The organism is Vibrio sp. R78045 (assembly GCF_042466085.1).
Classification (GTDB): domain Bacteria; phylum Pseudomonadota; class Gammaproteobacteria; order Enterobacterales; family Vibrionaceae; genus Vibrio; species Vibrio cyclitrophicus.
Genome location: NZ_JAXHBS010000017.1, coordinates 115,343 through 173,013, shown reverse-complemented (window position 1 = coordinate 173,013; position 57,671 = coordinate 115,343). Strand labels below are relative to the sequence as shown.

Here is a 57,671-nt window from a genome sequence, read left to right as displayed (position 1 = left end):
CATCCAAGCAAACGGCGCTGACTTAGCGGGTGTTCTGGTTGCTATTGACCGTCAAGAGAAAGGCAAAGGCGAGCTGTCTGCGATTCAAGAAGTAGAGCGTGACTTCGGTTGTGCGATTATCTCAATCGTTAGCCTGACTGATCTGGTGACTTTCCTTGAAGAGAAAGGCACCGACGCAGCGCACCTAGAATCTGTAAAAGCGTACCGCGCTCAATACGGAATCTAATACTACTCGTAATTAGACTATAGAATGCACAAGGGGCTGATGATTCATCAGCCCCTTTTCTTTTGGTTCAGTATATTATTTATAACGAATGCCGCGCTCCACTTCGGGATCTTCCATCGTTTTGAAGCGCTTGTGCAGCCACATCCATTGCTCTGGTGCTCGCAAAATAATCTTCTCAAGATAGCGATTTAGATAAGCGGCCGCCGCTTTCTCATCTTTCTGAGGATAGTTATCTTCGATTGATTCATCGGCCATGATTTCATACTTGCCGTCGGCATTTCTAAAACCAGACCCTGGAACAAGGGCGCATCGGCTGGTGTAAGCCAAAATACTGGTGCCTATTGTGGTACATGCATCTTCTACAGCAAAGAAAGGGACAAACACAGACTTGTTACGGCCGTAATCATGATCTGGCAGGTAGAAAAGGATCTCCCCCTGACGCAGGATTCGAATCATGCGTTTCACATCTTTACGGTGAATCAGGCGATTGCCATTCTGAGTACGACCACGGTATTGAATGAACTCATAAGCCGGATTGTTGTGTGGGCGGTAAACACCTAAACCTGAAATACCTAGAACAGCCATTGCTCGCGCAGTGATCTCTAAGTTCAAGGCATGCACACAGCACAACAAAACACCTTTGCCGTTGGCTTTGTGAGCACGCAGCATTTGGGTGTCTTTATCCACTAGGATTCTTTTGAAACGCCAAGTTGGCCAAAACCACGTAATGCCGGTTTCGATCAGTGCCATACCCGTATTTTTGAAGTTTTCACTGACCATTGCAGCGACTTCATCCGCTGGCTTATCGGGAAATGCTAATTCTAAATTGCGTGTCGCCACAGCCACTCGTTTCTTGCCATAACGAGCCCCGAGAGTTCCCAACGATCGACCTAATATTAATAGTAGTCGGTAAGGAAGGACATTGACGATAAGCGCTAATAACCCGAAGCCAAACCATACACCCCAATATTTAGGGTGAAGTAGAGCTAGAGTAAAAGGCGGCTTAGTAATCACGTGTTGTGCCGTGCCGTTTGCTGAAGAAGTTTTCGTCGTCATAACCATCACTTAAGATTTGATTGCTACTTAATTTGATTGCTACTTAATCTGAGCGCTTAGCAGTGCCCAATAAGCATCAAAGTTTTCTGTCGGTTGATATTTGAAGTCAGAACGTACAAATCGATTCAGGCTGCCTTCAACTTGACCTAGCAACTGAGCCGCTAAGATTTTCTCATCAACTGGGAACGATTTTCCTTCACGAAGCTTTCTTTCGCGAAGAATTTGGCGAAGTTGAGTCTCAATACGTTCGAAAAGCTGATTAATTCGTTCACGAAGACGCTCATTCTCAAACATTAGGGCATGACCCGATAAAATACGAGTTAAGCCTGGGTTGCGCTCAGAGAAGACTAAGATCAGTTGCATCACTAAGCGGATACGCTCAAGAGTGTCTTTCTCTTCATCGAGAATGCGGTTGATTCGAGACATCAACGCTTCTTCTATAAACTCGATCAAGCCTTCAAACATGCGGGCTTTGCTTGGGAAGTGGCGGTATAACGCAGCTTCAGATACGCCGACTTGCTTAGCCAACTTTACCGTTGTGATACGAGAAGCACCTTCGGTCGATTCCAACATTTGTGCGAGAGCTTGTAGGATTTCTTCACGACGGTTTGATTTTCGAGTACCAGCCATCTATTTACTTCCTTTCCTAAAGATGAGGATTGAGTGAAGAAAGATTATAAACACCATTCAATTCTGTTTCCTAGTTTTGTGAGCCCTAGGTCAACAGAATCGAGAGGTGTCAGCAGATTGTCAGAGCAAATCTGTGCGTTTATGCATCAATAAGCTGTTGGATCTGATCGAGGATCTGGAAACCTAGCGTGTCTTTGCTCTCCAGTGGTAGAGATTTATCGCCGCCTTTCCAGTAAAGGTGCAATTCATTGCTACTGCTATTGAAGCCTTGGCCTTCGACAGAAACGTCATTGGCACAAATCATATCAAGGTTCTTTCTTTCGAGCTTTCCGCGAGCGTATTTCTCTACATCTTGAGTTTCAGCAGCAAAGCCTACGGTAAAGGGACGACCTTCGGTCATTGAGGCAACGGAAGCGACAATGTCTGGGTTCTTAACCATTTGAATTGTCATGTCGTCTTTACCATCGACCTTTTTAAGCTTTTGGTCTGCAATGGACTGTGGACGATAGTCAGCCACTGCAGCACAGCTAATGAATATATCGTGTTGAGAAGCGTTTGTTGTAACCGCATCAAACATCTGCTGAGCGCTGTCGACATCGATACGATTAACTTTGTTTGGCGTTGCTAGTGATACCGGGCCGCTGACTAGAGTGACTGTTGCGCCTTGTTTAGCAGCTGCTTCAGCCAGTGCATAGCCCATCTTGCCAGAGCTGTGATTGGTAATGTAACGCACAGGATCGATGGCTTCACGAGTTGGCCCCGCCGTTATCAATACAGAGCGACCAGCAAGCGGCTTAGGTTGGAAGAAGTCTTCACAACGGTGTACGAGTTGCATTGGTTCTAGCATGCGACCCATGCCGACATCACCACACGCTTGCTCGCCTGCAGCAGGGCCCCAGATTTCACAACCACGACGTTTTAGCGTGGCAATGTTCTCTTGAGTCGCCGGGTGGCTGTACATTTGCTGGTTCATTGCTGGGGATACCGCAACTGGCGCATCGGTCGCCAAAACCAGAGTGGTCAGCAAGTCGTTGCCCATGCCCGCCGTCATGCGAGCAATAAGGTCAGCCGTTGCTGGCGCTAATAGTACTAAATCAGCCCATTTCGCGAGTTCGATGTGCCCCATCGAAGCTTCAGCAGCAGGATCAAGCAAACTATCAGACACCGGTCTTCCAGATACAGCTTGCATGGTGAGAGGAGTGATGAACTCCTTAGCCGCATTTGTCATAACGACTTGTACCTGCGCTCCACGTTCAATTAAGCGGCGAGTCAGTTCGGCACATTTATAAGCTGCGATACCACCACTAATACCAAGTAGGATTTTTTTGCCAACTAAGCCTTGTTGGTCAGCGCTGCTCTGTTGATTAACCAGTGTTTGCATGATTCTGTTCCTTAATTTTTCTGGGACTTACGATATCAGAACAAAGGATTAGTGCCTAGAAGCAGAATTGGAACAGATTTGACGCTCATCAAGTTGGTGTTATCAAACTTATCAATTACATGGTTTTGCTAGCGACTCGTTTCCTTTGGTCTTTATTAAACGATCTCTCTCAATAAGTTCATTAAGCTGATGCGTTGTGTTCATGACTAACTAGTTAGCTTTATATGCCTATAAGTAAAATGCCTGCTGAGTCTATGCCAAGAGAAAAGCTACTCAATAGAGGGCCGGACTCTTTGACTGATGCAGAGCTGCTCGCGATATTTCTTCGAACGGGTACGCAAGGAATGAACGTTCTAGAGCTTTCTGACAAGTTGATCAAAGATTTTGGTTCGCTGCGTCATCTTTTTTCAGCAACGGAGGCCGAGTTTTGTGCTCATAAGGGAATGGGGCAGGCAAAGTTCGTCCAATTGCAGGCCGTATTGGAGATGACGCAACGCTACCTAGCAGAGACATTATCTCGAGGGGACGCGTTGACCAGTCCGAATCATACCAAGTTGTATCTTTCGAGTATGTTGCGCGATCGCCAGCGAGAAGCCTTCTATATATTGTTCTTAGATAATCAAAACCGGGTAATAAAGGATGAAGTCATGTTTGAAGGAACCATCGATGCAGCATCGGTTTACCCAAGAGAAGTCGTCAAAAGGGCACTTCATCATAATGCCGCCGCCTTAATCTTGGCTCACAACCATCCTTCTGGTGTTGCGGAGCCAAGCCAAGCAGACAGGCGAATTACACGCCGATTAACCGATGCATTGGCGCTGGTGGACATCCGAATTCTCGACCATTTTGTGGTTGGAGATGGTGAAGTTATCTCTTTTGCAGAGAGAGGATGGATTTGAATCACATTTTAGGTTGTTAGTTGCGTTAAATCTGCTATTATTCCGCCCACATTTTAGAACCTTAAATCAGCTCTGATTACTCAAATAGCTGCGGTGCTCAAAAAAAGATCACGAAATCCTTAAAAAGGATCTGTTCGGGTCTTGAGCAATGCATGTCAAGTTAGTATAATACGCGACCTTTGATAGCCTTGAATGGATTTTCCATTGTGGTTTTTACCTCTATTTTCAGAATTGATAGAGAGGTTCGGCCACCAAGGTTGATATCGAGCTGAAACGATTTGGAGAGACATTCATGTCCCGAGTATGTCAAGTAACTGGTAAGCGTCCAGTAACGGGTAACAACCGTTCACACGCACGCAATGCTACCAAGCGTCGTTTTCTGCCGAACCTACAAACTCACCGTTTCTGGGTAGAGAGCGAAAAACGTTTTGTTAAACTACGTCTAACTGCTAAAGGCATGCGTATTATTGATAAGAAAGGCATCGATGCTGTTCTTGTTGATATCCGTGCACGTGGCGAAAACGTTTAAGAGGAATTAAGCAATGGCTAAAGGCATTCGTGAGAAAATCCGTCTAGTATCTTCTGCTGGAACTGGTCACTTCTACACAACTGACAAGAACAAGCGTAACATGCCAGGCAAATTTGAGATCAAAAAGTTTGATCCAGTAGTTCGCCAGCACGTTATGTACAAAGAAGCTAAAATCAAGTAATTGATAGCCCCTTTGTCTCTTCTTTTATAGAAGAATAAATTAAAAACCCAGCTTATAGCTGGGTTTTTTTATGCCCAAAATTTGATTCGCCCCAGTATTTTGAGAGGCTTAAGCTTTTTCGAGAAGACTCAGTGTTTTTGATAGGCGTAAGTTTCATTGGCTCAATTTGGCACCTACCGTAAAGACGTTACACTTGCCGATGGGCTTATGTGGTAGAAAATAGCGCAACATAGAAAGTATCGCCTTTTTCACGATATACTGAACACTCAATAGGTTAGATGAGCAGAATCAGATGAGATATCGTGGACGCCGGTGGAACAACATACTCATGTTAAGCGTGATCGCTTTTATTGGGGTATTAAACCTGCCCACTTTGATCAAAGCGTATCTTATCGAGCCCGAGCCTGAAGTTAATGTCAGCAGTCCTTATCCCTCTCTTTTAAATCCAGCAGCTGAGCTTCAAGCTTTACACTTTGCTCATTGGTCAGTTTTGAAAGAGGATGGTCATTGGATTTATCAATTTAAAGACACAACACTTCCTCAAACCACCAGTGCACAAGAGCTGTCTCAGCGATGGCAAGAGCTTGTGGGCACTGAAGTCGATTCAAAAACTTATACCGATCTTGCCCCTCAGCTAAAGACACCCCACACCATTGAAGTGTGGTATCAAGACCAAGAAGAGCCACAGCGCATTACTTATTATCAATTGCCTGAATTTTGGTTGTTAAAAAACTGGAATGATCAGTGGCTAGCAGTGTCTATTGAAGAGAACTATTTGTTTCCAAGCTTTGGCTCAGACCAGTCCTTTAAATCAGACAAACTATCTACATCAAACAAGCAGTCTATATCAGACAAACCAATGAAATCGGACGACTAACTATGCCTGAATTACCCGAAGTTGAAGTAAGCCGCATGGGGATCTCGCCTCATTTAGTTGGCGAGACGATTAAAACCCTTACCTTTCGTACCCCCAAGCTGCGTTGGGATATCCCTCAAGAACTTAAGACATTAGAAGGGCAGGTGATTCGCTCTATCTCGCGTCGCGCAAAGTACTTGTTGATTGAAACTGATACCGGTACTGCCATTGTTCACCTTGGTATGTCTGGCTCACTGCGCGTGTTAGACGCAGATTTCCCGCCAGCAAAACACGATCACGTGGATCTTAAGCTAACCAATGGCAAGATATTGCGTTACAACGATCCGCGTCGTTTTGGTGCTTGGCTATGGTCGGCGCCTGATGAGATACATACTGTACTACTTGGCTCTGGTCCTGAGCCGTTAACCGATGACTTCAACGCAGATTACATTGCCGAGAAAGCAGAAAAGCGTAAAGTTGCCGTCAAACAGTTCATCATGGACAACAAAGTAGTGGTAGGAGTGGGTAACATCTACGCTAATGAGGCGCTGTTTTCTTCACGAATTCATCCACTTCGCCCTGCTAACAAGATAACTCAAGCAGAGTGGATGTTACTAACCAAAGAGATAAAACAAGTACTTGCGACTGCCATCAAACAAGGTGGCACTACTTTAAAAGATTTTGCGCAAGCAGATGGCAAGCCGGGGTATTTCGCCCAAGAGTTGCAAGTGTATGGGAAAGCGGGTGAAAAGTGCCCAAGCTGTGAAGCTCTGATTCAAGAATTGAAAATAGGGCAAAGAAATACGTTTTTTTGCGAAGAGTGCCAAGTATAAAAAAACTGAACGCGCGTTCACTTTTTACTGCTAGTAGATATAAGTGCTAGTCGCTACAATTACATTAATGATATGAATTGAGAATAGTAGAATGAAATATTTAGTAACTGGCGTTGCCGGTTTTATCGGCTCTGCAGTGTCAGAGCGACTATGCGCAGCAGGCCATGAGGTTGTCGGTATTGATAACTTGAATGACTACTACGAAGTCTCTTTAAAGCATGACCGCCTTAAACGTATCGAACATGAAAATCTGACCTTTATTGAGCTGGATCTTGCTGATAGAGAGGGCATGGCGAAGCTGTTTGCTGAGCAAAAATTTGACCGTGTGATTCATTTAGCAGCGCAAGCTGGCGTTCGTTACTCAATTGATAACCCAATGGCGTATGCCGATAGCAACCTTGTCGGTCACTTAGCTATTCTTGAAGGCTGTCGCCATAATAAGGTTGAACACCTCGTTTATGCTTCATCGAGTTCCGTTTATGGCTTGAATCAAAAAATGCCATTCCATACAGCAGACAGTGTTGATCACCCGATTTCACTGTACGCCGCGACTAAGAAGTCGAATGAGTTGATGGCGCATACCTATTCTCATTTATACGACGTACCAACGACAGGTCTTCGCTTCTTTACGGTTTACGGCCCTTGGAGTCGCCCTGATATGGCGATGTTCAAGTTTGCGAATCTAATCGTAGCGGGCAAAGAAATCGACATTTATAACAACGGCGACATGATGCGTGACTTCACTTATATCGATGATATTGTTGAAGGTATTATTCGTGTTCAAGATCGTATTCCAGCCAAGCAACCAGATTGGACAGTTGAACAAGGGTCACCAGCAACCAGTTCTGCTCCGTATCGCGTGTTTAACATCGGTCATGGCAGCCCGGTTAAATTAATGGACTACATCGAAGCATTAGAAGGTGCTCTAGGTGTTGAAGCGAAAAAGAACTTCATGCCAATGCAGCCTGGTGATGTGTACGCGACTTACGCTGATACGGAAGATTTGTTTGAAGCGGTTGGCTATAAACCTCAAGTGAAGATCCAAGAAGGCGCGAAAGCTTTCGCGGATTGGTATAAAGCCTATTACTCGCTGTAGTAATTGATAAACTTTGAATAAAAAATAGCGCTCAATGAGCGCTATTTTTATAGGTAATCGCATGATTGCTTTTTAGGTATAAACATAAGCATAAAGAGAGGGGGCAATTTAATGTGAGTGTACTTTTCCTAGACCTAGAATTTTGGTCTGAACTCTTTATCTAGTACTGCAAGGTGATAAAGGTTTGTTGATAGATTAAGTGCCATACTCTTTATTTTGTTCACAATCTTCATAAAGGCGACAGAATAGTCTTTTCTACCTTTATGTTTACGACTACCGATAATTGACGGCCGTTTACTACGCTGTAATCCAGCAGAAGAAACACCAAACATGGGGTGCTTATGAATCCAAGTATTCCTTAAGAATACATCAACTGGATAATTAAAAGTTGAACTTTGTTCGATGAAAGCTTGTGCCGCTTTGGGAGATATAGCATAGCAGGCGGTTCCTTGAGGAACTTTCAAATACTTTACAAGATGCTGTGTATCGTACTTATCAACTGAATAATGTAGTCTATTCTTACTGTCTTGTAAGCGAATAAAACCACACTGCTCAATATGCTGCTCGGCGATAGTCAAAGTATTGCGAAATATATCGATATCAATATCGGCATGATCTTCGAAGACTAAAATGGGTTCATTTAACTCTATGCATTTTTGCCAAATAAGATAATGGCTTGCATAACACCCCACTTCCCCAATTGCATGCGGTCTACCCATATTGTGTAAAAAAGCTCTATCGTGAATTCTTGTTAGTAGAGGATGTTCATCGGTTCGTGCATCCACTCCGATAAAAAACTCAAAATCAACCTGAGCATCCTTAAGGGCGTTAGCTGTTGATTTTTGCCTACAATGGTTTGCTTTTAAGGTAATACAGTATGATTTCATAAAGCTATATTGATGTATTTATTCACAAGAAATTATGTTATCACTCGTTTGGCTTTTTGTAATGATTGTTCGCTTTGTTAGAGGTTATGGTTGTGACGAACCTCAAGAGTGTTCGGGGTTCGCATGATCTGATTCATCGGTTCTGCAGTGTCAGAGCTAATATTTAGGGGTCTAAATGAATTTATCTGTCTCAAAAAATAGCGCTCAATGAGCGCTATTTTTTTTCGGTGTAGGTAAAGAGAATTACTTGGCTGTCTTCAGCTTTATCTCGGCTGCCACCTTTTGTGGCACAAACTGGCTAATGTCTCCACCATGAATGGCCACCTCCCGAACTATTGTCGAAGAGAGGAATGCATACTCCTCTGAAGGTGTTAAAAATACACTTTCAAGGCCTGGAAGTAGCTTTCTGTACATGCTGGTGAGTCCAAACTCGTACTCAAAATCCATGGTTGTTCTTAGGCCTCGCACCAACACATTCGCTTGCTGCTGTTTAGCAAAATCGACCAGTAACCCCGAAAATCCTTCAACAGACACGTTAGGTAAGTGAGACACCGCATCACGTAACAACTCTACACGTTCATCTAATTCAAACATGGTTTTTTTACTTGGGCTCGCTGCTACTCCAACAGTGATATGGTCAAACATGCTAGCGGCACGAACAATGATATCAAGGTGGCCATTGGTCACCGGATCAAAAGTTCCTGGATAAATAACGTGTGTGCTCATTTTAGCTGTCCTTGCTTAATGTAGTGTTCGAACTCAGTGCTTTACTAGAGTTTAAGGCCTTATCGAGTTGCTGCTTTACCATATCGAGTGTGATGTCTTTCATCAGATCATCGCCTTTAGCACGGGTTCCCCATGGAAGGTCTGCGACTGGTTTACCTTGTTGTGCTTCTACGTGCTGTTGATAAACACTCACTACGATATCGAGATCGTTGTAAGGTCCTGTTCTACGAGGATCGCTGTGCGCGTACAAGCCGATTACAGGCGTTGACTGCGTAGTTGCCAAGTGGGCTGGGCCAGTATCAGGTGCCAATACCACCGTTGCATGTTTCAGTACGGCAGTCAGTTGCTTCAAGTTCGTTTTGCCAATCAAGTTGGTTACTGGCGACTGGCATAATTTTTCGATGTCGCTACCAAGGTTAACTTCTCTTGGTGCCGGAGAACCACATAACACCACTTGCATGCCTTGTTCGACAGCATAATCAGCAATAGCTGCATATCGCTCAGTTAACCAATTGCGTGAATCTTTGCTTGCAGCTGGGGAGATAACCAAGGTCGGCTTGTCTGCCATGGTGCTAATTGCGAGTTGTTCATCTTCAGGTGTTAAAGGGATATCCCATTGAGGCTTATCGAAGGGGACACCAATGTAGCGAGCAAATTCGGCAAAGTTATCCAACACATGAAACTTATCTGAAATAGGTAGATGGTGGTTGGTAAAGAGTGACTGCATTTCACGAGTACGGTTTTTGCCAAATCCCACTTTGCACTTCGCCTTTATCCCCCAAGATAGCACGCTGGCTCTGAGTGCGGCTTGCATATGCAGAAGTGCATCAAATTTACGATCAGATAGCTGACGCCATAATTCACGCATTCCTTTGAAGCCTTGTTTCTTATCGAAAACAATCACCTCAATACCGGGTAGATCACCGATCAGCATGGCTTCTATTTTGCCCGTTATCCAAGTGATTTTCGTTTCAGGCCACTGCTTCTGGATGGCTTGAACCACAGAAATAGCATGACAAACATCGCCAATCGCGGAGAGGCGAAGTATGCAAAGAGATTGAGGTGCAGTTGAGAACAGTGACATAAAGTGCCCGAAAAAAGTGAATAACATCAGAATTATGCAGATACTCGCATTAGTTGTAAAATAGCAATGACGAAAAGCGACCCAAAGGCCTCATAGATGGAAACGATTAGCACCAAGAACCAAACAATTTGGTACGACCCTGAACTTTTGGCTCAGGTACCAGAGGGCGATATCGCTCAGATCTTTGAGGCTGAATATTGGCAGCAACAAGACGCCATTTCAGGCAGTGCTCAAGGACGCGGTACCACATGGTTCATCCAGCTTGATGGAATACAGGCCGCATTGCGCCATTATCGCCGTGGCGGATTGTTTGGGAAGCTCGTCGAAGACCAATATCGCTTCTCTGATTGGGAAAGCACGCGCTGTGCGATGGAGCTTAATGTTCTCAAGGCATTGGCAAACGCAGGTGTGAATGTACCGAAGCCCATTGCTGCTAGAGCCATTAAAAGCGGACTACTTTATCGAGCGGACTTAATGTCTGAACGAATTCCCAATGCCAAAGATCTGGTTGATGTCTTGGTCAATAGCCCGATAGATGCGGATATTTATCGTCGAATTGGGCAAGAGGTACGCAAGATGCACGATGCTGGGGTTAATCATACCGATCTCAACATTCATAATATCTTGCTTGATGACTCGCAAAACGTGTGGATCATTGACTTTGATAAGTGTGGTCATCAAGCGGGTGATGACTGGAAAGAAGACAACTTGAATCGCTTAAAGCGCTCGTTCTTAAAAGAAGTGAACAAGCGCCAGATTCAATGGCAAGAGCCGGATTGGGAACTGTTATTGCAAGGCTACCAAGGTTAGTTGCTGTTAGTTAAGAGTGGTGACTAGCTAAGAAGGCCATTAGCTAAGAATGGTCATTAATTAAGAATGTATACCAAGGTTTTATCCAACGCCCCTCGATTCTGTTCAACCACTTGATAAGCCGCTAAGCCTTTAGTTTTACGCAGTTCTGATTGTTTGAACAGTTGTTGGAGTTGGCCAGCGATATCTTGGCTATTTTGACAAATAGTGACGGCTTGAGCTTCAAGCAGTTTGTCTGTGATCTCGCTGAAGTTAAAATAGCTAGGGCCATTGAGTAAAGGTAACTGCAGTGCCGCAGGCTCTAGAAGATTATGGCCACCTACCTTATCGCCCACAAGGCTCCCTCCCATAAAGCACACATCAGATCCGCCGAGTAATACCAACATTTCTCCCATCGTATCCGCAATATAAACTTCAACATTAGAGGTGATTGGTTGCTGACTCGTTCGAGTGATAGTCTTGAAGCCGTGCTCTTGAGCTAGCTCAGACACTTGGTTAAATCTCTCTGGGTGACGAGGCACAATCATCAGCAAGGTATTCGGATTGTCTTTAAGGAGCTGTTTATGAGCGTCTAAGACAATTTCATCTTCGCCTTGATGAGTGCTGGCTGCTATCCACACACAGCGTTCAAAGCCAATTTGTTCACGTAACGCTTTGCCTTTTGATACTTGTTCAGCTGAAACTTCAATATCAAACTTGATCGACCCAGTCACATGCACAGATGCTTTATCTAACCCTAATCGTATAAAACGCTCAGCATCACTTGGGTATTGGCAAAGTACTTGAGAGAGATTTTTGGCTAAGAGATCAAAAACGGCTTGGAATTTAGCATAACGCTGGCACGAGCGTTCAGATAGGCGAGCGTTGAGTACCGAAATGGGGATTCCAGCTTTCGCGACGCAGTGCAGTGTGTTTGGCCATAACTCGGTTTCCATGATTAACATCTGTTTAGGCTGAACAGTCTTCAAAAAACCTCGAATACACCAAGAAAAATCAATCGGCATGTAGCGATGCTCGACTAAATCACCGAGTTTTTCTATCTGCTCTGCACCCGTGCTGGTTGTCGTGGTAACGATAATGGCTTGGTTTGGATTGCGTCGCTTCAGTTGCTTGATGATCGGTACGGCGGCAATCGATTCACCAACCGATACTGCGTGAATCCAGATAGGATTCTTACCTTGAGTTTGCGGTGTGATCCCGAAATGTTCTTTCCAACGCTGACCAAAACTTGGCTTTCCAGGTTTGCTCTTATAAAGCCCATACAGCAGTAGCGGAGAAGCTAATGACAATATGAGAGTATAGATAAGTCGTATAAGCATAAGAACAGTGACACCAGAAGGTAAAATCAATATTCAGAAGAGTATTTTCTTCAATCTCGAAAGTAAAGAGCGTTATAATTAAATGCTTAGTTGCGCTTTTAAACGGACATGGTGAATTTTATCTCATCGCTTATGCAAACCGATCAAACCTATCGTTTCTTGCTCTACGTCGAGCAAAATTATTCATTTGCTATTCTTCGCCCATTCTACGATTACGCGAAGCAACTCGGCCATGAGGTTAAGTGGTTGCTTGTTGGTGAAGACGCTTCTGAACATCTTTTACTGGATCAAGAGCAGAGCGTCTCTTTGACAGAAGCTATTGCCTTTAATCCTTCTGCCGTTCTAGTGCCCGGTGATCGTGTTCCAGCGTTTATTCCAGGGTTAAAGGTACAAGTATTTCATGGTTTGAACGAGAGCAAACGTGGGAACTTATACCCTGAACGTGGTCTATTTGATTTGTATTGCACCGAAGGCCATGAAAGAACAAGCTCGCTTGAGCCGCTAGCTAAGCAGCGCGGCTATTTTCAAGTTAAAGAGACCGGGTGGCTGAAGCTCGATAGCTTGTTTAATTATCAAGCTAGTGAGAACCGTCATGAGAGACCTCAAATTCTGTTCGCTTCCACTTTTTCGCCAAGCTTATCGTGTGCAGAGTTGGTTTATGAAGAGCTTAAGCGCCTCAGTCAATTGAGTCAGTGGCAATGGTTAGTGACTCTTCATCCGAAAATGAATCAAGAGACGAGAGCGAAATATCAAGCACTGGAAGGGGATAACCTTCTCTTTTTCGATAATGACCGAGTGATTGAAATGCAACATCGTGCTGATGTTATGGTGTGTGACAACTCATCGATATTTCAGGAATTCTTGTTGCTCAATAAGCCTGTTGTCACTGTAAATAATCGAGACCCTCAAGCAAGCTTTATTAACATTACTCAAGCCGAGCAATTAGAGTCAGCAATTAAGCAAGCAATGCTACCTGATGAAGAAAGAGATAACGCTATCGCTCATTACGGCCCGTCAATAACACCATATTTAGATGGGCAATCCTCAGCGAGAGTTCTGAGTGCTATTACTGATGTGCTAGAAAGCGGCTGGCAAGATAACAAGCCAAAAAATTGGATTCGTAACTTTAAAATCCGTAAATCATTAAACTATTGGAAATTCTAGGGCTGAATAATGAGAAAACATACCCTGTCTGTCATTGTTATTACCAAGAATGAAGAAGACCGAATTGAAACTTGCCTTAAATCTGTTGTTGATATTGCCGATGAACTGATTGTTTTAGACAGTGGCTCAACAGATGCAACCGTTGAAATATGCCAAAAATATACAGATAACGTGACAATCACAGATTGGCCTGGCTTTGGTAAGCAAAAACAGCGAGCGCTAGATAAAGCGACGTGTGATTGGGTGCTATCAATTGATGCTGACGAAGCTCTCGATAAAGAGATGAGCGACGCTCTTGTTGAACTATTAAAACAAGATCAAATCAAACACACTGCGTACAAATTGCCTTGGGGAGTGACTCTTTATGGCACGACTCTAAAACATGGCCGCAGTGCTCGTGCAGTATTAAGACTGTTTAAGAGAGAAGGCTCTCGATATACGTTAGACGAGGTTCACGAGACCGTCGTTCCTGAGCAAGGCTCTACAGGAGTACTGAAGGGGTTTCTTCTTCATTACACCCATCGCGATTATGGTCATGGTTTAGACAAAGCAGCGCAGTACGCTTGGCTTGGATCGCAAAAGTACCATCGCAAAGGTAAGAAATCACACGGCTTATTTTTAGCTTTATTACGTGCAATATGGACGTTCTTCCTTGTGTATATCATTCGCCGTGGCTTTATGGATGGCAGTGTCGGCTTCATTATGGCGATGACTTACGCTCAAGTGAATTTCAATAAATACGTCGGTTTGTGGATTCTTGAAAACCGCTCAGATGACCGCTCAAACGACCAAGCCAAATAGGAACCGAGAGATGAAGATTTTAGTTTGTGCATCTTACTTACATGCATGGAATAGTTTGCGTCCAGAAGCTGCGATTTTTATAGAGCTTGCGCGTCAAGGTCACCAAGTCACTATCATGACCCAAGGTGAGTCTGAGCATGTATCAAAGCTAGAAGAGTGCGGTATTCGAGTCGTTGATGGTTACCCAAAGCGTAAAGTTTGTTTTGACACCATTAAAAAGATTCGCCACGAGCTGAAAACGCATGATTACGACATCTGCTATGCTTTCAACTCAAAAACGATACCTAATGCGGCGTTTGCCTGTATTGGCTTTAAGGTTAAATTAGTCGTTTATCGAGGCACTACTGGAGGTTTATATCGACATGATCCAAGTGCTTATCTAACACAGCTACATCCTCGTGTAGATGGCATAGTTTGTGTTTCTGAAGCGGTTCGACAAGATGTGGTGAAGCGTGTTTGGAAGAACAAAGATAACGTTGTTACCATATACAAAGGGCATGAATTGGATTGGTATAAAGTACCACCAACCGAGCGTTCTGAATTTGGTTTGAATGAAGATGATGTCGTCGCGATTACTGCAGCGCACGTAAGGCCAAGTAAGGGCATCTCTATCTTACTTGAGGCGACCAAATACATTACTGCACCGAACTTCCATTTGATCTTAGCGGGCAGCGGCTACGAGCCTCATTTTGATGAGATGAAAGCAAGTCCTATGAGTGAGCGCATTCACTACATTGGTCATCGTACTGACATCCCTTCAATCATGTGTATGGCTGATTTTCAAGTTCAGCCATCGATTAGCGGAGAAGGGCTACCACGCACGATTGTCGAAGCGATGGCAAATGGCACAACCTCAGTAGTGACAACTACCGGTGGCGCTCCTGAACTCGTTGTAGATGGCGAGACTGGTTATATTGTCCCGACTGGTGACGCCAAGGCGTTAGGGGAGGCTATGGACAAGCTCGCACAAGATAAGGCAAAGTGCACAACAATGAGTGAAGCGGCTAAGAAGCGCCTAGATGAAAGCTTTAGTTCACGAGTGACAGTGAAGAAGCATTTGGAGTTTTTTGAGAAACTACTAGCCAGGTAGTTAGAAATTAATTTGAATTTAAAATTCTGAGTCTACAGACTAAGAATATAAAAGACATAATAGAGTAGTTGAATATGCTAAATAACAAAACAGTATTAATTACAGGTGGCACAGGTTCATTTGGTAAACAGTTCATTAAAACGATTTTAGAACGTTACCAAGATGTAAAGAAAATCATCATTTTTTCTCGTGATGAACTAAAACAGTTTGAAATCAAGCAACAATACCCAGCTAAGGATTTCCCTCAACTGCGCTTCTTTATTGGCGATGTGCGTGATCGTAATCGTATGATTCAAGCGTGTGAAGATGTTGATGTCATTATCCACGCCGCTGCGATCAAACAAGTAGACACTGCTGAGTACAACCCGACTGAATGTATTCGCACCAATATTGATGGCGCAGAGAATGTGATTAGTGCAGCTCTTGCGTGTGGTGTGAAAGATGTCGTTGCTCTCTCGACCGATAAGGCATGTGCACCAATTAACTTATATGGTGCTACGAAACTTGCATCGGATAAGCTATTTGCCGCTGCGAACAATATTAAAGGCTCAAAAGACATTCGTTTCAGTGTCGTACGTTACGGCAATGTTATGGGCTCTCGTGGTTCAGTTATTCCATTCTTTATGCAGAAAAAAGAAGAAGGTGTACTGCCAATTACACATGAAGAGATGACGCGTTTTAATATTTCTCTTCAAGATGGCGTGAATATGGTCATGTATGCACTTGAAAACCATTTGGGTGGTGAGATCTTTATTCCTAAGATCCCTTCGTACAAAATTCTAGACATCGCTGAAGCTATTGCGCCGGGCATGGCAACGAAGGTTGTTGGCATTCGCCCAGGAGAAAAACTTCATGAAGAAATGATCACTGATACTGATTCTCTCAATACGATTGATTTAGGTCGTTATTACGCGATCCTTCCTTCTGTCTCTTTTACATACACAGAAGATGAGTACATGAATCACCATAAGGCTGAGAAAGTGCCTTTTGGTTTTAAATACAACTCAGGCACCAATACTGAGTGGGAAACGATTGAAGGTCTACGTGACCTAATCAAAGAACATGTTGATCCTAAATTTACAGTGTGAGTAGAACAGTGATTCCATACGGCAAGCAAGATATCAGTCAGCAAGACATTGATAGTGTAGTTGATGTCCTTAAATCTGATTTTCTAACTCAGGGGCCACAAGTTCCTGCGTTTGAAAAAGCGTTAACAGAACATACTGGTGCTCAGTATGCGTTAGCAGTGAATAGTGCAACCTCGGCTCTGCATATCGCTTGTTTGGCTTTAGGTTTGGGGGAAGGTGACTGGTTGTGGACAACGCCTGTTACTTTTGTTGCGTCTGCAAACTGTGGTCTTTATTGCGGAGCTAAAGTGGACTTTGTTGATATTGATTCAGCAACTTATAACATGTGCCCTAAAAAGCTAGAGCAAAAGCTAATTACTGCTAAAGCTACAGGAACTCTACCTAAAATCGTAGTTCCTGTTCACTTATGTGGTCAGCCTTGTGATATGGAATCCATTGCTAAGCTAGCCAAAGAATATGGCTTTAAAGTCATTGAAGATGCTTCTCATGCTATTGGTGGTCAATATCATGAACAACCAATCGGTAATTGTAAGTATTCTGATATTACAGTGTTCAGTTTTCACCCTGTAAAAATTGTCACAACGGCTGAAGGTGGTGCTGCATTAACGAACCAGAAAGAGCTAGCGGATAAAATGGCTCTCTTGCGCAGTCATGGTATTACACGAGATCCTGAAATGATGACGGAAGCTTCTCATGGTGGCTGGTATTACCAACAGGTTGATTTAGGTTTCAACTACCGCATGACAGAACTTCAAGCGGCGTTGGGTGTCACGCAAATGCAACGTCTTGATGAATTTGTTGCGGCGCGCCATGTGTTGTCTAAGCGTTATAATCAAATGTTATCTGAATTACCCTTGGTACTTCCTTATCAACTTGAAAACACATACTCAGGTTTGCATTTATTCGTAATTCGTTTGAAGTTGGATGAGATATCATTAACTCATAAACAAGTGTTTGACGCCCTGCGTGAAAATGGTATCGGTGTTAATTTGCATTACATTCCTGTGCATACTCAGCCATATTACCAAGCTATGGGCTTTACTGAAGGGGAATTCCCTGAGTCAGAACGCTACTATCAAGAAGCCATCTCACTGCCAATGTTCCATGGAATGACGGAAGAACAGCAAAATACCGTTGTTCGTGTAGTAACTGAAATTTTGACAGGTAAATAATGAACGTTGCTATTATTCCTGCACGTGGTGGCAGCAAGCGTATTCCTCGTAAAAATATAAAGCACTTTCATGGCAAACCTATGATCGCTTACTCAATCGAGGCTGCACTTGCTTCGGATTGTTTTGATAAGGTTATTGTCTCTACTGATGATGCTGAGATAGCCGAGGTAGCGATAAAGTATGGTGCTGAAGTGCCATTTTTACGGCCTTCAAATATCTCCGATGACTACGCTACCACTATGGATGTGATACACCATGCAATAACTTGGTGCGCTAATAATGGCTGGGATATTGGTGATGTTTGTTGTTTGTACGCCACTGCTCCGTTTGTTTTACCTGAAGATCTTCAGAAAGGCTACGAGCTACTTAGAGGAAATAGTGTGCAATTTACATTTGGTGCCACATCGTTTCCTTTTCCGATTCAGCGTGCAATTAAGCTTGATGAGCAAGGCTATGTTTCGATGTTTTCGCCTGAGAACGAACAGGTAAGATCACAAGACTTGGAAGAAGCGTATCACGATGCTGGCCAGTTTTATTGGGGTCGTAAAGATGCTTTCCTGAATAAACTATCGGTGTTTTCCAGCCACTCTAAGGCCGTGCTCTTGCCGAGAAAACGCGTTCAAGATATTGATACCCAAGAAGACTGGGAACTGGCTGAATCTCTTTTTTCAGCATTGAGGTTAGGATAAATAATGAAGGTTACCTTCCGAGTGGATGCGTCACTATTTATCGGTAGTGGCCACGTCATGCGCTGTTTGGTGCTTGCTGATATATTAAAAAGCAAAGGTTTTTCTGTATGCTTTGCTTGTCTGCCTCAGCCTGGGGACATGATTACATATATCCGTGATAGAGGCTTTGACGTATTAGAGCTGACTCCCTCTTGTCTACAAATGACTCCCTCCCATAGCGCTGATTATAAAGCTTGGCTTCAACGTAGCGTTGAAGAAGATGCAAATGACTTTCTATCTAAAGTTGATTCTTCCGAGTGGGTGATTGTGGATCACTATGCGCTGGACCATGAATGGGAAAGTATCATTATAGGTAAGCTGTCATGCGCTATTTTATCGATTGATGACCTTAACCGTGAACACTGTAGTGATATTATTCTCGACCAAAACCTATGGCCGAACATTTCAAAAAGATATTCGGATTGTTCTGCTACCAAGCTCCTTGGTCCTGAATATGCTCTTTTAAGAGAGAGCTTTTCAACATTGCGGGATTCGCCCCGAGATTCAATATCCAATCAACTCTTAGTCTTTTTTGGTGGAACAGATCCTACAAATGAGTGCGAGAAGTTTATTCTTGCAGCAAATGAGTTTAAGAGGCTCCCGTTTAATACTATTTTGATCACGGGGAGAATCAACCCTCGTTTTGATGCTTTGATAAAGCTTAATCAAAAGAGCAATGTTTCTATATACAAAAATTTAGAGAGTTTTGATTTATCTTTAAGTAATAGCAAATATGCAATTGGCGCCTCAGGAGTAAGTAACTGGGAGCGTTTTTGTCTCAGAGTTCCAGCCTCGATAGTTTCCGTAGCGGAGAATCAAGTAATACTGTCAAATTACTTGTCAGATTTAGGGTTTGTTGAATACTTAGGTGAAGGTATAACGACGAGTACCGATACTTATGCACTTGAGCTAGCGCGTTTATGTGAAAGGTGGGATGACATCAAACCTTTTAGTGATTTTGAAGTTGATGGCTTCGGTGCGAATAAGGTCGTTCAAACAATGGAGAGCTTTTGTCGTGAAACAAAGAGTGATTAAATTTAGGCCAATTGAAGAAAGTGATTTAGAAGAAATTCTTGCTTGGAGAAACTCTCCAGATGTTAGAAAAAATATGTACACCTCTCATGAAATCACTATGGATGAGCACAAGTCATGGTTTTCTAGCATGTGCAAGGATAGTTCAAAAGAATATTTTCTAGCAGAGTTAAATGGAGAGCCAGCAGGGGTTGTTGGATTTACTGATATAAATCGAATTCCTGGAATCGCTTCTTGGGCATTCTATGCGTCGCCCAACGCGGTAAGAGGTACCGGATCTTTGATGGAATATCGGGCCCTAGAGCACGCATTTACTGAATTAGGTTTGCACAAATTACGCTGTGAGGTTTTAGGCTTCAATCAACCAGTAGTGAAATTACACTCCAAATTTGGCTTTAAAGTTGAAGGTACTCATCGAGATGCTTTCTTCAATGGGACTGAATATCACGATGTAGTACATTTGGGTATCTTTTCACATGAGTGGAAAGATATTAGAAACCTTATGAAAGATAAATTGAGAGTATACGAAGAAAATGAATAAAAACATATACATCGATAATCGAGAAATTGGTCCTAATTGTCCTCCATATATTATTGCTGAGCTTTCTGCTAACCATAATGGTGATATAAACCGAGCTTTTCAGATTATGGAAGAAGCAAAAAAAGCAGGTGCTGATGCGATTAAACTTCAAACCTATACCCATGAAACTATCACTATGGATAGTGACTCGGAAGAGTTTCAAATTCATGGTGGTTTATGGGATGGCCAAACTCTGTATGAGTTGTATAAAGAAGCGCATATGCCTTGGGAATGGCATAAGCCTTTGTTTGAAAAAGCAAAAGAGTTAGGTATTACGATATTTAGTTCACCATTTGATTTTACCGCTGTAGATTTATTAGAGGAGCTAGACGCTCCCGCATACAAAATAGCATCTTTCGAAGTGGTTGATTTACCTCTGATTAAGCGTGTTGCTCAAACGGGTAAGCCGATGATTATTTCAACCGGAATGGCCAACGAGGAAGAGATTGCAGAAGCAATAAAAACAGCGCGAGATAATGGGTGTAAGGAATTGGTTGTATTGCATTGTGTAAGCGGTTATCCAGCCCCTGCAGAACAATATAACTTAAAGACGATTGCCGATATCGCAGAGCGGTTTGACGTTTTATCTGGCCTTTCTGATCACACTATCGACAATGCTACCGCCGTTGCTTCGGTTACTCTAGGCGCATGTTTGATTGAAAAACATGTCACAATGGATCGTAACGGGGGCGGTGCAGATGATAGCTTTTCTCTTGAGCCTCATGAATTAGCTGCATTATGTAAAGACACGAAAACGGCTTGGCAAGCGATGGGGCAAGTGAACTACGAAAGAACAGAAGCTGAAAAAGGTAATGTTAAGTTCCGTCGCTCTTTATATGTAGTAAAAGACATCGCGAAAGGTGAGTTATTGACGCCTGAAAATGTTCGTAGTATCCGACCTGGGTTTGGTTTAGCGCCAAGATACTACGAAGACGTTATAGGAAAAAAAGCGTTATCCAATATAGAAGCAGGAACCCCTTTAGCTTTTGAATTATTTGAATAAAATATTATGTCATTTGAGATAGCTGGGTAGAGATTATCTCTCGAAGGCTATCTTTGTTTATTTCTAATTTACTTATGATATCTACAAAGTTAGAAACTTCACTATCAGGAATTAGTTTATATATATTACAATACTCTTCCATACCAATACCTGCTGAAGAGTTAATAGATATTATGTTAACAGTGTCTGTGCTAGAGAGTAAATAAAGCTCTAAAGGCTGTTTATTCGATAAGAAAGTTACACCCTTTTCTTTAAAAGATAAATAATCTGATTCATTTTCTTTCGGATGTAATTTTAAAACTGGTTCAAATCCTTCACTTCTACTTTTCGATATTATCAAATCATAAATTTCATGAAAGAAACCGTTATCAATAAGCTTTCCCTTCAATATATTGAATGTTGGCTGCGTGGCGATGATGAGTGTCTTTTTATCTAAGCTATAAGATTTGTTAAATCTAAAGCAGCGCTGAATATTTGAAGTATATGTTTTGTTTTTGGATAGTACTAATTTTTTTCCCTTATGTAATACGGATTTAGGTAGTTTTTCTGGATGTATCGCATAGATATCATCACATTGCTTCATCTCACCAAATACATAATACTTAGGGTCTCTGTTTGATAGGTAACGTAGTAGTTGCTTTGGTTTAGAGCTTACTTTATGCTCAACATAATTCCCCATACCATCTTCAATCATAGAGTATGAACTTGACAATAATCTGAATAATCTAGACATTTTATTGTTTTCATTATAAAGGTAAAGTTTTTTTATTGTGCAGGAAAAGTCCAAATTGTTATCGTATTCTTTTATTAACGATGTTAACGAATTCTTTATGTTGTTATTTATGGATAATCCGCGAAGTGAACAGAATAAAATGTACTTACCTAAAAAACCGTTTTTTTTAATATGCTTAACTAATAATTTTCTACTCACCAACACTAGCTCTATGTTTTTAGGTAATACACTAGTATCTATGGATTTTGGATCAACATCTTGATAATCATAGAAGAAAATTATTTTCGATAATGTATTGCTGTCTGAACTCTGTGACTTATACAGGCTAAATAACAGGTGTCGGACTGTTGAGCAGATATATAAGTCCATTACTTTTCCTTTTCGAGTTTTATTTTATTTATTAGTATTATAGATGTAAATAAGTAGAGGAAGTATGTCCCTGGATGCGACAGAGGTATATAGCTTAATCCTGCTATAAATATAAATATGGGCATGATTATTAATAAATATGAATAATCTGATTTTATATTTTTAATGCCATAAATAAATGGAATTAAAAGAGTGCCAATATAAAGAAACAATCCTAGGAACCCATATTTTACAGTTCTATCCACTATGCTGTTATGGAAGTTTTTATTATCAAAATTAGCTAATGAACGCCTTACTGTTCCTTCTTTATACATATCTTTTATCATTTTTAAATGTGCATCTTGTCCTAACCCTATCCAAGACGGATTATCTTTTATGATGTTGTAGCCTACTATCCAAAGTTGAATTCTTATTCCCCAAGATGTGTCTAAATTTCCAGAGTTTAAGAGTTTTACTTCTTGTACCGACCGTTCAATTCGACTTTCTATAATAGGGTAGCTTAATATAATTACGCTTGTGAATAACAACAAGCTTGTACAAGCAAGCTTCCAGTTTCTTTTTTTTATAAAGATAAGAGAAATGATTGTTATATATGTTGCGATTAAAGCTAACCACGTCCCTCTTGTGTCAACCAATATGACGTTCATGCTCAGTAAAATAAAGCTGAATGTAGAAAGAAAGGAAAGTAATTTACTCCTGCTTATATAGCAGAGGTAAAGCGTTATGATAGATAATAATCCAATGAAATTAGAGTAAGGAATAGGGTTTAATGGGAGTTTCATCTTCCCTAACTCCTCAAATTCTATAATGTTCATGGTTTGGTAAGATATGTATATAGAGCTTAGAGTAGTTATATATATTAAAAAACGGTAACGAATTGACTTGGGAAAGGATATTGTTGAATATAGTAGTGTGCTAATGAGGACCCTTATCTCAGAAGAACTATAACCATTATAATAATACTTAAACGAAGCATAAGCCGTAGATATCAATATCAATATCAATATAATTATATTGTTGTATTCTATTTTTATATTGTCAATTTTTACTAGGCTACATAATATCTTGGTTATTAAAGATATTATGATTAGAGCTACCAGGATTTTATCTCCATTATGGATGATAAAAAGGCCGCTAACGGCCCAATAAATTGGAAGCAAGTGTATAAATTGCATTATTTGTCGAAACATATTATTTGTACGGGTTTATATTACTATCAGGACGAGTCTTAAGCAGCCTTAAGATCCACATATATTGGTCTGGGTTTTTGCTCACGTAATTTTCAATACATTGGTTCATCATACGTGCGTCCTCTTCTTCGCTTCCTGTTGGGAAGGGTAGAGCAGGGTAGAAGTCCAGGGCGTATTGGCCTGTACTGCTATCGTATTGAGCAAACAAGGGCACAATTTTAGCTTTACTTAGTTTTGATAGGCGACCAAGGCCTGAGATAGTTGCTTTTTGAGTCGCGAAAAAGTCAACGAAGACACTGTGCTCACGGCCAAGATCTTCATCAGGGAGATAGTAACCCAGGTACCCATCACGTACCGACTTGATGAAAGGTTTGATACCACCACTGCGATCATAAACACGACCGCCGTATTGCACGCGCTGTCGGTGCATTAGCCAGTCACTGAGTTTGTTTTTTTGTGCTTTCGCCATCGCAGATACAGGTAAATTGCGTGAAGCTAATAATACCGCTGGGATATCGATAGCCCATGTGTGTGGCACCAGCAAGATCACATTCTCGCCACTGTCTGTAATATCGGTTAGGTTGCTCAGGCCGTTTATCGAAGTGTTATTCTCTAGCCAAGTTTTACTCTTGAGTGTCAGTGAAGCAAATCCCATCAAAAATGAGATGGAAGTAACGTATGACTGATAGAGAGTCTCTTCGCGCTCTTCGATAGATTGCTCAGGGAAACACATCTCAAGGTTAACTCGAGCCCGGCGGTTAGCCTTATTCTTAATTTTTACAGCTTGCTTAGCCATAAACTTAGCTAATGCTAAACGAATGCTGTTAGGTAAGAAGCAGACTAAAGACGATAACAAAACAGCAATCCAAGTTCCCCAGTATTTAGGTGCTAGAAAACCCCATTCAAATTCAGGGTTGTAAGCTTTTGGATCAAAATCATTGCGTTGTGTGGTCATTCATTCACTACATTATTTAAATCAGAGAGTTAACTTAATATCGGTCACTCTGGGAATGATTATATTCGTTAGACATTCCCAATAATACACGCTAAAAGTAGGGTGTATTATTGGTCCTAATCTGAAATATACCGTTAAGCGTTTACGATCTTCATGTACTCAGCAACGCCATCGGCTACTGCTTTAAACTCGATATCGCAACCTGTATCGCGAAGCTTCGTTAGGTCTGCTTGAGTGAATTCTTGGTAAGCACCTTTTAAATGCTCAGGGAAAGGAATCGTTTCGATTTCGCCTTTACCATGGTGCTTGATAACTGCCTTGGCGACTTCTTCAAACGACTCAGCATTGCCAGTACCTAGATTAAAGAGGCCTGATACCCCATTCTCTAAGAACCACAAGTTTACAGCCGCGACATCACCCACATACACAAAATCACGCTTAAAGGTTTCGCTACCTGCGAACAATTTCGGGTTTTCACCGGCATTCATTTGGTTGTTTAGGTGGAAAGCGACAGAGGCCATGCTGCCTTTGTGTTGCTCGCGTGGACCATAAACATTGAAGTAACGAAACCCTACGATTTGCGAAAGCGTTTCGTTGTGTGCTGCTGCATCCGCGGTTAAGCGACGAACGTAGTTATCAAATTGTTGTTTTGAATAGCCGTAGACATTCAATGCACCTTCGTACTCTCGCTCTTCGATGAAAGTGTCGGTCTCACCGTAAGTTGCAGCTGAAGAGGCATACAAGAAAGGAATTTCACGCTCAACACAGTAATGAAGTAGCTCTTTTGAGTATTCATAGTTGTTGAGCATCATGTATTTGCCATCCCACTCAGTGGTAGCAGAGCATGCTCCTTCATGGAAAACAGCTTCAATATGACCAAAATCATCACCGGCCATGACTTGAGTTAGGAAGTCATCACGATCCATGTAATCCGTGATGTCTAGGTCTACAAGGTTCTTAAATTTCTTACCATCTTTTAAGTTGTCGACGACTAGAATATCGTTGTGGCCCGCTTCATTAAGCGCCTTAACAATATTGCTGCCAATCATGCCAGCACCACCCGTTACGATAATCATAATTTTCTAACTCTTTTGAATACAAAACTGTCACGAGTATAGCAAGGAATGGATAAAGCGGGCTAGTGGAATAATTCCCCAACCAGAGTATGATACGGCAAGCTAAGTTATAAATTATGTTGAGTTAATTACTCAAAACTATAGGTATTATCATGAAGATTGCAGTAGCCGGTACAGGGTATGTGGGTCTATCAAACGCTATGCTTTTGGCACAACATCATGAAGTCATTGCGGTAGATATCATCGATGAAAAAGTGGCAATGCTAAACAATAAGCAGTCACCGATTGTAGACAATGAGATTGAGCACTTTCTATCAAATAAGACGCTGAACTTCATGGCAACAACGGATAAAGCCGCTTACAAAAATGCTGAATTTGTCATCATTGCTACACCTACCGATTATGACCCTAAAAACAATTATTTTGATACCAGCTCTGTAGAATCTGTCATCAAAGACGTCATGGAGATCAATCCTGATGCGGTGATGGTTATTAAATCAACGGTGCCGGTTGGCTATACCGAGCGTATTAAGCAAGAGCTGAACTGCGAAAACGTCATGTTCTCACCGGAGTTTTTGCGTGAAGGCAAGGCCCTGTACGACAATCTACACCCATCACGTATTATCGTTGGTGAATGTTCTGAACGCGCTAAAGTGTTTGCGAATCTTCTTGTGGAAGGTGCGGAAAAAGAAAACATCGACGTACTGTTTACTCACTCAACGGAAGCAGAAGCAGTAAAGTTATTCTCAAATACTTATCTAGCGATGCGAGTTTCTTATTTCAATGAGCTTGATTCTTACGCGGAAGCGCATGGCTTGGATTCTCGTCAGATCATCGAAGGTGTTGGCTTAGACCCTCGTATCGGCAATCATTACAACAACCCTTCATTTGGTTACGGTGGTTATTGCTTACCAAAAGACACCAAGCAACTATTAGCAAACTATCAAGATGTACCAAACAACATTGTGGGTGCGATTGTAGATGCAAACCGTACCCGAAAAGACTTCATTGCGGATTCAATTATTAAGCGCTCGCCTAAAATTGTCGGTATTTATCGTTTGATCATGAAGGCGGGCTCTGACAATTTCCGTGCTTCTTCCATCCAAGGGATCATGAAGCGTTTAAAAGCCAAAGGCATCGAAGTCGTCGTGTATGAGCCGGTATTGGAAGAAGAGCATTTCTTTAACTCTAAAGTTTATTCTGACCTTGAAGAGTTTAAAACCGTATCGGATGTGATTGTATCTAACAGAATGGTAGAAGAAATCGCAGACGTAGCAGATAAGGTGTACACACGAGACCTGTTTGGCAGCGATTGATTACAGTAGCGATTGATTGTACGAGTGATTAAGATTAATGACACGAGCGATTAATGACACGAGCGATTAATGACAGCTGTGACTGATCAAAGGTGTGACGGTTGAAGGTGAATTTTAGCATTTGCTAATTCGACCAGATGTTAACAGCTCGATCTATCCGTTTAGTGGCGATATACTGAACCTCTAAACGGATAGGGACACTTATTACCAATGAAAACACGTGACAAGATTGTTTATGCTGCTCTAGAGCTTTTTAATGAGCACGGCGAGCGCAGTATTACGACCAATCATATTGCTGAGCATATCGAAATTAGCCCTGGTAATCTCTACTACCACTTCCGCAACAAACAAGAAATTGTCCGTGATATCTTTACTCTCTATTCGACAGAGTTGCTTGAAAGGTTCACACCGATTCAAGGGCAACAAGAAAGCCTCACGCTACTCAAGCGCTACCTAGATTCTATATTCACGCTGATGTGGAAGTACCGATTCTTCTATGCGAACCTACCTGAAATACTGTCTCGTGATGAAAAGCTCCACCTTGATTACATGGCCGTACAAGAAAAGCTGCAAACCAACCTTGTGGGTATCATGCGAGCCTTCGTTGAGTTGAACTTGCTCAAGGCAACAGATGCAGAAATGAAGTCGATGGTGACGTCTCTTCACTTGATTGCATCAGGTTGGTTGGCGTATCAATCTGCGATGTCTCCAAAAGCTCAAATTACCGAGCAAGTGGTTCATCAAGGAATGCTGCAGATGATCGCGACGGTTAAACCGATTGCGACAGCTCAAGGTTTTGAGCAGCTGACATTATTGGAAGATGGTGTAAGGGCGTTGAACTCTAAATAGAAAGAGACGAGTAAGCGATATACGGGATTCGAAGAAAGATACTCGCATCCCGTATCTGCTCTTTATCGAACCAACCAGCTCTTTGGATTCTGAGCTTGGCTGTTTCTACGAATTTCAAAGTACAATGATGGGCGTGTTTGGCCGCCAGTGTCACCTGCAAGCGCGATGGCTTCACCCGCTTTAACCTTGTCACCTTCTTTCTTCAGTAGTGCTTGGTTAAAGCCATAGAGCGTCATATCACCTTTACCATGGTCGAGAAGAACCACTAAACCATAGCCTCGCAGATACTCGGAAAATACCACCGTACCTGAGTAAACGGATTTTACCTGCTGACCGTACTTGGCGTTGATCACCATGCCTTTCCAGTTAATTTGCCCCGTTTGACGTGAACCGTAGTTATGTAGAACTTTATCTTTGATCGGCCAAGGTAGCTTACCTTTACGTTTTGCTAGGCCATCCATCGGTACTGCATTACGTCGTTCTCGAGCCGCTTTTTCTGCTTTTGCTATTTCAGCTTTCAGGCGAGTTTCATTTCGCTGAAGTTCAGCCAAGTAATTTTTGTCGCCAGAAATATTCTTCTTAATGCTGCCAACGGTTTTCTTACGTTGTGTTTGAGTCTGAGACAACTTGTCACGCTTGGTGGTTTGCTGTTTTAACAATGTTGCGATTTGTTCTTGCTCGAGTTGACGCTGTTTGTGGCTTTCTTCTAATTCGAGTTGCGTCTGTTCAATCGTTTTAATGGTTGCGGAGCGAGCTTTGGCAAGGTGCTGGTAATAATGACTGATGCGATCTTCTTCTACACCGGTGTTGAGAATGTGAGAAGAAGCCTTAGCTCGACTCGTCATGTAGTAAGTCTGAATGAGCTGCTCTAACTTGTCTGTCTGGACTTTTTTCTGTGCAGTGAGCGCTTTAATCTTTGTGTCTAAATTAGCAATATTAGCATTAGCGGTATTGAGCTGCTTTTTACTGTCTAGAATCGCTTTTTCAAGTGAAGCGATGGACAGCTCCTGCTTCTTGAGGTTTGCCTGTAGGCTATCGAGTTTCTTTTGCTGGGAAGAGAGCGCTTTCTGTTGACGAGAGATTTCGCTTGATACGCCTTTCAGTTCACCTTGAGATGCAGCAAATGATGATGAAGACAAAAGAGCAACACCAAGGCTGGCAGATATCAAAAGAACAGTGCTCATTGATTGAACGGGTTTCATCATTATCGTCATTTTGCTCTTATTAATAATCAGCATCTGCTGCGAGTCTTTTCGCATCTCGGCTATCGGTTATTTGTCGGATCCCGAATCTGCCCTTAAATCCCATCACCATGGATGAAGTTCTGAGAACGACCGTTAAACCCCTGATCCATGTCTAAAGATGGCTTGTCAGTTTTCGGTTTTCCAACAATTTTTGCAGGAACACCAGCGACAGTCGTATGAGGCGGAACGGCTTGAAGAACCACAGAGCAAGAACCAATTTTCGCGCCTTCACCCACTTCAATATTGCCAAGTATTTTAGCGCCGGCACCGATCATTACACCTTCTCGGATCTTAGGGTGACGATCGCCACCTTCTTTACCCGTACCACCTAAAGTCACGTCTTGAAGGATAGATACATCATTTTCAACTACGGCTGTTTCACCAATCACGATACCGGTGGCGTGGTCGAGCATGATCGCTTTACCGATACGAGCGGCTGGGTGAATATCCACTTGGCAAGCAACCGAAATTTGGTTCTGTAGGTAAGTAGCAAGAGCAATACGCCCTTGCTTCCATAGCCAGTTAGCCACTCGGTAACCTTGCAAAGCGTGGTAGCCTTTCAGATAAAGCAGAGGCATCGAGTACATCTCGACCGCAGGATCTCGATTTACCGTCGCACAGATATCACAAGCAGCCGCATCAATAATCGATTGATCTTGCTTGAATGCTTGTTCAACCACCTCACGCACCGCCATTGCGGGCATTGAAGCCGTCTTTAGCTTATTGGCTAGGATATAACTTAATGCAGCGCCTAAGCTTTCGTGGTTGATAATGGTGGCATGGTAAAAACTCGCAAGCATAGGTTCTTGCTCTGACTGCTGTCGAGCTTCCTTCACAATGCATTGCCAAACCTTTTGCTGTTCACAGTGTTTCATTTTTCCATCCATTTTATCTATTTCATTCCACGACTTAATAAGCGATGTTATCGCTCTGACTTCTTGTCTCGAGCAAGCAGATCTTGTGCCGCTAAGTGGGCATCTTTCCCTTGATACAGCACTTGATAGATTTGTTCAACAATTGGCATCTCAACACCCATACGTTCGGATAGTAACCAAACTTCTTTAGTGTTGCGATAGCCTTCGACCACTTGGCCGATCTCTTCTTGTGCAGTATCGACGTCTTTACCTGAACCTAAAGCCAATCCAAAACGACGGTTACGTGATTGGTTATCAGTACAGGTTAGTACTAGATCGCCCAGCCCTGCCATACCCATAAAGGTTTCGGGTTGTGCACCCAGTGCAGCGCCTAAGCGACTCATTTCAGCTAAACCACGCGTGATCAGTGCAGTACGAGCATTGGCACCAAAACCAATGCCATCCGACATGCCTGCGCCAATTGCGATAACATTTTTCACCGCGCCGCCAAGTTGCATGCCGATGAAATCTGAGTTTGCGTATACGCGGAATGTTTTACCGCAGTGAATCTTCTCTTGCAGCTCTTCTAAGAATACTTCATCTGGTGAAGCGACAGAGATAGCCGTTGGCATGCCCATCGCTAACTCTTTGGCAAAAGTAGGCCCTGATAGAACCGCTAGCGAGTACCCATCACCCAGCACATCGTGCGCGACATCTTTAAGTAAGCGGCCTGTTTCTGGCTCTAGGCCTTTGGTCGCCCAACAGATGCGAGAATCTGTACCTAAGTAAGGTTTCAGGCTGTTTAGAACAATACCAAACACGTGGCTAGGCACAACAACGAGAAGGTCACGACTTGCTGTTATTGCTTTCTCAAGATCGGATTCGATGATTAGGCTTTCTGGAAAGTCGATATTTGGCAGGAACTCATTATTAGCACGCTCAGATTCAAGACGAGCCATATGAACAGGGTCGTGTCCCCAAAGAACAACATTGGCACCGTTACGCGCTAGAGATATCGCTAAAGAGGTTCCGTAAGAACCGGCGCCTACCACTGTCATCGCAATGTCTTTACCGTAAGCGCTGTCTTTACCGTAAGCGTCTGCCGTGTTAGTCGGGCGAGTTGTGTCTGTCATGCTTCCACCTAAAAATAATGAGGGAAATCGAAGAGTTTTGGAGAAACTCTTTACTAAGAAGAAAAAGCGCTCTACCAAAGTACAGTGTAAATAAAAAATGCACATCGCAGAAGCTGCGATGTGCATTTAAAACTAATTATTTCACAAAAACTAGCTATCGAATAAAAGGCAATCTTCTAATAGAAATAGCCGTTTGTTGGCCGTTCGTTTATTAGTTATTTATTGGTCATTTATTCGCTAAGCGTTAAGACTATATTGAGACTTAAGCTTGTTCGCCTTCAGCTTGTTGAGCTTGGTTTTGTAGGTAGTTCATGAACAAAGCATCAAAGTTTACTGGAGCTAGGTTCAGTTGTGGGAACGTACCTTTAACCACTAGGCTAGAAATTGTTTCACGCGCGTATGGGAACAGGATGTTCGGGCAGAATGCACCTAGGCAATGTGCCAGTTGACCAGCTTCCATTTCGCTTGCAGAGAAAATACCGCCTTGTTGAACTTCACAAAGGAATGCTGTGTCTTCTGCATTCTTAACAGTAACAGTTAGACGTAGGATAACTTCGTAAACGCCTTCGCCAAGCTCACGGCTTTGAGTGTCTAGGTCCAGTTTTACATCTGGGTTCCACTCTTTTTGAAACATATCTGGAGAGTTTGGCGCTTCGAAAGAGACGTCTTTTAGGAAAATACGTTGGATTGCGAAGTTCTGTTGTGCGTCTTGTTGTGCTGCTTCAGCCATTTTCTTGTCCTTAAAAATTTATAATTAGGCTCTGTTCATCATATCAGTCGAACAAAGCCCTAAAGTAATATCGTTTTACTCGGCCAGCTTATTTCTTACCTTTAACTAAAGGAAGGTTAGCTTCGCTCCAAGCCACTAAGCCGCTTTTCAGCACGCTTACGTTTTCGAAACCTGCTTTAACCAGCAAGTTCGCGCTTTCTTGAGCGGTTTGACCCGTCTTGCATACTACGATGATTGGGTCTGCTTTGTGACTTTCAAGGCTACCAAAGTTATTTGCTTTGATATCTGACGGTAAAATGTGAACTGCGTCAGTAATATGGCCTTTCTTGAACTCATCCTTAGTACGAATATCAACCACAACACCGTTTTCGCGGTTAATCATGTGTGTGGTTTGCGCTGCCGTGATCTCTTTATAAGCTGCGTTTGATGTCTTGATAACGTTCGCAATGATGGCAACAACCAAGCCGATCCATACGATGGCTAAAATCATATTCTCTTGAACAAATGGAACTAACTCTTGCATATCTTGAACTCTTATTCGTTATTGAGCGAAAAACTATAGGTCAGGAGTATAGCGAAGTTTAGTTTTTTGTATAGAGAGCTTAAAAGGATTCTACCGCTTAGTTGTGCATGCCGTTAGGATGTTTGGGGTGTATCAAACATGATGTACAAATATTCATAAAGAATGAGCTAAGGATACTTTAGAACTTTTATCTGAATATAAAGCTGAATGCTATCCTAAAGCTACTTGAACGGTAAAGTGGTAGTTAATCGAATTGTATGATGAATGAATTATTTATATAAATTACTTATGATATTTTTCTATTGTATTGTCTATCGCGTTGAGGTGATGGTTATGATATAATACTTCGATTTTTTACTCATTAATTTATGTTTTAATAATTTGGTTATATTAAGACAGACTAAACGAATTATAATTTGGTGATGATAGTGAACAATGTATTAATATATTCATTTTATACTGATGATAAATATTACTCTAAAAAGAAAGATGAACTAATAGCTAATTTAAAAAGGCTTAATATTGAATATAAAATTGACTTGCTTACAATCCCTGAAGGTTTAGAGTGGAGTGATGTTTGTAGAAAAAAAATTGAAATGTTCAATCAAGCATGTGTTGAAAATCCGGATAAAAAAGTTTTCTGGATTGATGTAGATTGTCAAATTAATTACTTGCCTGAATATATTGCTAATTTTAGCTCAGATATTATAGGCTTCGCTCGAGGTTTCTCATCACCGATGAAAACAGGTTATCATTTACGAAGCCGTTTTTGGGAACCTTGCTTTATTGGAGTCAATAATACACCTAATGCAAGACGATTTATTAGCGATGCATTAGCTAAAGAGAAAGAGTTTACTGGCAAAGCAACCGATGATTACTTTTTTGAAGAGTCATGGCGTATGAATTGTGATTTATTGAGTTATCAAGTTATTCCTTCAAGAGAGAGATCTGATGGTGAAAGCGAAGGGTTTTTTAGTTTTGGTGCCTCTGGTAATGTAGAGAACTTTGTAGGTAAAGTCGCTCAACACGAAAAAATAAATAATAGCACTGATAAGAAGCAAGTATTGATCAGCACGCTGTCGAAATTTGGACTTCTTAAGTATGCTTTAAAAGCTAAAAGAGTTATTTCCGGTGGAGTAAATACAGCGGAAGTTCATGCGGAAAAACTATCTCTAAAAAGCTTTAAGCATAAAGTGTTAGTAAGTGCTCTAAATAATAAATTTGAACAAATTTCCGACTTGAGAAATAAGAATATTATGGCTCAAGATAAAGTGAAGAGTGATATTTTAGCTCAAGCTGATTCAATCCTTGAATACCAAAACTATGCCAAAGGATTAAACCCTATCCCTTTATGTTGGTGGTTTAATCCAGCACCAGGTAATTTTGGTGATTGGTTAAGTCCTTACATTATAACCAGAATTGCAAATCGCTCTGTGAAGCTGATAACGCCAAATAAAATGAAGTCCTTTGATGGTAAAAACCTTATATCAATCGGTTCAATTGCTAAATTTGCAAATAGCAAATCTGTAGTGCTTGGTTCGGGTGTTAGCCGAAGAGAAACTGAACTCAATAATGATGCAGAGTATCTGATGCTTAGAGGTCCGATTACTAAAGAGGTATTGGAATCTGATGGCGGCTCTATGACAAGAGAGGTTTTTGGTGATCCTGCTATTGTTATGCCAAAGATTTTCGAATGTGAAAGAAGTTATAATGGTAGAGTTGCATTAGTTCGCCACTTTTCGCACCTCGATGTAGATATTACTCTATCTGATAATATGGATGAAATTTCTATTTTAGCTTCAAGCTCGAATGATATTGAATCTCTAATCTCTGAATTAAATAAATATGATTCGGTAATTACAAGTGCTATGCATTGCTATATTATATGTCAGGCATATGGAATACCTACAGCTCTAGTTAACTGGGCGTCTCACAGCGATAGTGTTGCTGGGGATGGTATGAAATACATTGATTATGCTGAGGGTGTTGGAGTTCAAGCCTTTGCTCCTAAGATTATAGCTGATGATTTTAATTCTATAGACGTGCAAAGCTTGCTTAACCATGAAAGAATATCTCAACAAAAAATTGATGAAACATACTCTTACTTGAGTCACGTAATTGACGAGTTTAAAAATGATTTTTAAAAAAAATATTAGACTTAATAAGTCGGATTTTTTTTTCTTTTTGAATAACATCAAAGATTATTTGAGTTTTGGTGATAGTAAAGTGTCTATTTGGTATTTTACTAAAATAAAGAATGTAGGGGATCTAGTTGGCCCCTATATAATTTCAAGTATTACCAAAAAACCAATAAGAAAGAACATACTTGGTGTTGGAAAACATTATTTATCTGCGGGGAGCATTTTAGAACAAGCTACGAAAAGTAGTATAGTTTGGGGAAGTGGAGTAATTAGTTCAACACAAAACGTTCCTGATTTCTTACAAAATGTATCGTTAGTTCGTGGCTACTTAACTAAAAATAGGATACTTAATGGCGAACTTGATAATAAAATTGCCGTTGGCGATCCTGCTTTAGCGCTTCCTAGATTTTATGTTCCTTCGGCTTCTAAGAAGTTTAAAATAGGTATCATACCTCATTATGTAGACTTCGATGATGTCACTAATTCAAACCAGGATGACAACATTCGAGTTATTGATGTCCGTCAAGATGTGGAAGATTTTATTGACGATTTAGTTTCATGTGAATATATTTTTTCTTCATCTTTACATGGTTTGATTATCGCTGACACATATGGTGTACCTAACAAGTGGATCAAGTTATCCGACAAGTTAGATGGTGATGATTTTAAGTTTTATGATTACTATTCTGTTTACCCTAAGAGAGAAGTATCCCCTCTTAATTTGGGGGGCGATAACTCACATGACTTTAATGATTATCTAAAACTGTGCAGTTATCAACAAGATGATATTTTGATCGATAATATATTGAGAAGCTTTAATTATGATTAGTGTGACAATTGTTGTCCCTATTTACAATAAAGAAGACTATATAATCAAGCTTGTAGAAACTATAGAAAGCCAATCCATACAACCTAACGAGGTTATTTTTATAGATGATGCCTCGACTGATTGTTCTCTAAAAATACTGAAAAGTCTGAACTTAGACGAGAAGTTTAAGATAATTGAAAATAGTATTAATTTAGGTGTGTCTCAGTCTAGAAATTTAGGAATATCGTTATCTAAAAATGACATCGTTTGCCTTTTGGACAGTGATGACTACCTTGAAGCTGATTATTTAATTTCTATGTATAAAGTAATGACAGAGTTAAATTGTGACTTGTTGGGTTCATCTTATGCTTTTGATATTAATGGTAAGATAAAAAATGCAAGAACAGTTAGTTGTGATGTTGATGATATTAGGAAAGTATCGTTAAAAGATTTTTATAGAAGTTCATTATTTCATAATTTACCTTTTACATGTTCTTCGGTTTTATTGAATAAAGAGAAGTTCTTGTCGCTAGGTGGTTTTCCTGTTGGGATTTCCATGGGCGAAGACCAGGTTCTTTGGACTAAGTTTTTGACTGAAGGGAAGTGCTACTTTATGAATAAATCTAAGGCTTATTATAGATTGAATGTAGCTAACTCCGCGTGTAGTAATAATTTATCTTCCGGATGGTTGGATTATCTTCCCCTTTTGAAAAGCGAACAGTCAATATTTTACGATTTATATATATTCAAACTAATAAATTATTATATGTTTTTTGTTTCCGATAAATCAAAATCCGATTATAAACAAGTTGTTAGATTGATTAAGCGGTGGTATCTACGTGCTCCTTTGGGAGTGCTCATACAAATACTGAAAACACTTACAAAGGTTAAACATTAATGAATGCTATTAGTGCAATGATTAAATTGACTATTCATGTTGTTAGGAATATGAATCGTAAGTTTAAAGTGGTTTTTTCACTAATTTTGATATATATGCTCATTTCTCCTGTTTTTGAGTTGGCCATTTTTAACCTTATAGCATCTCTTCTTTCTGGTGATACTTCAGAAAAGTCGTCATCCTATTTATTATTGGCCTTGATGGCTCTAATATATGTTTTTAATTCCTGTCTTAAGTATTATACAAAAATAGGGAAAGTTAAATATATAAACGAAATAGTAGCTTTGACAGATAAAAATAGTGAGTCAGTATTAAAGGGTAATATAAACTGGCTGAGAATGACATTTTTAGAGTTATTTAACGCAGTAAATTCGTTTGGCCATATTCTTATTATATCGATCCTGTCTATTTTTATAAATAATATATTTGGTGTCATACTGCTGCTTGGTGTTTCTATTATATTTTTTGTGTTCAATGTGGAGTTGAAAAAACAAATATATCTTCAAAAAAAGATAAGATATAACACTTCCCTTTTAAGCTATCAGAAAGGCGAGAACAATGTCTTAGCCAGAACTAAAGCTTCTGAAAAAATAACATTTATAATCAACTCCCTGGTTGCTGTGCTTATTGCTGCTTTGTTCTTTTGTCATATTGAGGGGCTTGTTGGGGCTAAAAATGGTTTAATATTATTATTTGTTATCCGTTTTATTAGTTCTAATTTGTCTAATTTGGGCTCGTGTCTAATGAGGTTTAGCCGGGGTTGGGTTAATGTATTTGATAAGTATGACTCAGTATTGGAGAAGCAATAATGGCTCGTATTGCTTATGTTGTAAATGTTGATTGGTACTTCAAACTACATTGGTTAAATAGAGCTTTGGCAGCTAAAGCAAACGGTTATGACATTGTTGTAATTACACATTTTACTAGCGCTGAAACTCGCGATTACTTTGAAGAGATCGGTTTTACGTGCATTGAGTTGTCATTTTCTCGTAGTGGTGTAAACCCTTTTTTCGAGCTGAGCACTCTATTAAAGCTCTATAATTGTTTGAAAGGTTTGAAACCTAATTTAGTTCATTGTATTACAGTGAAGCCTTCGGTATATGGTGGGTTAATATCGAACCGATTAAAATTACCTTCGATTAAGAGTATTACTGGCTTAGGTGCTGTTTTTTCAAGTAAGTCACTTACCTTCCGTCTTTTGAAACCAGTTGTTATCGGGCTTTATTATTTAGTTGGTAATTCAAAGCAGGGCGCATTTATATTTGAAAACAAGTCGGATCTAAATATTTTTAGAAATGCTAGAATCGGCCGAAATCAACAATTAGTTCATATTGCCGGCGCCGGTGTTGATACATCCCACTTTTATGAAGTATCGACACCTTTGAATAGTTTGGGAACTGAACAACCTTTGGTTGTATTATTTGCTGCAAGGTTACTTAAAGATAAAGGTCTTGATACCTTGATTTCAGCGATCGAACAAGTTAAAAGTAAAGGTATAAATGTGGAACTCTGGGTTGCGGGGTTGTTTGACCTAGACTCAAAAAATGCATACACCAAATGTGAAATTAAACGTTTAGCCAGTGATGGTGTTATTAAATGGTTAGGTGCAGTTGCAAGTAAAGAAATGCCTTCGATATTAAATTCAGTTGATATAGTCGCTTTACCCACACGCTATGGTGAGGGAATACCTAGAATACTGATAGAGGCAGGTGCAACTGCTAGAGTTGTTTTAGCATCAAATGTTTCAGGGTGTAACGAGCTTATATCTGATAAGGTTAACGGTCGGTTATTAGAACCATTGAGTGTTGAAGAATGGAGCGAATGTATTGTCGATGTAGTATCTAGACCGTTAACCTATCAATATTATGCTAAGTCTTTATTGAATGAAGTTACAAGTCAATATAGTGATGAAGTAGTTATAGGGCGATTTTTAGCTTTGTATGATAGCCATTGTAGTAAATAATATTTTAATACACATATAGTAGATTCAACATCTATGGAATTCTTTGCTGTATAGGCGTTTCATAGCTATATGTTTGTTTCATAGCTATATGTTTGTTTCATAGGTATATGTTTGTTGCTACCTGTTAGGTGTGTATCCCGTAGGTGCATCTAATAATATTCTTCTAATGCACTCTACATTAAAATCATGGCAGCATTCATCTAGTTCGTTTAAAAGAACTTGCATTTCAGGCCAGCTCAGTTTGCTTTCTTGCGCTGTCATGATTTTTTCGTGGCTGGTTCCTTCTACATTATCTCCTATCAATAGCTCTTCATATAACTTCTCACCAGGTCTTAGGCCTGTAAACCTGATTTCAATATCGCCTTCATCCGAGCTTGAGCCAATGTTTTCTTTCATTCCCATCAGGTGCACCATGCGTTTTGCTAGGTCTAGGATCTTAATTGGCTCTCCCATATCTAACACGAACACTTGGCCATTATTACCCATGGCGCCAGCTTGAATGACGAGCTGTGCCGCTTCAGGAATCAACATAAAATAGCGGATGATGTCTGGATGCGTAACGGTGACGGGACCACCGGTTTTAATTTGTTTCTTGAATAGCGGTACAACGGACCCCGAAGAGCCTAAAACATTGCCGAACCTCACCATAGTAAAGGTCGTTTGAGTCTCTTTGTCTGCCAGAGCTTGAAGAACGAGCTCCGCCATTCTTTTACTTGCTCCCATTACATTCGTCGGCCTCACGGCTTTGTCTGTGGAAATGAGAGTGAAATTTTTAACGCCACATTCTATTGCAGCTTGCGCGCAGGATAATGTCCCAAAAACATTATTTCGGATCCCTTCTACGACATTGTCTTCGACTAGAGGTACGTGTTTATAGGCTGCGGCATGATATAAAGTGTCAACTTCATAGCTTGTCATTAGCTTTTCAAGGCGATTTTGTCTTTGAACTGAGCCTAGTGCAGCAACAATTCTAGTTTGGCTTTTAAGATTATGCTTAGTCGCATTAAGCTCTTGTTCGATCTTATAAAGGTTATATTCATTTAACTCGAATAAGACCAGTGTTTTTGGTTTTTGAGCTATGATTTGACGGCACAATTCAGAACCTATTGAACCCCCGGCTCCGGTAACCATGACACTCTTATCGAATATATTCTTAGTCAATAAGTTGTTATCTGGGGTAATCGGTGTTCGACCTAATAGATCAGCAACATCAAGATCTTTTACTTCGGTCGCCGTTGCTTTGCCTGCAGCGATATCTTCCACTGACGGTACGGATTGTATAGCGATAGGCCAATTAGACAATTTTTCTACTAGTCTTAATCTCTTACCTTTGTTGATATTGTTGATGGCCAGTAATAGTTTAACTGGTTGGTACAGAGATTGGAGATGTTCAAACTCACTAGGATGATGGACTTTTAATCCAAATAAGATATGACCCTTTTTACTCGGATCGTCATCCAGTAACACAACAGGATTATATTCATCACCATGGATCAGCGCATACGCAAGTTCACGACCAGTGGCTCCAGCCCCATAGATAAATACGTTTGGCTTTTTACGTTTAAAAACTTGGTCATAAGCAGAGCGGATCATGATTCTTGGCCCGCCTAATGTCAGTATTGCTAACCCTGCATAGATAAAAGGGACACTTCTGGGGATGAAGGTATGAAAAAAGAATCCGCTTAAAACTAAGGTGAGGGAAGATATAAACACCGCGAGAAATATGTTCCCGACCGCAGGAAACATCATGTAGCGTAGTACTGCCCGATACATTCCGAGTTTAGCGAAACTAAATATAGTCACCGAAACCGTGAGTAATAACGTCACCCATTCATCTAAACCCAGTTCAAAGGTGTATGTACCTAGCCTCAAAGCTATAGCTAAGTAAATCGATACAGCTATCGCGAATATGTCATAGCCAATACTGATCAAACGCTTATTTTTTCGTTTAGTATTGAGGATAAGGCGTATCGGCTTAATCATTATATTCCTTGGTAACTGTTCTAAATCAGGCTTACAAGCTGTAGCTGAGTAATTTAATATCTGCGATATTTTAATGCTCTTAAGTGCGGTAAGCTAGTCGTAATTGATGGTTCTGTGTTGCTCAGTAGTTTTGCTGTTGGTGCTGCTTATTTTTTGTTCAGTATGTAGAGCTTTTTTGTGTTATGAAATTATTAGTCACTGGTAGTACGGGCTTTATCGGCTCTCGCGTTGCGAAGTTAGCACAAGAGTGTCAGTGGGAAGTTGTGCCCGTAGTGCGAAAAGCGGCACAAGTACAGCCTAATAGCTTGTTTGTTAATAGCCAGTTTGTTAATAGCTTTGCTGTTTCTTCTATTGATTCGAGTACAGATTGGTCTGGTGCATTTGACGGTGTGGATTGTGTTGTTCACTGTGCTGCTCGAGTACATCAAATGAATGAAAGTGAGCAAGATGCTTTAGCCGCTTATCGAGAAGTTAATACTCTGGGGACGTTGACTCTAGCGAGACAAGCCGCCGATGCAGGCGTTAAGAGATTTGTCTTTGTTAGCTCGATTAAGGTGAACGGTGAATTGAGTGAATTAGACTCACCCTTTGAGCCTGATCTCAATTATACTCCGCAAGACCCTTATGGCTTGAGTAAGTATGAAGCCGAGATTGAGTTAGCGCAACTTGCCAAAGATACAGGGTTAGAAGTGGTTATCATTAGACCGCCTTTGGTTTACGGACCTGGCGTAAAAGCGAACTTCTTATCAATGATGCGTTTGATTGATAAAGGCATTCCGTTACCGTTTGGCGCTATAAAAAACCAAAGAAGTTTGGTTTATTTGGATAATCTATCTGATTTGATACTGACGTGTTGCGAGCACCCTTCAGCTCCGGGTCGTACCTTCTTAGTATCGGATGATAATGATGTGTCGACAACTCAATTAATGCGAACTATTGCGTTATCAATGGGCCAGGCTCCGAGGCTTTTGCCTATTCCAATGTCTTGGATACAAGCTGGAGCGTCAATTTTAAATAAGCAGCACATAGCGCAAAGAGTATGTGGCAACCTCCAAGTGGAAGTCGGTTTGACGAAAGAGGTTTTAGGGTGGAAGCCCCCAGTTACTTTTGAGCAAGGGATTAAAAACACAGTGCAAGCGTATTTAGATTCCAAATAACTCGTTCCTCGTTTTTGGAATGATGGTGTGGGATTCCTCAATTTTGGAATGACGTGTGGTTGCTCGTTGTTTGGGGGCTTTATGTAAGTTGTCATTCTGAACAGCGAGGCACGATCGTGATTCAGAATCTGTGTTGTGCGGTGTTTGGTTCAGGGGGCTTTAGATTCCAAATAACTCGTTCCTCGTTTTTGGAATGACGGTGTGGGATTCCTCAATTTTGGAATGATGTGTGGTTGCTCGTTGTTTGGGGGCTTTATTTAAGTTGTCATTCTGAACCGCGAGGCACGATCGTGATTCAGTATCTGTGTTGTGCGGTGTTTGGTTCAGGGGCTTTAGATTCCAAATAACTCGTTCCTCGTTTTGGAATGACGGTGTGGGATTCCTCAATTTTGGAATGACGTGTGGTTGCTCGTTGTTTGGGGGCTTTATTTAAGTTGTCATTCTGAATAGCGAGGCACGAGCGTGATTCAGTATCTGTGTTGTGCGGTGTTTGGTTCAGGGGCTTTAGATTCCAAATAACTCGTTCCTCGTTTTTGGAATGACGGTGTGGGATTCCTCAATTTTGGAATGACGTGTGGTTGCTCGTTGTTTGGGGGCTTTATTTAAGTTGTCATTCTGAACAGCGAGGCACGAGCGTGATTCAGTATCTGTGTTGTGCGATGTTTGGTTCAGGGGCTTAGATTCCAAATAACTCGTTCCTCGTTTTTGGAATGACGGTGTGGGATTCCTCAATTTTGGAATGACGTGTGGTTGCTCGTTGTTTGGGGGCTTTATTTAAGTTGTCATTCTGAACAGCGAGGCACGAGCGTGATTCAGAATCTGTGTTGTGTGTATACAGTTGGCTTATTTTGTCTTTCACTGATAATAAACTAAGGGGAATTATGGATAGACAACCCTGTGTATATGTACTTTCATCTCCAAATAACAACGTGTTATATATTGGCGTGACAAGTCAGTTGAAGCAACGAATTTGGCAGCATAAGAATAATATCATGCATTCTTTTACCTCTAAATATAATGTTCATAACCTTGTTTACTATGAATTATTTGAAGATATAGAAGCGGCAATTGCTAGGGAGAAGCAACTCAAAACATGGAAACGTGCTTGGAAAAATGAGTTGGTAAAGAGTGTTAATCCTAGTTGGCAAGATTTGTATCATACGCTTTAGATTCCAGATACTCCGTTCTGGAATGACGAAGTCGCGAGTGGTGAGTATCGAAGAGTTTTGGAGTCTTAGCGTTACTTAAGTTGTCATTCTGAACTGCGAGGCACGAGCGTGATTCAGAATCTGTGTTTTTAGAAAGGGTTTTAAGTTGATTCGTATATTAGATTTTATTTTTGCTTTCTTTGGCTTGTTGTTCCTTTGGCCTGTATTTGTTGTTATTTGTATCCTCGGCTATTTTGATACGGGTTCTCCTGTCTTTTTTCAGACCCGAGTAGGGCGTAACAAAAAACCATTCACTTTAGTTAAATTCCGCACCATGCCAGTGGAAACAAAATCTGTTGCCACTCATTTAGTTGGCGCTAGCTCTGTCACCAAATTAGGTGGATTTCTACGTAAGACGAAACTGGATGAACTCCCTCAATTGTACAACGTGCTTAAAGGTGAAATGAGTTTAGTTGGCCCAAGACCATGCTTGTTTAACCAACAACAACTGATCGATGAAAGAGAATCAAGAGGCGTACTCGCGGTAAGACCAGGTGTCACCGGATTAGCTCAAATCAACGATATCGATATGTCGACACCGAAAAAACTCGCAGAGTGGGATCAACGCATGATTAACACGCTGAATACTAAATTGTATTTCCAGTACATTATTCAAACCGTTTTAGGCAAAGGCTCTGGCGACAGAGTGTAGTTAACAGTTAATAGCAAGCAGCTAATAGCAAACAGTTGGCTGCATCTTATCTCTAGGCTCAGGTGTGTTTTACCTTCTGAGCTTGGCAGAGGTTAATCTTGTTAGCTTAACAATCGATTTGTGTGCTTATCTTATCTTGCATAGGCATTAGCATGGGGATAGGTTTCTGCTTTGCACTGATATTTGTGTGAGGCTATTTCCTAAATAATACATTAAAGGTATTGCTTATGATTTATCCATTTACTTGATTGTGGTTATTATCTATCATGATCAATCAGTTGTTTAAGCTGAGCAACTGATTGAGGGTGTAAAACTTACCCTCTACATATAAACGTTTATATTAATGGAAATCATTATGAAAAAGATGGCTCTAGCAGCTGCATTAGCAGTTAGCTTCTCAGGTGCTGCATTTGCAGCTGAAACGACAGCAGCAGCGGGTGCTGGTTCTGGTACTGGTACAGCAGCAGGCGCTGGTGCATCTGCAGCAGCAGCTGGCACAGCAACAACAGTTGCAGTTGCGACAGCAGCAGTAGCAGCAGCGGCAGCAGTAGCCGTTGCTTCTAACGAAAGCGGCGCAACAACAACTACTACTACTAACTAATTTATTGTTAGAGTATGTTCAAAACCATTTTGTGTGAAAGCATAAAGTGGTTTTTTTATATCAGATTTTCATATTGGACATCAGCAACAAGATTGCTAGGAAGCAGAACTCGTCATGCTTAAACCTCTAATCATATCCCTTGGTCTTTTTCTTGCTGGTTGTTCTCAGCAGTTTCAAGACGTCAATTCCACTTTTGATGAAGCCTTTTTTGGAAGCTCTGATGTTGAGCTGTCGAAGGAATACATTCAAAACTTACCTTATTCCAGCATTTACGCCGAAGTGAATGACCAAGGTAAAATCTTCATGGTCTTAGCGTACGTCGGTGAAAACCCGCAAACGGGCGCAGAGCAGTTAAAGTGGATGTCTTCTGACAAAGCGATGATCGTCACTGAAAATGGACGTGTCGTACAAACGCTGTTGCTTCCTTACGAAAACCTTTCTGGTTTGGCATTCCAACCGTTAAATACGTTCTCGTCTGGAAACAATTCGTCAGCCGATTCTTCTTCTGCGTTTGATGTGTCTGCCAACCCCGGAGCTCAAAAGTGGCAAGCGGTTTACGACTGGCAACCTAACTATCGATTCGGCTATAAAGCAAACATCACCCGAACGTATGCGGGAAATGAAACGGTTGAAACTCCGTTAGCGTCTATCGCTACCAAGAAGTTCCAAGAAAAAATTCAATTCCCAATGTTAGAACAAGACATCACCAACGAATATTGGGTCGACAGCAAAGGCAAAGTGGTAAAAACCATACAGTATTTAGGCCCTGATATGACAAGGCTTGAGTTAACCGTCCTTAAGCATTATCAAAGCAATTAACGAACAGGGTAATGAACTAAAATGATGAATTATATGAGTCATACATCAAAAATGACGGGGCGTCGGTTGCCATTGGTGAGAACTATGTTAACGATGAGAGCTCTGTTAATGATGAGCGCTTTGTTTGCTTTGAGCTCCGCTTCTGCGGCTTCTGATCTTGTTACGCCTGAACGCTCTTCGTCGATAAAAACAACAATCGAGCTTCCTCTTCAAGGTGTGACGCTTGAGTATCAAACTAACGTTCGACTGCTTCGTGTATTAGACGACGCAAACGCGAATGCGAGCTCTAACGCTAACGGTACTATTGGTTACTTCCCCCTTTCGGCTCAACTGTTTGATGAAACCAATACTGAAGCGACTGCAGTTACTGGGTTTAAAGAAGCTAACGAATCTATCGAAGCCAAAAAGCGCAATGTACTGAACCAGCTTGAAGCTTTCGCAGTAGAAGAGCCAGAAGCAAATTTAGTGCGCCAACAATTAGCCTCTTTCCAATACCTCAATCGAGTGTTTATTGAGCTAGACCGTAATGCCGTTATCTCGCAATCAGATAAGAACCCACTGCTTGTTTCAAGTTCTCATACTAACAAGCCGTCGTCTGATGCCATAAAAAGAGTGTCGACTAGCGAAACTCAAGCCTTTTCTCTGTACTTACCACAACGACCAACGTCAATTCAGTTGATGGGGGCAATGAAAGAGTCGGTAACAATGAATCTGATTGAGCATGGCACGTTGAATGATTACCTCGATGCATTACCGAACGGTTTTATTGGTGAATCTGCAGATAAAAGTGTGGCGTATGTTGTTCAGCCAGATGGCGTGGTGCAAACCATTCAATATGCGTACTGGAACGAACAGCCGGTGTACTTAGCACCAGGTGCTATCGTATTTATGGCGTTCTACTCTCTGCCATCGGAATACTCAACGTTGAACCAAGATATTGTCGATTTGCTACGTCATAAGGTTGGCCTGTAATGCTGAAACAGAAATCATTCCCTCTATCGGCAGTGTGCACATCGGTTACCTGCGCCTTGTTAATGGCTAACAGTGCTTCTGTTTTTGCAGAGACGGTTTTTACAGACACGGCTCGTGCAGAAACAACTATTGATTCCTCTTCGATTCGAGCAGAAAAATCGTCATTCGACGACACAGAATACCGAACATCGCAAATGAACTTTGGTGGTGTCGGCTTAATGCAAATGCCAACAGGTCGAATGGCACCAGAAGGTGAGTTCAACTTTAGTGCTTCGTTTAACAATGAGTACTATTTTTATAACGTGAGCCTACAGGTAATGCCTTGGCTTGAAACCACCATTCGTTATACACAAGTACAAGATCTGCTTTATAGTGGAGGCGCAGACCAAGATTGTTCTCAAAACTCATTCAGTGGCTGTACCAAATACACAGATAAAGGCATCGACTTTAAACTGCGCTTAATCGAAGAAGGGTACTATCTACCGGAAGTGTCGGTCGGTGTGCGTGACTTTGGTGGTACCGGTTTATTTGATGGCGAGTTTGTTGCGGCCACCAAACGCTTTGGCCCTGTTGATTTTACCTTGGGCATGGCTTGGGGATACATGGGCACCAGTGGCAACTTCACTAACCCATTGTGTAAAGCCAGTGACAAGTATTGTGAACGCCCGTCTGATTATAAAGGCAATGGCGGCAGTGTCGATTTTGAGCGTTGGTTTAAAGGCGATGCGGCGATTTATGGTGGTTTTGAATATCAAACCCCGTATAAGCCGTTAACCTTGAAGCTTGAATACGATGGCAACGATTATTCTCAAGACTTTCCAGTAGTACGTGGTGGTGTCGACATGACACAACACACGCCATGGAACGTGGGTGCGGTTTACCGTTTCACCGATTGGGGTTCGGCTAAAGTGAGCTACGAGCGAGGTGATACGCTAACCCTTGGTTTCGATCTCTCTACCAATTTCAACGAAATGTATTCCGTGTGGCGAGATACCGAAACAGCAGAGTTGCGCCCGAGTGGTGTCGAGACGGTTGATGACATTGATATGGCGGCCCTTGCAAGCCAACTTGAAACGATCGCTGGTTATGAACAAGCGCAAATCTTGGTCGACGATAACAGCATTGTGGTAAAGGGCACTCAGGTTAAATATCGAGACAGAGATATCGCTGTTGAACGCGGTGCGACCGTGATCGCGAATGCGGTGCCAAGTTATATTGATACTTACAAAATCATCGAAAACGATAAATCGATGGAACTCACCGAGACAACGGTCAATGCACAAGCATTCAAAGCGGCAGCGAACAACAATTATCTTAACGCTCAAACCAGTGATGCTTCACACACTCACGAATTAGAACGCAAGAAATCCGTTATCTATCATGATGGGCGTGAGCGATTCGATGTGTCGATTTCACCAAACCTCGCTCAATCGTTCGGTTCGGCTGAAAACTTCTACCTATACAGTTTGGGTTTATACACCAATGCTTCGTTCTGGGCGTTAAACAATGTTGAACTGTCGGGCTCTCTGTACGTTAACTTAGTCGATAACTACGACAAGTTTAATTATACCGTTCCATCAGACGGCACTGACCAAACGCCAAGAGTAAGAACCTTGTTCCGCTCTTACGTTGACGATCCGGTTCGCTTAGATCGCTTACAACTGACTTGGTTTGAAGACTACGGCAGCGGTGTCTACACCCAAGCTTACGGTGGTTACCTTGAAAGCATGTTTGCGGGTGTGGGGGGCGAAATCCTGTATCGACCATTCAACCAAAACTGGGCTATTGGCGCAGACATGACAGCAATAAGCCAGCGCGATCCTGAAAGTTGGTTCGGCACGTTTGATCAAGAGATCCAAGTCAACCCAGATGACAGCAGCCGAACGTATAAAGTGATCGATAAGGGCACGACGGGTTTCATCACCGGTTACTACACCCCACAATGGGACTTCTTGAGCGATACCTTGCTTAAAGTGGGCGTCGGTAAATTCCTTGCGGGTGATATCGGGACTCGTGTCGATTTCTCTAAGCAATTCAAGAGTGGTGTGATTGCCGGTGCGTTTGTCAGCTTAACCGACATGACAACTGAAGAGTACGGTGAAGGCAGCTATACCAAAGGCTTCTATGTATCAATTCCGTTCGATCTGGTTACCGTGAAACCAAGCTCAAGCCGCGCTGGCTTTACCTGGTTACCGATCACGCGTGACGGCGGCCAAGTGTTAAATAAGCAATACAACTTGTTCGATCAAACTGATGCTCGCTCACCTTGGTTCCAAAGACCAAGCAGCGTTAAGTAGATTTAGGGGCCGATACGAAACAGAGGCTGATGCGAGACAAAGGTTAATGCGATAAAAAGAGTGGCGTCATTCTGGACAGCGAGGCTCGAGCGTGATTCAGAATCCGGTTGTGTTTAGTTGTTCAGCAGGCTTTAGATTCCAAATAGCTCGTTCCTCACTTTTTTAGTTACAGAGTGGCGGAATGACGAAATAGCGGAGTGACGAAATAAGGGTGTTGGCTTCGTTTGAGTCGTCATTCTGGACAGCGAGGCACGAGCGTGATTTAGAATCCGGTTGTGTTTAGTTGTTCAGCAGGTTTTAGATTCCAAATAACTCGTCCCTCACTTTTTTAGTTACAGAGTGGCGGAATGACGAAATAGCGGAGTGAAGAAATAAGGGTGTTGGCTTCGTTTGAGTCGTCATTCTGGACAGCGAGGCACGAGCGTGATTCAGAATCCGGTTGTGTTTAGTTGTTCAGCAGGTCTTAGATTCCAAATAACTCGTTCCTCACTTTTTTAGTTACAGAGTGGCGGAATGACGAAATAGCGGAGTGACGAAATAAGGGTGTTGGTTTCGTTTGAGTCGTCATTCTGAACAGCGAGGTACGAGCGTGATTCAGAATCTGGTTGTGTTTAGTTGCTCAGTTGGCTTTAGATTCCAAATAACTCGTTCCTCACTTTTTAGTTACAGAGTGGCGGAATGACGAAATAGCGGAGTGACGAAATAAGGGGGTTGGCTTCGTTTGAGTCGTCATTCTGAACAGCGAGGTACGAGCGTGATTCAGAATCTGTGTTTGTTTTGAATGACGAAGTCTAAGAATTACGGATTCATAGGCTTTCAACTATTTGCATCCGCTCCTAGGCTCTCGCATCAGCCCTTAAGCTTTTTCACCTTGAATGCTTTCACCTTGAAAGCATTCAACTAGGTTGATAATAAGCACAGATTGTGGATAATGCTTACGCAATAAAATAACCGTGTGGAAGTACGGTCTTTGACACGGTTTACGACAAAAAACTTCTATCTCAATTCCAAATAGATAGAGGCACATTAACTACGCAGTGTGATGTCGCGGAATATCAAAGGGCGGTAGCTTCCCACTTCCCAATCGTAAATGGGAGCAAGATCACAGCTCTTTCACTCCTTGGCTCTATTAAATACTGCGCAGCTGATAAAATGACTCGCTTAATTTCCTTTGGGTATCCTTCGGGGTATCACGACACATTCCGTTTCTATGAACTTGGTTAACATGAAGATTAATAAAAATCGTCTCCTTATAGCGCTCCTTCCTGCACTGCTTGCAGGCTGTACGACTCCAGGAACACACCTTACGACTGGCAATAAGAATGTGATTCAGCCTTCAGAGGAACAACAAGAGTCTGATATTTCTGACGTGGTTAATCTTTACCCATTGACGGCTCAATCGGTATCAAACTACCGAAATGATTCTTTATCGGTTTCACAAGCAAACCCAGAACTCGATGTTGATATCGCCAAGTATGAATATCAAGTGGGTGTCGGTGATATCCTAAACATAACTATTTGGGATCACCCTGAATTGACCATTCCTGCTGGTTCTTACCGTAGTAGTGCAGAAGCAGGTAACTGGGTTCATGCTGATGGCACTATCTTCTACCCGTACATTGGTACTGTTGAAGTCGCCGGTAAAACCGTCCGTGAAGTGCGTGCTGATATTGCAAGCCGCTTAGCGAAATACATCGAAAGCCCTCAGGTTGATGTTAACGTTGCAGCTTTCCGATCTAAGAAAACTTACATTACCGGTGAGGTTTCAAACCCTGGCCAGCAAGCGATTACCAATATCCCTTTAACATTACTGGATGCCGTGAACCGCTCTGGTGGTTTGTCTGAAGATGCCGACTGGCGTAATGTTTCATTAACGCGTAATGGCGTGGAAGAAAACATCTCGCTTTATGGTTTGATGCAGCGTGGTGACTTAACTCAAAATCGCTTACTGCAAGCGGGTGATATTGTTCACGTACCGCGTAACGATAATCAAAAAGTCTTCGTGATGGGTGAAGTGAATGACCCACAATTGTTGAAGATCGACCGTGTCGGCATGAGCCTAACGGAAGCACTTAGCAACGTAGGCGGCATCAACCAGTTAACGGCAGATGCAACGGGCGTGTTCGTGATTCGCACTTCGGATGATAAATCTGAACGCATGGCCGATATCTACCAACTGAATATGGAAGATGCCTCTGCATTGGTGATTGGCACCGAGTTTGATCTGAAACCTTACGACATTGTGTATGTTACCGCCGCGCCAATCAGCCGCTGGAACCGTGTTATTGGTCAGCTTGTACCGACCATTTCAGGCTTCAACGACCTAACCGAAGGCATGTTGCGCGTTCGTAATTGGTAGTAAGCCCTGATTGATAATCAGGTTACATGTTGCGTGTAACCTGATTTTTTATATTTATAAGCTAAGCGCGTCAGATTTATAAATACGCTCGGTTTACGAAAAATAACGTTATAAGTGAATTATGTTTAATAAAATTTTGGTGGTGTGCGTTGGTAATATTTGTCGCTCACCGACTGGAGAACGTGTTCTTCAAAAATTGCTTCCCAACAAAGAAGTGGCTTCTGCAGGAATTGCTGCCGAAAAAAGTCGTTTAATTGGTAAGCCAGCCGATGAAACGGCGATTTTGATCGCCTCTGAAAATGGTGTCGATGTTGAAAATCACCAATCTCAACAAGTCACACCGCAGCTTTGTGCTCAGTATGATCTGATATTGGTGATGGAAAAGGGCCATTTAGAAGCGCTCACTCAAATATCACCGGAAGCGCGTGGTAAAACCATGCTATTTGGCCAGTGGATTGGTCAGAAAGACATTCCCGACCCGTATCGTCAAAGCCGTGAAGCATTTGAATATGCCTATCAATTGATTGACGAAGCGGCACAAGCTTGGGCGAAAAAACTGTAATGGCTACTGTCATTTAATCTAGATGACCTTTAGCTTTAAGCAGTTAAGCAGTTAAGCAGTTAAGCAGTTAAGCAGTTAAGCAGTTAAGCTTGAATCGCCACCAATAGAATCACATAAGAGGTAAGGGGACGTAAGCCGTACGTCACTTATCTTCAAAATATTAGTTTAGGAAGTAGCAATCTGATGACAACACAACCATCTCAGCAATCACACACAGATAACTCTGATGAGATAGATTTAGGGAAACTGCTTGGTATCCTGTTGGACGCTAAATGGTTAATCATGGTCACCACATTTGCTTTTGCTGTGTTCGGTATCGCGTTTGCGCTACTTTCGACTCCGATTTACAAAGCGGACGCACTGATTCAAATTGAAGAGAAGAGCTCTGGCGGCATTTCATCGATGGTTGGTGATATGGGCGAGTTGTTCTCTCAAGAATCTTCTGCCACGACAGAGGTTGAGATCATTAAATCTCGTATGATCTTGGGCGAAACGGTTGATAAATTCAATTTAACCACCGTCACCGAACCAAATTATGCACCGATTGTTGGTAAAGGGTTTGCTCGCCTAACCGGTGATATTAACCACATTGCCGTGAGCCGTTTTGCATTGCCAAGCTATGCCAGCGATTACGGACATACGATTCAGATCGTTGATGCTGAAAAAGGCACTTACCAGTTAGTTCGTGACGATGAACGCGTTATCTTGAAGGGTAAAGTAGGGGAGCTCGCGACAGCAGACGATTACAGCTTGTTTGTTGCTGGCTTTGAGTCGAGCAATGGCTTTGAATTTACCATTGGTAAACGCAGCCGATTAGAGGCCATTGAATGGCTGAAATCGTCTTTGTCTCTGTCTGAGCAAGGTAAGCAAACCGGCATTTTGAAGCTAAGCTTTGAAGGTGAGAACAAGCAGCAGATCTCTGAGATACTCAACCATATCAGCCAGATCTACTTCTTACAGAACGTGAAGCGTAATTCAGCGGAAGCAGAGAAGAGCTTATCTTTCTTAGAAAGCCACCTTCCGGGCATTAAATCTGAATTAACTGGCTACGAAGACACACTGAACAACTACCGTCAAGAAAACGAATCGATCGACTTGGGCCTCGAAGCACAATCAACGCTGAAGGTAATGGTAGAGCTTGAAGCGCAACTGAATGAGCTGACGTTCAAAGAGAGCGAAATCAGCCAACGCTTCACTAAAGATCACCCTGCATATAAATCACTGCTTGATAAGCGTAAAACGCTATTGGGCGAAAAAGAGCGCCTAAATAAGCAAGTACAAAAACTACCGAAAACCCAACGTGAAGTACTGCGTATGACACGTGATGTTGAAGTAAACCAACAGATCTACATCCAGCTTTTAAACAAGGTTCAAGAGCTGAGCATTATTAAAGCCGGCACTGTGGGTAACGTTCGTATTTTAGATGACGCTCAAGCGTATGCTCGCGCCGTTAAACCGAAGAAGCCATTGATTGTAGTGTTAGCCACGCTACTGGGTGGCATGCTAAGTGTCGCGTTTGTGTTAGTAAAAGCGGCGTTCCACCGAGGTGTTGAAAGCCCGGATCAAATTGAACAAATTGGCCTGCCTGTTTACGCAGCCGTACCAAAATCTGATTTGCAGATAGAGCTAACGAACCGTTTTAAATCGAAGAAGAAGCAGACCAAAGGGACTCAAGCGCTGCTTGCTGAATCTAACCCGGCCGATCTTTCGGTTGAAGCACTGCGTGGCCTTCGTACCAGCTTGCACTTCGCGATGCTAGAAGCGAAAAACAATATTCTGATGATTTCAGGCCCTGCGCCAGGCATTGGTAAATCATTCATCTCGACCAACTTTGCCGCAGTCGCTGCAAAAACAGGCCAAAAGGTATTGTTGATTGATGCCGATATGCGTAAAGGTTACCTACAACAAAGCTTTGGGGTGAACTGGGATAACGGTCTTTCTGATGTGCTTAGCGGTAAGCAAGAGTTCGCTCAATCTATTAAAGCAACACCGGTAGAGAACCTAGATATTATTACTCGCGGCCAAGTGCCACCCAACCCCTCTGAGCTGCTTATGCACCCACGCTTTGCAGAACTAATGGAATGGGCATCGAAAGAGTATGACTTGGTGATTGTTGATACCCCACCCGTACTTGCGGTAACCGACCCAAGTATTGTTGGCGCCTTTGCGGGTACCACATTAATGGTTGCGCGTTACGGTCAAAACACCATTAAAGAGATCGATGTGGCTCGTCACCGCTTCGAACAATCGGGTATCGAAGTGAAAGGCGTTATCTTCAACGCCATCGAGAAGAAAGCATCAAGCTCATACGGCTATGGTTACTACAACTACTCATATTCGAGCGATAAGAAGTAAAGAAAGCAGATACGGGATGTGGTGACACATCCCGTTATTCCACCATTCCGCTATTCCGCTCTTCAAGCTTTTCGCATATCGTTCATTCGTATCCCGAATTCTCTTCAGCTCCTAACGCGTTATCACCAAAAGCTAGATTCTGAATCACGCTCGTGCCTCACTGTTCAGAATGACGACTTTAAGTAACGTCAACCACTCCAAAATTCTTCACTACTCGCACCGCTCGCGACTCCGTCATTCCGCCATTTTATTACTTAAGAAGTGAGGAACGAAGTATCTGGAATCTGCTCTTTCCGCTCTTCAAGCTTTTCGCATATCGTTCATTCGTATCCCGAACTCTCTTCAGCTCCTAACGCGTTATCACCAAAAGCTAGATTCTGAATCACGCTCGTGCCTCACTGTTCAGAATGACGACTTTAAGTAACGTCAACCACTCCAAAATTCTTCACAACTCGCACCACGCGTGACTCCGTCATTCCGCCATTTTATTACTTAAGAAGTGAGGAGCGAAGTATCTGGAATCTGCTCTTTCCGCTCTTCAAGCTTTTCGCATATCGTTCATTCGTATCCCGAATTCTCTTCAGCTCCTAACGCGTTATCACCAAAAGCTAGATTCTGAATCACGCTCGTGCCTCACTGTTCAGAATGACGACTTTAAGTAACGTCAACCACTCCAAAATTCTTCACCACTCGCACCACGCGTGACTCCGTCATTCCAGAACGGAGGGACGAGGTATCTGGAATCTGCCTTTTATCTCTATTTCTATATTTGCCGCATTCCGTTTACTCGTCCCCCTCATCTGCACTTCTATTTCTTAACCACCCCACCCGTTAAATACAAACCAATTGCCGCTAGCACCGGATAACCAAACGCTTCATTGGTCATTTCCCCCAAAGGCTTCCAATCGTAGCCGTGCATACAACCCAAGATCACCATCACATGCAGTGCCACATAAGGAATGGTGAACAACAACACAATGTAGCGCTGTACTAACTTAAAAGGTTCATACGCCTTAAGCAGTGCCAGTTTGTGCTTCGCTTTTTCCTCATCAGTAAAAAACATCGCATCTCCTGTGTTGGTGAGTGCATCTAACCCTTTGTTAATGGAAGACTGGCTCCCGAATATTCTTCCGAACAATGTCATACAGCTCCTTGGTTTGTTGATTGGTTATATTCAGCCTTTCTAGTTCTTCCTTGTCCTTCCGTCCTTCCGTCATTCCAGAACTGAGGAACGAGGTATCTGGAATCTGCTCTTACTCTCTTAGCCTCACTACCGGACACGCCTTATTCACCCCCCAATCTTTATGCCCCTTCACGTTCTCATCTGAAATCAAGAACTGCTCTTGCAAGGCGGCCACCAAACCAAACAGCGCCTTACGCTGCCCAAGTGTGAAGTTATCTTCTGGTTGCAGATCGGTATTACAGCCACCGACGATACAAATGCCAATATTGCTCTTGTTGTGTCCTTTCACGTGTGCGCCGGTTTGCGACAGCGGCCTGCCAAGTTCGACATCCCCACTGCGACGAATCACAAAGTGGTACCCCACATCGCGCCAGCCTTTCTCCTTATGCCATCGACGAATCTCGGCGACGTTCACATCTCGCTCCGGCGGTGTGGCGCTGCAATGCACCGTAATAAAAGAGTATGGCGGGCAATGAGGTAAGCGGAGTAAAACCGAAACCAGGCTGAAAGAATAGGATGCTGAAGGCAAACAAGGATCTAACGAGGGGATGAGCTTGACCTTGCTAGCCTGTTCTTCCGAGCCTTCCTGATCTCGTGAACAATTTTGCTCTTCCGTACAAGCCCGCTCTGGCAAAACAGACGCCTCTAATGGTTGGTGTGGAACTCGATCAGTTGCTGGTGGAGTGTTTGACAAAATAAATCCTCTTGTTGTTGTAACCAGGTGGCTAAAAATGTGGATAACGAATCTTTTAAATCAGGGTGTAATGCGATGTGTTGTCGCAAACTTGCTTCTACGGTTTTTGCATAACCAGAGTGGTTGCTGACATAGCGTAAATACATCACGCAATAACCCAGTGGCGCTTCACGCCGCGCTCGGCTGATCATCCAGCAAACATCCTCATAGTTGGGATCTTCAAGGTGCTGGTTTTCGAAATAAGCCTTTTCAAGGTGCCGGCTTTCGAAATACAGATCTTCAAAACGATCATCTTCAAAGTCCGGGTCTTTAAAACACAGCTCTTCAAAACATGGATCTTTAAAATAACGGCATTCGATGCTCGCCATACCGGGTTGATACGCTGAAATAAAAAGAGAAACTATCGCCTTCATTAAGCACCTTATTGCTGTATGGGGAGAGCAATGTACTTCAAGAATCTTGATTGGGGTTGGTGGCAATAATGCGGAAACGGAGGAACACAAAAAAGTGAGAGGTGCTTCGAAGGTAATCATCTTAAGGAGTGTTCCTGTTGCATAACAGTGAGAACACATAGGAAAAACACTTTTTGTTACTTTTTATCTTGCCTCACCTTCGCCCCCAAACCGCTAAAAAGTGTTGTTAATGCCCTTTGTATCAATGGTTATGCATATCTATGAGCCTTCATAGCGAGAGCCAGGCAAATAGATAGACCAATTAACAAGGAGCGTTATTCATGTGTGTTTCCCTCATTCTTTCCTTCATCCCATTAAAAACCGGCTCGCCGATAAGCAAGTTGGTGTTATTAAAATTGGCCGACAACGCAGACGCGCGCGGCGTGTGTTTTCCCTCCTTAAATTATTTAGCGCAATATTGTGAAGTGTCGGTAAGAACCGTTAAACGGCACGTTAACGAACTCGAAAGGCAAGGGTTTGTGAAGCGGATAAAGCGGTTTGATGATTCAGGGCGCCAGCGCAGCAATCTATATCAGCTACGCTTACCCAGCGGAAACCACATTCAGCAGGCCGATCTAGACCAAGCTGCCAGAGCTCTAGCTCAAGAAGACGTAGCTCTAGAGCAAGAAGACAGTGATAAAACAGATCAACATAAATCGGATTTCAATACCCACTCGCCAAACCTGCCTATAAGTGACCATTCAGACACTCACCAGGGTGACTCAAGATCCAACACGGAGAGTGATCGTCCGGCACACATAATCTCTCATAAAGAACACAAAACAGAGTTGAACTTGAAAAGCGGCATCTTAGATGGCACCGATGTGCTTAATACCCCAAACCGTTCTGAAGAACCTGACACTTCCACTTCCACTTCTACTTCTACCTCTACCTCCATCTCTACCTCAAAAAGCAAAACCAAGAACGAAGCCGTGATAGATCTGCTCACCAAAGAGGGCAGCGCACCGATTTATCATGAGTTCTATGAAATATTAAAACGCTCCTACCCAAAGTTAGATGTGCTGCAAGAACTGCATGCCATGCAAGCTTGGCTATACGTTAATCCCGACAAGCGCAAACCCTTTGAGCACATTGGCCACTTTGTTAATGGTTGGCTGAGAAGAAGTGCGCAAGCCAAAACCAAACGAGGTTTAAAGCCTGCATTTAAGAAAACAAGAGCCCCCAAGCAAGCCCAAGTGTCTAAACAAACCCAAGCGTCTAAACAAACAAGAACCGCTAAGCCCGCCAACCCGATCAAAGCCCTTGATTCAATGAACGCAGCTGGCTCAATAACTACTGCTGGGCTAACAAACACAACAGGGCCAACAAACACAGATAAACCGACAGCAGATTTAAACCACGCACACTCAATCCAAAATGACCAAGCTGAAAGCCAATCGCTAGAACCACAACAACCAACACCGGTCACTCAGGCCCTCGCGGACTACAAAGCCAAAAGCACCACTAACCCGTTTGAAGAGCGCATCAAGGCCCTCATTCAATCGAAATCGAAGAGTAGAGACAACGATCAGTGAAAGCCGGAATGTCGAATCAATTACAGGCTTAGACCAGCCAAAGAGAACACAGACAAAAAACGTCAAGAGAGAAAAGTACAATTAGGAGAGGGCAACATGGATGAGACCAGCCTAAAAAAACTGACTACGGAAGAGAAGGTCACCATTTTAGAAAAAGAGATAGCGCGGGTTGAAGGGCGCATTGGCGAGTTCTTAGGTTTGCTTGTTAACTACTACCCACAAGGGTTAACACGCACTGAGATTAAAGCGCTATTGGCGGTAAACAACAACCAAAGCTTTGTTTCGTTATACCGAAACGGCAACATTTTCATTGATATAGAAAAGCGCTATTGCGATGCAGCACAAGAAAACCGCTACTTCATAGGAACCCAGTTTCTACACAACGTACAATGCTTTCGCTGGGTAAATGCTTGGTAAGATGTTCGACCAGACAGGGTGAATTTCAAACTGGTTAATATGCACTTACTTTGCTAGAATGCGCTGCGTATTTAAAAGCGTATAAAAACCGCATAAAGCGAACAAATTGTCACTATTGCCTTTAGGAGCCAAACCTAAGGGCGGTAGCGTACCCAAATGCAAGAGTGGCAAGTAAGTAGTTAGAAAATCAAAAGCGCTACAAGCTACTGAAGGCTGCTTTTGGGCTGTCTATTGAGGCGGTTTTAAAAAGTAAGCAAAATCTAGGTTTTATAAGGGACCGTCGAAAATAGATTGGCTCAAAATAAATGGGAAATTCCTCTGCGCGTAAAAATCGGCAAAAGCAAATTTTTTGAAGCCTTTTTAACTATTTCAGCAGTAATTGTTAGTACTGAAGGTTGAGATATATTGAAGATAACTTGTAATGACTTAGATTGTATGCTGATTTTATACAAAGCATATCAGTGTACGATAT

General features: G+C 42.1%; 56 protein-coding genes (1 of these 56 cut by a window edge). 36 read left to right on the top strand and 20 right to left on the bottom strand.

The features are described from left to right. Window positions 1–226: the 3' portion of an orotate phosphoribosyltransferase gene (gene pyrE, locus SJY39_RS20190; protein ID WP_004735727.1), read on the top strand. Its footprint begins 416 nt before the window's first position; only the last 226 of its 642 coding nucleotides appear in the window; its start codon lies beyond the left edge, outside the window; its stop codon occupies window positions 224–226. A 75-nt stretch (window positions 227–301) separates the two neighbouring features. On the opposite strand, the gene SJY39_RS20185 is transcribed toward pyrE, so the two are convergent. From SJY39_RS20185 to coaBC, 3 genes are all read right to left on the bottom strand, one after another. After that, window positions 302–1,282, bottom strand: coding sequence for a Kdo(2)-lipid IV(A) acyltransferase (locus SJY39_RS20185; protein WP_016768953.1), 981 nt, complete (start codon window positions 1,280–1,282; stop codon window positions 302–304). A gap of 39 nt (window positions 1,283–1,321) precedes the next feature. Then, window positions 1,322–1,912 carry a nucleoid occlusion factor SlmA gene (gene slmA, locus SJY39_RS20180; RefSeq protein ID WP_016768952.1) on the bottom strand — a complete coding sequence of 197 codons (591 nt, stop codon included), beginning with the start codon at window positions 1,910–1,912 and terminating at the stop codon, window positions 1,322–1,324. Window positions 1,913–2,051: 139 nt separating this feature from the next. After that, window positions 2,052–3,293, bottom strand: a complete 1,242-nt coding sequence (coaBC, locus tag SJY39_RS20175; protein ID WP_016768951.1) for a bifunctional phosphopantothenoylcysteine decarboxylase/phosphopantothenate--cysteine ligase CoaBC — start codon at window positions 3,291–3,293, stop codon at window positions 2,052–2,054. Between the two features lie 224 nt (window positions 3,294–3,517). On the opposite strand from coaBC, the gene radC reads away from it, so the two are divergent. From radC to SJY39_RS20145, 6 genes are all read left to right on the top strand, one after another. After that, entirely contained in the window at window positions 3,518–4,192 is a 675-nt protein-coding gene (radC, locus tag SJY39_RS20170) for a DNA repair protein RadC (protein WP_010433741.1), read from the top strand. A 292-nt stretch (window positions 4,193–4,484) separates the two neighbouring features. Beyond that, a complete protein-coding gene (rpmB, locus tag SJY39_RS20165; RefSeq protein ID WP_004728407.1) occupies window positions 4,485–4,721 on the top strand; it encodes a 50S ribosomal protein L28 in 237 nt (78 codons plus the stop codon). Window positions 4,722–4,734: 13 nt separating this feature from the next. Further along, a complete protein-coding gene (gene rpmG / locus SJY39_RS20160; protein WP_002535344.1) occupies window positions 4,735–4,902 on the top strand; it encodes a 50S ribosomal protein L33 in 168 nt (55 codons plus the stop codon). 328 nt (window positions 4,903–5,230) lie between these two features. After that, the gene (locus tag SJY39_RS20155; RefSeq protein WP_016792880.1) at window positions 5,231–5,779 is read left to right on the top strand and encodes a hypothetical protein; all 549 of its coding nucleotides are present in this window, start codon (window positions 5,231–5,233) and stop codon (window positions 5,777–5,779) included. A 2-nt stretch (window positions 5,780–5,781) separates the two neighbouring features. Beyond that, a complete protein-coding gene (gene mutM / locus SJY39_RS20150; protein WP_016792881.1) occupies window positions 5,782–6,591 on the top strand; it encodes a bifunctional DNA-formamidopyrimidine glycosylase/DNA-(apurinic or apyrimidinic site) lyase in 810 nt (269 codons plus the stop codon). A 91-nt stretch (window positions 6,592–6,682) separates the two neighbouring features. Then, window positions 6,683–7,687 carry an NAD-dependent epimerase gene (locus SJY39_RS20145; protein ID WP_010433784.1) on the top strand — a complete coding sequence of 335 codons (1,005 nt, stop codon included), beginning with the start codon at window positions 6,683–6,685 and terminating at the stop codon, window positions 7,685–7,687. A gap of 134 nt (window positions 7,688–7,821) precedes the next feature. On the opposite strand, the gene SJY39_RS20140 is transcribed toward SJY39_RS20145, so the two are convergent. The 3 genes from SJY39_RS20140 to SJY39_RS20130 form a co-directional block, all read right to left on the bottom strand. After that, window positions 7,822–8,574, bottom strand: a complete 753-nt coding sequence (locus SJY39_RS20140; protein ID WP_016792613.1) for a glycosyltransferase family 25 protein — start codon at window positions 8,572–8,574, stop codon at window positions 7,822–7,824. Between the two features lie 243 nt (window positions 8,575–8,817). Next, entirely contained in the window at window positions 8,818–9,300 is a 483-nt protein-coding gene (gene coaD / locus SJY39_RS20135; protein ID WP_010433787.1) for a pantetheine-phosphate adenylyltransferase, read from the bottom strand. A gap of 1 nt (window position 9,301) precedes the next feature. Then, window positions 9,302–10,384 carry a glycosyltransferase family 9 protein gene (locus SJY39_RS20130; RefSeq protein ID WP_016792612.1) on the bottom strand — a complete coding sequence of 361 codons (1,083 nt, stop codon included), beginning with the start codon at window positions 10,382–10,384 and terminating at the stop codon, window positions 9,302–9,304. 96 nt (window positions 10,385–10,480) lie between these two features. Here SJY39_RS20130 and SJY39_RS20125 point away from each other — a divergent pair, with 96 nt between their 5' ends. Next, window positions 10,481–11,194, top strand: coding sequence for a 3-deoxy-D-manno-octulosonic acid kinase (locus SJY39_RS20125; RefSeq protein WP_016792882.1), 714 nt, complete (start codon window positions 10,481–10,483; stop codon window positions 11,192–11,194). 56 nt (window positions 11,195–11,250) lie between these two features. Here SJY39_RS20125 and waaA read toward each other — a convergent pair whose 3' ends face one another. Then, on the bottom strand, window positions 11,251–12,513 hold the full coding sequence (gene waaA, locus SJY39_RS20120; RefSeq protein ID WP_102467409.1) for a lipid IV(A) 3-deoxy-D-manno-octulosonic acid transferase: 1,263 nt from the start codon (window positions 12,511–12,513) through the stop codon (window positions 11,251–11,253). A gap of 132 nt (window positions 12,514–12,645) precedes the next feature. On the opposite strand from waaA, the gene SJY39_RS20115 reads away from it, so the two are divergent. From SJY39_RS20115 to pseI, 9 genes are all read left to right on the top strand, one after another. Then, entirely contained in the window at window positions 12,646–13,677 is a 1,032-nt protein-coding gene (locus tag SJY39_RS20115; protein WP_010433799.1) for a CDP-glycerol--glycerophosphate glycerophosphotransferase, read from the top strand. A gap of 9 nt (window positions 13,678–13,686) precedes the next feature. Further along, window positions 13,687–14,478 (top strand): glycosyltransferase family 2 protein, encoded by a 792-nt coding sequence (locus SJY39_RS20110; RefSeq protein ID WP_010433802.1) that lies wholly within the window; start codon window positions 13,687–13,689, stop codon window positions 14,476–14,478. 10 nt (window positions 14,479–14,488) lie between these two features. Further along, window positions 14,489–15,568, top strand: coding sequence for a glycosyltransferase family 4 protein (locus SJY39_RS20105; protein WP_016789205.1), 1,080 nt, complete (start codon window positions 14,489–14,491; stop codon window positions 15,566–15,568). A 74-nt stretch (window positions 15,569–15,642) separates the two neighbouring features. Continuing rightward, a complete protein-coding gene (gene pseB, locus SJY39_RS20100) occupies window positions 15,643–16,656 on the top strand; it encodes a UDP-N-acetylglucosamine 4,6-dehydratase (inverting) (RefSeq protein WP_016768944.1) in 1,014 nt (337 codons plus the stop codon). After that, window positions 16,653–17,828, top strand: a complete 1,176-nt coding sequence (gene pseC / locus SJY39_RS20095; protein ID WP_016789204.1) for a UDP-4-amino-4,6-dideoxy-N-acetyl-beta-L-altrosamine transaminase — start codon at window positions 16,653–16,655, stop codon at window positions 17,826–17,828. Before pseB ends, pseC begins: the two co-directional genes overlap by 4 nt. Then, entirely contained in the window at window positions 17,828–18,517 is a 690-nt protein-coding gene (gene pseF / locus SJY39_RS20090) for a pseudaminic acid cytidylyltransferase (RefSeq protein ID WP_016789203.1), read from the top strand. The genes pseC and pseF overlap by 1 nt, the downstream gene beginning before the upstream one ends. 3 nt (window positions 18,518–18,520) lie before the next feature. Next, complete coding sequence (gene pseG / locus SJY39_RS20085) at window positions 18,521–19,591, top strand: UDP-2,4-diacetamido-2,4,6-trideoxy-beta-L-altropyranose hydrolase (protein ID WP_016789202.1); 1,071 nt, start codon at window positions 18,521–18,523, stop codon at window positions 19,589–19,591. Further along, window positions 19,572–20,129 (top strand): UDP-4-amino-4,6-dideoxy-N-acetyl-beta-L-altrosamine N-acetyltransferase, encoded by a 558-nt coding sequence (gene pseH, locus SJY39_RS20080; protein ID WP_016789201.1) that lies wholly within the window; start codon window positions 19,572–19,574, stop codon window positions 20,127–20,129. Before pseG ends, pseH begins: the two co-directional genes overlap by 20 nt. Continuing rightward, entirely contained in the window at window positions 20,122–21,171 is a 1,050-nt protein-coding gene (gene pseI / locus SJY39_RS20075; protein ID WP_016789200.1) for a pseudaminic acid synthase, read from the top strand. The genes pseH and pseI overlap by 8 nt, the downstream gene beginning before the upstream one ends. A gap of 4 nt (window positions 21,172–21,175) precedes the next feature. On the opposite strand, the gene SJY39_RS20070 is transcribed toward pseI, so the two are convergent. The 4 genes from SJY39_RS20070 to rfaD all read right to left on the bottom strand — a co-directional run bounded on the left by SJY39_RS20070 (window position 21,176) and on the right by rfaD (window position 25,494). Continuing rightward, window positions 21,176–22,273, bottom strand: a complete 1,098-nt coding sequence (locus tag SJY39_RS20070; protein WP_349662819.1) for a hypothetical protein — start codon at window positions 22,271–22,273, stop codon at window positions 21,176–21,178. Further along, window positions 22,273–23,055 carry an O-antigen ligase gene (locus tag SJY39_RS20065; RefSeq protein WP_231576284.1) on the bottom strand — a complete coding sequence of 261 codons (783 nt, stop codon included), beginning with the start codon at window positions 23,053–23,055 and terminating at the stop codon, window positions 22,273–22,275. Before SJY39_RS20065 ends, SJY39_RS20070 begins: the two co-directional genes overlap by 1 nt. A gap of 409 nt (window positions 23,056–23,464) precedes the next feature. Next, window positions 23,465–24,418: a lauroyl-Kdo(2)-lipid IV(A) myristoyltransferase gene (gene lpxM / locus SJY39_RS20060; RefSeq protein ID WP_065100870.1), complete on the bottom strand. Its 954-nt coding sequence runs from the start codon at window positions 24,416–24,418 to the stop codon at window positions 23,465–23,467. Window positions 24,419–24,552: 134 nt separating this feature from the next. Continuing rightward, window positions 24,553–25,494 carry an ADP-glyceromanno-heptose 6-epimerase gene (gene rfaD / locus SJY39_RS20055; RefSeq protein ID WP_372264224.1) on the bottom strand — a complete coding sequence of 314 codons (942 nt, stop codon included), beginning with the start codon at window positions 25,492–25,494 and terminating at the stop codon, window positions 24,553–24,555. Between the two features lie 152 nt (window positions 25,495–25,646). Here rfaD and SJY39_RS20050 point away from each other — a divergent pair, with 152 nt between their 5' ends. Continuing rightward, window positions 25,647–26,810, top strand: coding sequence for a nucleotide sugar dehydrogenase (locus tag SJY39_RS20050; RefSeq protein WP_010433826.1), 1,164 nt, complete (start codon window positions 25,647–25,649; stop codon window positions 26,808–26,810). 210 nt (window positions 26,811–27,020) lie between these two features. Beyond that, complete coding sequence (locus SJY39_RS20045) at window positions 27,021–27,659, top strand: TetR/AcrR family transcriptional regulator (protein ID WP_010433829.1); 639 nt, start codon at window positions 27,021–27,023, stop codon at window positions 27,657–27,659. Between the two features lie 62 nt (window positions 27,660–27,721). Here SJY39_RS20045 and SJY39_RS20040 read toward each other — a convergent pair whose 3' ends face one another. The 5 genes from SJY39_RS20040 to SJY39_RS20020 form a co-directional block, all read right to left on the bottom strand. Beyond that, on the bottom strand, window positions 27,722–28,873 hold the full coding sequence (locus SJY39_RS20040; protein ID WP_265575842.1) for a murein hydrolase activator EnvC: 1,152 nt from the start codon (window positions 28,871–28,873) through the stop codon (window positions 27,722–27,724). 83 nt (window positions 28,874–28,956) lie between these two features. After that, the gene (cysE, locus tag SJY39_RS20035; RefSeq protein WP_009847961.1) at window positions 28,957–29,778 is read right to left on the bottom strand and encodes a serine O-acetyltransferase; all 822 of its coding nucleotides are present in this window, start codon (window positions 29,776–29,778) and stop codon (window positions 28,957–28,959) included. 47 nt (window positions 29,779–29,825) lie between these two features. Beyond that, on the bottom strand, window positions 29,826–30,890 hold the full coding sequence (gpsA, locus tag SJY39_RS20030; RefSeq protein WP_371980075.1) for an NAD(P)H-dependent glycerol-3-phosphate dehydrogenase: 1,065 nt from the start codon (window positions 30,888–30,890) through the stop codon (window positions 29,826–29,828). A 262-nt stretch (window positions 30,891–31,152) separates the two neighbouring features. After that, a complete protein-coding gene (gene secB / locus SJY39_RS20025) occupies window positions 31,153–31,620 on the bottom strand; it encodes a protein-export chaperone SecB (RefSeq protein ID WP_009847959.1) in 468 nt (155 codons plus the stop codon). An 88-nt stretch (window positions 31,621–31,708) separates the two neighbouring features. Further along, the gene (locus SJY39_RS20020; protein WP_010433842.1) at window positions 31,709–32,143 is read right to left on the bottom strand and encodes a rhodanese-like domain-containing protein; all 435 of its coding nucleotides are present in this window, start codon (window positions 32,141–32,143) and stop codon (window positions 31,709–31,711) included. Between the two features lie 428 nt (window positions 32,144–32,571). On the opposite strand from SJY39_RS20020, the gene SJY39_RS20015 reads away from it, so the two are divergent. From SJY39_RS20015 to SJY39_RS19995, 5 genes are read left to right on the top strand one after another with little or no spacing between them, the layout of a single operon-like run. Next, on the top strand, window positions 32,572–34,287 hold the full coding sequence (locus SJY39_RS20015; protein WP_215945786.1) for a polysaccharide pyruvyl transferase family protein: 1,716 nt from the start codon (window positions 32,572–32,574) through the stop codon (window positions 34,285–34,287). Beyond that, complete coding sequence (locus SJY39_RS20010) at window positions 34,277–35,113, top strand: polysaccharide pyruvyl transferase family protein (RefSeq protein ID WP_050613075.1); 837 nt, start codon at window positions 34,277–34,279, stop codon at window positions 35,111–35,113. The genes SJY39_RS20015 and SJY39_RS20010 overlap by 11 nt, the downstream gene beginning before the upstream one ends. Then, on the top strand, window positions 35,106–35,990 hold the full coding sequence (locus SJY39_RS20005) for a glycosyltransferase family 2 protein (RefSeq protein ID WP_050613076.1): 885 nt from the start codon (window positions 35,106–35,108) through the stop codon (window positions 35,988–35,990). The genes SJY39_RS20010 and SJY39_RS20005 overlap by 8 nt, the downstream gene beginning before the upstream one ends. Beyond that, a complete protein-coding gene (locus tag SJY39_RS20000) occupies window positions 35,990–36,799 on the top strand; it encodes a hypothetical protein (RefSeq protein ID WP_046209411.1) in 810 nt (269 codons plus the stop codon). The genes SJY39_RS20005 and SJY39_RS20000 overlap by 1 nt, the downstream gene beginning before the upstream one ends. Next, window positions 36,799–37,953: a glycosyltransferase family 4 protein gene (locus tag SJY39_RS19995; RefSeq protein WP_050613077.1), complete on the top strand. Its 1,155-nt coding sequence runs from the start codon at window positions 36,799–36,801 to the stop codon at window positions 37,951–37,953. Before SJY39_RS20000 ends, SJY39_RS19995 begins: the two co-directional genes overlap by 1 nt. Window positions 37,954–38,070: 117 nt before the next feature. Here SJY39_RS19995 and SJY39_RS19990 read toward each other — a convergent pair whose 3' ends face one another. After that, complete coding sequence (locus tag SJY39_RS19990; RefSeq protein WP_046209409.1) at window positions 38,071–39,936, bottom strand: nucleoside-diphosphate sugar epimerase/dehydratase; 1,866 nt, start codon at window positions 39,934–39,936, stop codon at window positions 38,071–38,073. A 182-nt stretch (window positions 39,937–40,118) separates the two neighbouring features. On the opposite strand from SJY39_RS19990, the gene SJY39_RS19985 reads away from it, so the two are divergent. The 10 genes from SJY39_RS19985 (at window position 40,119) to SJY39_RS19940 (ending at window position 52,918) form a co-directional block, all read left to right on the top strand. Continuing rightward, the gene (locus SJY39_RS19985; protein ID WP_372275237.1) at window positions 40,119–41,093 is read left to right on the top strand and encodes a UDP-glucose 4-epimerase family protein; all 975 of its coding nucleotides are present in this window, start codon (window positions 40,119–40,121) and stop codon (window positions 41,091–41,093) included. Window positions 41,094–41,974: 881 nt separating this feature from the next. After that, window positions 41,975–42,262: a GIY-YIG nuclease family protein gene (locus SJY39_RS19980; RefSeq protein WP_046209682.1), complete on the top strand. Its 288-nt coding sequence runs from the start codon at window positions 41,975–41,977 to the stop codon at window positions 42,260–42,262. A gap of 145 nt (window positions 42,263–42,407) precedes the next feature. Beyond that, window positions 42,408–42,953, top strand: coding sequence for a sugar transferase (locus SJY39_RS19975; protein ID WP_016792503.1), 546 nt, complete (start codon window positions 42,408–42,410; stop codon window positions 42,951–42,953). 355 nt (window positions 42,954–43,308) lie between these two features. Next, window positions 43,309–43,554 (top strand): hypothetical protein, encoded by a 246-nt coding sequence (locus SJY39_RS19970; protein ID WP_102305424.1) that lies wholly within the window; start codon window positions 43,309–43,311, stop codon window positions 43,552–43,554. A gap of 114 nt (window positions 43,555–43,668) precedes the next feature. Then, window positions 43,669–44,373 carry a YjbF family lipoprotein gene (locus tag SJY39_RS19965; protein WP_016798394.1) on the top strand — a complete coding sequence of 235 codons (705 nt, stop codon included), beginning with the start codon at window positions 43,669–43,671 and terminating at the stop codon, window positions 44,371–44,373. Between the two features lie 84 nt (window positions 44,374–44,457). After that, window positions 44,458–45,345, top strand: a complete 888-nt coding sequence (locus SJY39_RS19960; protein WP_372275275.1) for a capsule biosynthesis GfcC family protein — start codon at window positions 44,458–44,460, stop codon at window positions 45,343–45,345. After that, window positions 45,345–47,642, top strand: coding sequence for a YjbH domain-containing protein (locus tag SJY39_RS19955; protein WP_065612326.1), 2,298 nt, complete (start codon window positions 45,345–45,347; stop codon window positions 47,640–47,642). The genes SJY39_RS19960 and SJY39_RS19955 overlap by 1 nt, the downstream gene beginning before the upstream one ends. 1,225 nt (window positions 47,643–48,867) lie before the next feature. Continuing rightward, entirely contained in the window at window positions 48,868–50,001 is a 1,134-nt protein-coding gene (locus tag SJY39_RS19950) for a polysaccharide export protein (RefSeq protein ID WP_372040633.1), read from the top strand. A 121-nt stretch (window positions 50,002–50,122) separates the two neighbouring features. Continuing rightward, a complete protein-coding gene (locus tag SJY39_RS19945) occupies window positions 50,123–50,563 on the top strand; it encodes a low molecular weight protein-tyrosine-phosphatase (RefSeq protein ID WP_016787837.1) in 441 nt (146 codons plus the stop codon). 183 nt (window positions 50,564–50,746) lie between these two features. Next, window positions 50,747–52,918, top strand: a complete 2,172-nt coding sequence (locus tag SJY39_RS19940) for a polysaccharide biosynthesis tyrosine autokinase (protein WP_372275240.1) — start codon at window positions 50,747–50,749, stop codon at window positions 52,916–52,918. Between the two features lie 808 nt (window positions 52,919–53,726). Here SJY39_RS19940 and SJY39_RS19935 read toward each other — a convergent pair. The 3 genes from SJY39_RS19935 to SJY39_RS19925 all read right to left on the bottom strand — a co-directional run bounded on the left by SJY39_RS19935 (window position 53,727) and on the right by SJY39_RS19925 (window position 55,208). Next, window positions 53,727–54,062 (bottom strand): hypothetical protein, encoded by a 336-nt coding sequence (locus tag SJY39_RS19935; protein WP_016784030.1) that lies wholly within the window; start codon window positions 54,060–54,062, stop codon window positions 53,727–53,729. 109 nt (window positions 54,063–54,171) lie between these two features. After that, window positions 54,172–54,735 (bottom strand): N-acetylmuramoyl-L-alanine amidase, encoded by a 564-nt coding sequence (locus SJY39_RS19930; RefSeq protein ID WP_372275242.1) that lies wholly within the window; start codon window positions 54,733–54,735, stop codon window positions 54,172–54,174. Window positions 54,736–54,746: 11 nt separating this feature from the next. Next, window positions 54,747–55,208: a hypothetical protein gene (locus SJY39_RS19925; protein ID WP_372012031.1), complete on the bottom strand. Its 462-nt coding sequence runs from the start codon at window positions 55,206–55,208 to the stop codon at window positions 54,747–54,749. A 320-nt stretch (window positions 55,209–55,528) separates the two neighbouring features. Here SJY39_RS19925 and SJY39_RS19920 point away from each other — a divergent pair, with 320 nt between their 5' ends. Together SJY39_RS19920 and SJY39_RS19915 are read left to right on the top strand one after the other, a co-directional pair. Continuing rightward, on the top strand, window positions 55,529–56,782 hold the full coding sequence (locus SJY39_RS19920; protein ID WP_372275244.1) for a helix-turn-helix domain-containing protein: 1,254 nt from the start codon (window positions 55,529–55,531) through the stop codon (window positions 56,780–56,782). A 96-nt stretch (window positions 56,783–56,878) separates the two neighbouring features. Continuing rightward, window positions 56,879–57,199, top strand: coding sequence for a hypothetical protein (locus tag SJY39_RS19915; protein WP_372275246.1), 321 nt, complete (start codon window positions 56,879–56,881; stop codon window positions 57,197–57,199). Window positions 57,200–57,671: the final 472 nt, after the last annotated feature.

What these genes read in the sequence shown, in the direction of transcription:
- SJY39_RS20185 (WP_016768953.1), bottom strand. Translation starts at nt 1,282, where the DNA reads ATGACGACGAAAACTTCTTCAGCAAACGGCACGGCACAACACGTGATT.
- slmA (WP_016768952.1), bottom strand. Translation starts at nt 1,912, where the DNA reads ATGGCTGGTACTCGAAAATCAAACCGTCGTGAAGAAATCCTACAAGCT.
- coaBC (WP_016768951.1), bottom strand. Translation starts at nt 3,293, where the DNA reads ATGCAAACACTGGTTAATCAACAGAGCAGCGCTGACCAACAAGGCTTA.
- radC (WP_010433741.1), top strand. Translation starts at nt 3,518, where the DNA reads ATGCCTATAAGTAAAATGCCTGCTGAGTCTATGCCAAGAGAAAAGCTA.
- rpmB (WP_004728407.1), top strand. Translation starts at nt 4,485, where the DNA reads ATGTCCCGAGTATGTCAAGTAACTGGTAAGCGTCCAGTAACGGGTAAC.
- rpmG (WP_002535344.1), top strand. Translation starts at nt 4,735, where the DNA reads ATGGCTAAAGGCATTCGTGAGAAAATCCGTCTAGTATCTTCTGCTGGA.
- SJY39_RS20155 (WP_016792880.1), top strand. Translation starts at nt 5,231, where the DNA reads ATGTTAAGCGTGATCGCTTTTATTGGGGTATTAAACCTGCCCACTTTG.
- mutM (WP_016792881.1), top strand. Translation starts at nt 5,782, where the DNA reads ATGCCTGAATTACCCGAAGTTGAAGTAAGCCGCATGGGGATCTCGCCT.
- SJY39_RS20145 (WP_010433784.1), top strand. Translation starts at nt 6,683, where the DNA reads ATGAAATATTTAGTAACTGGCGTTGCCGGTTTTATCGGCTCTGCAGTG.
- SJY39_RS20140 (WP_016792613.1), bottom strand. Translation starts at nt 8,574, where the DNA reads ATGAAATCATACTGTATTACCTTAAAAGCAAACCATTGTAGGCAAAAA.
- coaD (WP_010433787.1), bottom strand. Translation starts at nt 9,300, where the DNA reads ATGAGCACACACGTTATTTATCCAGGAACTTTTGATCCGGTGACCAAT.
- SJY39_RS20130 (WP_016792612.1), bottom strand. Translation starts at nt 10,384, where the DNA reads ATGTCACTGTTCTCAACTGCACCTCAATCTCTTTGCATACTTCGCCTC.
- SJY39_RS20125 (WP_016792882.1), top strand. Translation starts at nt 10,481, where the DNA reads ATGGAAACGATTAGCACCAAGAACCAAACAATTTGGTACGACCCTGAA.
- waaA (WP_102467409.1), bottom strand. Translation starts at nt 12,513, where the DNA reads ATGCTTATACGACTTATCTATACTCTCATATTGTCATTAGCTTCTCCG.
- SJY39_RS20115 (WP_010433799.1), top strand. Translation starts at nt 12,646, where the DNA reads ATGCAAACCGATCAAACCTATCGTTTCTTGCTCTACGTCGAGCAAAAT.
- SJY39_RS20110 (WP_010433802.1), top strand. Translation starts at nt 13,687, where the DNA reads ATGAGAAAACATACCCTGTCTGTCATTGTTATTACCAAGAATGAAGAA.
- SJY39_RS20105 (WP_016789205.1), top strand. Translation starts at nt 14,489, where the DNA reads ATGAAGATTTTAGTTTGTGCATCTTACTTACATGCATGGAATAGTTTG.
- pseB (WP_016768944.1), top strand. Translation starts at nt 15,643, where the DNA reads ATGCTAAATAACAAAACAGTATTAATTACAGGTGGCACAGGTTCATTT.
- pseF (WP_016789203.1), top strand. Translation starts at nt 17,828, where the DNA reads ATGAACGTTGCTATTATTCCTGCACGTGGTGGCAGCAAGCGTATTCCT.
- pseG (WP_016789202.1), top strand. Translation starts at nt 18,521, where the DNA reads ATGAAGGTTACCTTCCGAGTGGATGCGTCACTATTTATCGGTAGTGGC.
- pseI (WP_016789200.1), top strand. Translation starts at nt 20,122, where the DNA reads ATGAATAAAAACATATACATCGATAATCGAGAAATTGGTCCTAATTGT.
- SJY39_RS20070 (WP_349662819.1), bottom strand. Translation starts at nt 22,273, where the DNA reads ATGGACTTATATATCTGCTCAACAGTCCGACACCTGTTATTTAGCCTG.
- SJY39_RS20065 (WP_231576284.1), bottom strand. Translation starts at nt 23,055, where the DNA reads ATGAAACTCCCATTAAACCCTATTCCTTACTCTAATTTCATTGGATTA.
- lpxM (WP_065100870.1), bottom strand. Translation starts at nt 24,418, where the DNA reads ATGACCACACAACGCAATGATTTTGATCCAAAAGCTTACAACCCTGAA.
- rfaD (WP_372264224.1), bottom strand. Translation starts at nt 25,494, where the DNA reads ATGATTATCGTAACGGGTGGTGCTGGCATGATTGGCAGCAATATTGTT.
- SJY39_RS20050 (WP_010433826.1), top strand. Translation starts at nt 25,647, where the DNA reads ATGAAGATTGCAGTAGCCGGTACAGGGTATGTGGGTCTATCAAACGCT.
- SJY39_RS20045 (WP_010433829.1), top strand. Translation starts at nt 27,021, where the DNA reads ATGAAAACACGTGACAAGATTGTTTATGCTGCTCTAGAGCTTTTTAAT.
- SJY39_RS20040 (WP_265575842.1), bottom strand. Translation starts at nt 28,873, where the DNA reads ATGACGATAATGATGAAACCCGTTCAATCAATGAGCACTGTTCTTTTG.
- cysE (WP_009847961.1), bottom strand. Translation starts at nt 29,778, where the DNA reads ATGAAACACTGTGAACAGCAAAAGGTTTGGCAATGCATTGTGAAGGAA.
- gpsA (WP_371980075.1), bottom strand. Translation starts at nt 30,890, where the DNA reads ATGACAGACACAACTCGCCCGACTAACACGGCAGACGCTTACGGTAAA.
- secB (WP_009847959.1), bottom strand. Translation starts at nt 31,620, where the DNA reads ATGGCTGAAGCAGCACAACAAGACGCACAACAGAACTTCGCAATCCAA.
- SJY39_RS20020 (WP_010433842.1), bottom strand. Translation starts at nt 32,143, where the DNA reads ATGCAAGAGTTAGTTCCATTTGTTCAAGAGAATATGATTTTAGCCATC.
- SJY39_RS20010 (WP_050613075.1), top strand. Translation starts at nt 34,277, where the DNA reads ATGATTTTTAAAAAAAATATTAGACTTAATAAGTCGGATTTTTTTTTC.
- SJY39_RS20005 (WP_050613076.1), top strand. Translation starts at nt 35,106, where the DNA reads ATGATTAGTGTGACAATTGTTGTCCCTATTTACAATAAAGAAGACTAT.
- SJY39_RS20000 (WP_046209411.1), top strand. Translation starts at nt 35,990, where the DNA reads ATGAATGCTATTAGTGCAATGATTAAATTGACTATTCATGTTGTTAGG.
- SJY39_RS19995 (WP_050613077.1), top strand. Translation starts at nt 36,799, where the DNA reads ATGGCTCGTATTGCTTATGTTGTAAATGTTGATTGGTACTTCAAACTA.
- SJY39_RS19990 (WP_046209409.1), bottom strand. Translation starts at nt 39,936, where the DNA reads ATGATTAAGCCGATACGCCTTATCCTCAATACTAAACGAAAAAATAAG.
- SJY39_RS19985 (WP_372275237.1), top strand. Translation starts at nt 40,119, where the DNA reads ATGAAATTATTAGTCACTGGTAGTACGGGCTTTATCGGCTCTCGCGTT.
- SJY39_RS19980 (WP_046209682.1), top strand. Translation starts at nt 41,975, where the DNA reads ATGGATAGACAACCCTGTGTATATGTACTTTCATCTCCAAATAACAAC.
- SJY39_RS19970 (WP_102305424.1), top strand. Translation starts at nt 43,309, where the DNA reads ATGAAAAAGATGGCTCTAGCAGCTGCATTAGCAGTTAGCTTCTCAGGT.
- SJY39_RS19965 (WP_016798394.1), top strand. Translation starts at nt 43,669, where the DNA reads ATGCTTAAACCTCTAATCATATCCCTTGGTCTTTTTCTTGCTGGTTGT.
- SJY39_RS19960 (WP_372275275.1), top strand. Translation starts at nt 44,458, where the DNA reads ATGTTAACGATGAGAGCTCTGTTAATGATGAGCGCTTTGTTTGCTTTG.
- SJY39_RS19955 (WP_065612326.1), top strand. Translation starts at nt 45,345, where the DNA reads ATGCTGAAACAGAAATCATTCCCTCTATCGGCAGTGTGCACATCGGTT.
- SJY39_RS19950 (WP_372040633.1), top strand. Translation starts at nt 48,868, where the DNA reads ATGAAGATTAATAAAAATCGTCTCCTTATAGCGCTCCTTCCTGCACTG.
- SJY39_RS19945 (WP_016787837.1), top strand. Translation starts at nt 50,123, where the DNA reads ATGTTTAATAAAATTTTGGTGGTGTGCGTTGGTAATATTTGTCGCTCA.
- SJY39_RS19940 (WP_372275240.1), top strand. Translation starts at nt 50,747, where the DNA reads ATGACAACACAACCATCTCAGCAATCACACACAGATAACTCTGATGAG.
- SJY39_RS19935 (WP_016784030.1), bottom strand. Translation starts at nt 54,062, where the DNA reads ATGACATTGTTCGGAAGAATATTCGGGAGCCAGTCTTCCATTAACAAA.
- SJY39_RS19925 (WP_372012031.1), bottom strand. Translation starts at nt 55,208, where the DNA reads ATGAAGGCGATAGTTTCTCTTTTTATTTCAGCGTATCAACCCGGTATG.
- SJY39_RS19920 (WP_372275244.1), top strand. Translation starts at nt 55,529, where the DNA reads ATGTGTGTTTCCCTCATTCTTTCCTTCATCCCATTAAAAACCGGCTCG.
- SJY39_RS19915 (WP_372275246.1), top strand. Translation starts at nt 56,879, where the DNA reads ATGGATGAGACCAGCCTAAAAAAACTGACTACGGAAGAGAAGGTCACC.